This is a genomic window from Telluria sp. ZB2R32, from assembly GCF_059685715.1.
The window spans coordinates 1-57,671 of record NZ_JCASIG010000009.1; the positions used below are offsets into that span (position 1 = coordinate 1).

Genomic DNA, 57,671 nt, shown 5'->3' on the forward strand with positions numbered 1-57,671 from the left:
TTCGCCATTGCGCAGGAAGGAGCGGATCACGCCGACCAGGCCGACCAGGCTCAGCATGGCGCCGAGGACGGCCGGGAAATAGGCCGGACCCATGCGGCCGGCCGAGCCCATCGGGTAGTCGAGGCCGATGATGATGGCGGCCAGCCCGAAGAACAGGAAGATGATGCCGGTCCAAAAATCTTTGGGGTGGCGGATGAAAGATGGCACTACGCGCTCCTTTGCTTCTTATTGAAAAGCTTTACTTAATGAATGCGGTCGAGCTTGTCGTCGCGGCGGCAGGGGTGTCTCCGTGCTGCAGCCGGACGCGCAGCGGAGCGGCCGCGAGAGGTGTTCTCCGGCGGCCGTCCGCTTCCTGTTTCTTGACTGGTCAGTCGGCGTAGATGCCGGCCTTGGTAATGATCGGTGCCCAGCGCTCGATCTCGGACTTGACGTGCGCGCGCAGGGCTTCCGGCGTCGCGCGTTTTTCCGCTACCGGCTCGGTGCCGAGGTCGGCGAAACGCTGCTTGACGTTCGGATCCTTGAGCGCCGTCTGGAGGGCGCTGGCAAGGGTGTCGACGATCGGCTTCGGCGTGCCCTTCGGCGCGTACAGGCCGTGCCAGACCGCGACCTCGAAGTTCGGCAAGCCCGATTCGTTCAGGGTCGGCAGCTCTTTCATGAACGGCAGGCGCGTCCTGGTGGTCACGCCGTAGGCCTTGATCTTGCCGCTCTTGACCTGGCTGGTGGTGTTGGTGGTCTGGTCGCACATGAAGTCCACCTGGCCGCCGAGCAGGTCGTTCATCGCCGGGCCGGTGCCCTTGTAGGGCACGGTGGTGAGGTCGGTGCCGATCGCCGTCATGAACAGCATGCCGCACAGGTGCGAGGCCGAGCCGACGCCGGCGTTGGCGTAGGTGACCTTGTCCTTGTTGGCCTTTACGTAGGCCAGCAATTCCTTCATGTCGCGCGCCGGGAAGTCCTTGCGCGCGACGATCATCATCGGCACGTCGGTCACCAGGCCGACCGGCTCGAAGTCGGTCTGCGCGTTGTAGCTCAGCTTGCGGTACAGCGAAGGCGCGGTCGAGTGGCCGATGTGGTGCAGGAACAGCGTATAGCCGTCCGGCGCCGCCTTGACAACGCGCGCGGCGCCGATGGTGCCGCCGGCGCCGCCGACGTTCTCGATGATGATTTGCTGCTTGAGCTTGTTGCCCATCGACTGGGCCACCAGGCGCGCGACGGTGTCGGTAGGACCGCCGGCGGCGAATGGAACGATCATGGTGATCGTCTTGGTCGGGTAGTTTTGCGCGTGCGCCATGGCGCTGCCAAACAATGCCAGGCATGCGGCGGCGCGCATCAGGGTGATTTTCATGGTGTCTTCCTCGTCTCTGTTTATAAGTATGCCCAACCGTTCACCCGATCACGCGATCTCTTCGCCGGGCAGGGCCCGTGCCCGGATCTTGTTGAACAGGTATGCACTCAGGCTTCGGTTGTACCAGTAAATAATCTTATTTGCAACTAAGGGAAAACCGCAATTGCACGCCATGCAACGCTCATCCTTATTCTTCCGGCAACCCCAAAACGAGGGCGCCCGACACTCATCCATATTAGTGCGAAGGCGGCTTGAACGGCGCGCAGTTTGTGTCACGGCGGTACGCCGATGGTGCTAGCCTTGGCGCAGGGAGGTGATCATGAAAGCGCTGTTCCTGGCTGCATCGCTTGGCGCCGCGGCCGCCCCGGGCTGGGAAGCGCCGCTGGAGATCGCCGCCGGTCGTGGCGAAAAAGGGCCGTGGCGCCAGAACGAGTCGCGCTACGACTACGTCGACGACGCCACCGTCGCCTTTACGCCCGGCGGCGAACAGTACGTGGCCTGGGTCGACCAGAAGGACAAGGAGGTCTGGCTGCGCCGCGTCGGCGCCGTCGGCAAGCCGCGCGCAGCGGTGAATGTCTCGCGCAGCCCGGCGACGTTTTCGTGGTTGCCGCGCATCGCCGTCGATCCGGCGCGGGCCGGGCGCGTCTACCTGCTGTGGCAGGAAATCATTTTTTCGGGCGGCTCGCACGGCGGCGACATCCTGTTCGCGGCCTCGATTGATGGCGGCAAGACCTTCGCGGCGCCGCTCAACCTGTCGCGCTCGATCGGTGGCGACGGCAAGGGACGGCTGAATCGCCGCACCTGGTCGAATGGCAGCCTCGATCTCGCCGTCGGCGCCGACGGCACGCTGTTCGCGGCGTGGACCGAATACCACGGCGCGCTGTGGCTGGCGCGCTCGCGCGATGGCGGCAGGGCGTTTTCTGCGCCGCGCCGGATCGCCGGCGACTACGCGCGCCCGGCGCGCGCGCCCGCGCTGGCCACTGGACCCCGCGGCGCCATCCACCTCGCCTGGAGCGTGGGCGAGGACCCGCAGGCCGCGATCCGGGTCGCCGCCTCGAATGACAACGGCGCCAGCTTCGCCGCGCCGCAGCTGGTCGGCGCCGGCGAAGGCCGGCTCGATGCGCCACGGCTGGCATTCGCCGGCGGGCGCCTGCACCTGGTATATGCGCGCCAGCGTGCGCCTGGCGCTTCATCCGACATCCGCTATACCAGCGCCGCCGATGGCCGCTTCGGCGCGGCGCGCACGCTATCCACGCCCATGACTGCGGGCGGCGCGGCCTATCCGATGCTGGCCGGCGACGGGGCAGGTGGCCTGGCCGTCGCCTGGGAGAACCTGGATGCCGATGGCCGCCCGCAGTCGCTCGGCATGACGCTGTCGCGCGACGCCGGGCGCAGTTTCGCCGCAGTGTCCGAGGTCCCCCGCAGCGCCGCCCCGCCCGGAGGCAGCAACGGCAGCCAGCAGGGGCTGCTGGGCCAGAAGCTGGCCTTCGGCCGCAACGGCATGATCGCGCTCATCAACAGCAGCCTGCAGCCGGACATGCGCAGCCGGGTCTGGCTGATGCGTGGGCGTTAGTCTCATGTAGGGTGGACCGGGCCACGAATGGCTCCGTCCACGCGTTGCAAAGCGTCCGGCCACGTAAAGCGTTTCGACCAGGGAACCGTGCGTAACGCGTGGACAGAGTCCACCCTACGGTGCACAGCCGGTTGCGGTAATGTAGGGTGGACTTCGTCCACGCGGTGCAAAGCGTCCGGGCCACGTGCCGCGTTTCGGCCAAGGAACCGGCCGGTAACTCTCAAAAATACCTGACCCACGCCTTGCCACTCTCGCGCTTGTAGCGCCCGAAGCGCCGGGTCGGCCACCAGAGCGCCGCCGCCAGCAGCGCGCTCAGCGCCCAGACCTGCCACACCGCCGCCAGGTCGGCGCGCGCCACGTCCAGCAGGCTTGCCGCGATCCGCTGCAGCACCAGCAGCGCATACAGGTGCAGCAGGTAATAGAACAGCGGCGCGCCGCCGAATACCGCCGCCGCGCGCGTGAATGCGTTGTCGACGGGTTCGATCGCGGCCAGCACCAGCAGGCCGCAGCCGAGGGTCAGCAGCAGGAAGTCGAGCGACGGCGGGTACTTGGTGAAGTTCAGGAACGACATCACCGTGCGCACCGCATCGGCCTGCATCGACCACGGCAGCGGCTCGCCGTACAGGTTCACGCCACGCAGCATCACGAGCAGCAGCAGGCAGGCCGCGCCACTCCAGGCCAGGCGGCGCCGGCGCACGTTTGCGGAATCGACATGCGTGCTGCGCGCATACAGCGGGCCGCAGGCATAGCCGAGCAGGATCACGCCGATCCAGGCCAGCACCGGGTAGCTCACTTTGACCTTGAGGGCGCCGTCCACCAGCAAGCCGCGGTGCTCGAGGACCGTCCATGCCGCAGCCGCCACGCTGCCGGGTTCGAACGACACGCCGGCCAGCGCATTGTGGCCGCCGACGATCACAAGTCCCAACAGCGCCAGCAGCGCCAGCGACAAGCGCTGCAGCAGCGCCAGCGCCAGCATTGCGAGGCCGATGGCCCAGATCACCTGCAGGTACAGGATCGCGGGCGCGAGGGTGCCGCTCCAGGCGAAGTTCACCACCACCAGCTCGAGCCCGATCAGCAGCGCGCCGCGCTTGACGAGAAAGCCGGTGGCATCGCGCGGCCCGCCCGGCGGATGCGCGTACAGCCAGGCCGACAGGCCGGTGAGGAAGACGAACATCGGCGCGCAGAAATGGGCGGCCAGGCGCGTGAAAAACAGGGCGGGATCGACCGTGGCGGCGTCCATCGGGTCGTTCACCTGGTGCTGCAGGAAGAACGTCTCGCGCACGTGGTCGACCGTCATCAGGAGCATGACGAGGCCGCGCACGACGTCGATCGAGGCGATGCGGTTACCAGGCTTGTGCATGCGATTCCAGGAAGTGGCGTGGGGACTACAGCCTGACGTTCAGCGCCAGGTGCACGGTGCGGCCCGGCCCTGCCGAAAACATCGGCTGGTAAGCGTCCGCAGGCCAGAAAAAGTTGTCGTACCAGACGTAATCCACCTCACGGCCGGTCACATTCTTGACCTGCACATCGATGCTGGTACGTTTGGTGAATTCGTAGCGCAGGCTGGCATCGAGCACGGCAAAGCCGCCGAACTTGCCTTCCCGGTTCGGACTGTCGATGAAGTAGTCGCCTTGCGCACGCCCTTGCAAGCCCAGGCGCAGGCGGTCGCTCGCACGGTACTCGAGTCCGGCGTTGCTGATGAAGCGCGGTGTCGAAAACACTTCCTTGCCCGCCAGCGAAACGCCGTCGGCGCCGAAGGCACTGACCACTTCGGCCTTTTGCAGCGAGTGCGACAGCCACAGGTTCAACTTCGGCGTGGCTTGTCCGGACAGCTGGAAGTCGACGCCCTGGCGGCGCGTTTCGCCCAGGCCGACGGTGGTGCCGGTGGCCGGCATGTTGGCCACTTCGCCGGTCGCATCCTGGCGCCACACGGCCAAACGCAGGTCGGTGCCCGGCGCCGGCTTGAACTTGACGCCGATCTCCTTGCCGGTATTGATCGAGGGCGCAAAGGCGGCCTGGCCTGGGACCAGATATGCCGGCGCGCCGGACCCGGTCAGCACCTGGAAGGTACGGCCCCAATTGGCATACACGCTGACGCTGCGCAGCGGGTTGTAGACCATGCTCAGCTTCGGCTGGTCGATCCAGCCGTAGTCCTGCAAGGATGCGCGCGCGCCGCTGCCGTTGGCGCGGTTGCTGCCGCTGAAGCGGTCGACACGGAAGCCCGGAACGATCTTCAGGCTGGCGGACGGACGCAGCACGGCTTGCAGGTAGGCGCCGGTATTGTCGAGGCTATAGGTGTCGTCGTTCTGCGTGCTGGCGGGCGTACTGAAATCGGTCGGGCTGGCAAAGGTGAAGCGCTCGCGCCGGTAGCGATTGTCCTGCTGTTCGACGTTCACGCCGCCTTCGAGCACCACGCGCTCGCCCAGGCGCCAGGTCAGCGTGGAGAGCAGGCCGCGTTGCTCCTCGTCCCAGCGGCGCCGCTGGCGTGGGGCGGTGCCGGCCGGATTGCTGGTGAAGGTCACGCGCCGGTCGTCGGCATAGCTGTTGAAGTAGGCTTTGCTGCTGAGGAAAGCGTCGGGCGTGATCTGCCAGTCGAGGTGAAAGCCGGCATGGCGCATCGTGCGCGCGCTGGCGTCGTTGGCGTTTTTTGCCGGCATCTGGCGGCGGTTGGCGCGCAGTTCGGCCGCTGTCAGGAAGCCGGGTTCGCCGGCATCGTGCTCGTAGGTGCGCAGCACCAGGCCGGCCTTGAGCGCCTTGTCGGCCGAGGTGAGGAACCACTTGGCGCCGGCCGAATATTTATCGGAACCGCTGCCGCGGACTTCGTCGGATCGCTGCCTGGCAAAGAAGTAGTTCTGCGCCAGCGCGCCGCTCTCGCGGCCGAGCGCCAGCTGCAGTTCGCGCGTGTCGTAGCTGCCGACGCTCAAACGCCCATCGGTATAGTCGCCACCCTGGCGCGTGCCGAAATTGATGTTGCCGCCGATGTTGTGCAAGCCGTAGCGCGGATCGTTGGTGCCGCGCACGACCTCGATATAGTCGATTTCGAGCGGGAAGATCATGTCGATGAAGCGCTGGTTGCCGCTGTTGACGTTGCTCGGAATGCCGTCGATCAGCACCTTGATGCCGTTGATGTAGCCCTCGCCGTTAAAGGCGCGGAACGTGGCCTTGCCGGACTCGGCGCCCATGCGCGTTTCGGTCAGCTGGACGCCCGGCAGCTGGCCGATCAGCTCCCAGCTGTTCATGACGTTCTTGTCGTCGATCTTGTCGGCGCCGAGCACGTCGACCGAGGTGAGGACGCGGTTGGTCAGCAGCGGACCGCCGCTGCGCTGCGCCGTGACGCGCACCTCGCCCATTACGATGACCGGGTCCTCGGCCAGGGCAGGGGCGCCGAGCAGCGACAGGACAGGGGCCAGCATGGCGGGCAGCAGCGTTTGTTTCATCTTGGGGAACCTTGTTTATTGGGTGCGGACGACATCGGGCCGGGCATGTTTGCCCGTTTTCGACTTGGAAGATAATGATATAGCATTATCATTAGCGAGCGCAAGAGCAGCGCTGTTCCATACGGTAGTTCTACGTATTTCATTTACAGCAACAATCGCCAATAATCATGCGGCCCCATGCGGCCCGGCGCCCCGCGCGTCGAAACAATGCAAGCCGCCGTCCCGCACCACGCGGCCGGCCATGAAGTAAGAGAGAAGAGGAGCACCCGTGTCATTTCTGATCGTTCTCGCCGCCCTGGCGTTCCTGATGTTTGCCGCCTACCGCGGCTACAGCGTCATCCTGTTCGCACCGATCGCCGCCCTCGGCGCCGTGCTGCTGACCGAACCGGCCGCCGTCGCCCCGGTCTTTTCCGGCATCTTCATGGAAAAGATGGTCGGCTTCGTCAAGCTCTACTTCCCGGTGTTCATGCTGGGCGCCGTCTTCGGCAAGCTGATCGAGCTGTCCGGTTTCAGCGAATCGATCGTGGCCGCCGCCATGCGCTACATCGGCCGCTCGCGCGCGAATGCCGTGATCGTCGCGGTGTGCGCGCTGCTGACCTATGGCGGCGTGTCGCTGTTCGTGGTCGTCTTTGCCGTGTATCCGTTCGCGGCCGAACTCTACCGCCAGAGCAATATTCCGAAGCGCCTGATGCCGGGCGCGCTGGCGCTGGGCGCGTTTTCGTTCACGATGGATTCGCTGCCGGGAACGCCGCAGATCCAGAACATCATCCCGACCACGTTTTTCGAAACCACCTCGTGGGCGGCGCCGATCCTCGGCACGCTCGGCTCGCTGTTCATGATCGTGGTGGGCCTGACGTATCTGGAATGGCGCCGCCGCGCGGCCATGGCAAAAGGCGAAGGCTATGGCACGGTGTTGCAGAACGAACCGGAGCGCACCGGCTCCGCTTCCTTGCCGAATCCGCTGCTGGCGCTGCTGCCGCTGATCCTGGTCGGCGTCGCCAATTTCGTGCTGACCAAGATGATCCCCGAATGGTACGGCGCCTCGTTCACGGTGGCGCCCGACATCCTGCCGGGCCTGAAAGCGCCGGTGACGACGCCGATCAAGACCGTGGTGGCGATCTGGGCGGTGCAGGGCGCGCTGCTGCTGGGCATCCTGCTGGTGGTGGCGACCGCCTTCTCGCGCCTCAAGGACCGCTTTGCGGCCGGCTCGAAAGCCGCCGTCGGCGGCGCGCTGCTGGCGGCGATGAACACCGCGTCGGAATACGGTTTCGGCGGCGTCATCGCCGCGCTGCCGGGCTTCGTCGTGGTCGGCAATGCCCTGAAAAGCATCCCCGACCCGCTGGTGAACGCCGCCGTCTCGGTCAGCTCGCTGGCCGGCATCACCGGTTCCGCCTCGGGCGGCATGAGCATCGCGCTGGCCGCCATGTCCGACCTGTTCATCCAGGGCGCCAACGCGGCGCAGATTCCGCTGGAAGTGCTGCACCGCGTGGTGGCGATGGCCAGCGGCGGCATGGACACGCTGCCGCACAACGGCGCCGTCATCACGCTGCTGGCAGTGACCGGGCTGACGCACAAGGAATCGTACAAGGAAATCTTCGCGGTGACCGTCATCAAGACGTTGGCGGTGTTCTTCGTGATTGCGGTGTATTACCTGACCGGGCTGGTCTGAAGATGCAGTAAATCCGGCGCCGGCGCGGTCGAAGCAGGAGGCCGGCCGGCGCGCTGCTGACAACAGACGTCGGCAAGCCAGCGACAGTTCAGTGGCACAGCAACATGGGCAGCTTACCTACCTAACCGAGGAGCAGCGATCATGGCTTATGTAACCACGCAGGATGGCGTCGAGATTTTCTACAAGGACTGGGGCCCGCGCGGCGCCCCGGTCATCCACTTCCACCACGGCTGGCCGCTCACGGCGGACGACTGGGATGCGCAGATGCTGTTCTTCCTCGAGCGCGGCTTCCGGGTCGTGGCGCACGACCGGCGCGGCCATGGGCGTTCCAGCCAGGTGTGGGACGGTCACGACATGGACCGTTACGCCGACGACGTGGCGGCGGTCGTGCGCCACCTGGGCATGCAGGGTGCGACCCACGTCGGCCACTCGACCGGCGGCGGCGAGGTGGTGCGCTACATCGCCCGCCATGGCGAGGACCCGGTCGCCCGCGCGGTCCTGATCAGCGCGGTGCCGCCCCTGATGCTGAAAACCGGCGCCAACCCCGACGGCACGCCGAAAGAGGTGTTCGACGACTTCCAGGCGCAGACGGCGGCCCGGCGTGCTGCGTTCTACCACGAGATCGCAGCCGGCCCCTTCTACGGCTACAACCGCGCGCCCGAGACGGCCCTGGAACCGGTGATCCTCAACTGGTGGCGCCAGGGCATGATGGGCGGCGCCAAGGCGCATTACGACGGCATCGTCGCCTTTTCGCAGACCGACTTTACGGAAGACCTGCGGCGCATCGCGATTCCGGTGCTGGTCCTCCATGGCGACGACGACCAGGTGGTGCCGTATAAAGCCTCGGCGCCGCGCACGGCCGAGCTGCTGCGCAACGGCGTGCTGAAGACCTATCCGGGCGCGCCGCACGGGTTGCCGACCACGCACGCGGAGCAGGTCAACGCCGACATCCTGGCGTTCGTGCGGGGCTGATGCCGCCCGCCGCTGCACCGGCGCAGGCCAGTGCAGTTCCTTGCATTGCCGGTACCGAATCACTTACTGATTGACTTATTGGTTCACCCCGGCCACCGCCAGCGCCGTCATGTTGACGATGCGGCGCACCGTCGCGCTTGGACTGAGGATGTGCACCGGCTTGGCCGCGCCCAGCAGGATCGGGCCGACCGTCACGCCCTTGCCCGACGAGACCTTCAGGATATTGAAGGTGATGTTGGCGGCGTCCAGCGAAGGCATCACCAGCAGGTTGGCGCTGCCGGCAAAGGCGCCGGTGCTCTGGTAGACCTGGCGGATCTCCTCGGACAGGGCGGCGTCGCCGTGCACCTCGCCGATCACGGCCAGGCCGGGGTCGGACGCTTCCAGCAGGGCGCGTGCTTCGCGCATCTTGCGCGCCGACGGACGTTCCGAGGAACCGGCGGTCGAGTGCGACAACAGCGCGACCTTCGGCTCCAGGCCGAAATGGCGCAGTTCGGTGGCGGCCAGGCGCGTGATCGCCGCCAGCTCTTCGGCCGAGGGGCTGTCGTTGACGTAGGTGTCGGTGATGAACAGGGTCAGCTTGTCGAGCACCAGGGCATTCATCGCCGCCAGCACGCCGGCGCCCGGCGCCACGCCGATGACCTCTTTCACATGCGCCAGGTGGCTGTCGTAGCTGCCGCGCATGCCGCAGATGAGCGCGTCGACGTCGCCGGAGGCCAGCAATTGCGTGCCCTGCAGGGTGGTGTCGCCTTCGGCTTCGATCAAGGTATAGTCGACGCCTTCGCGCAGGCGCAGGCCGTTCTGCCTGATGGCGGCCGAGATCTCGGCCGCGCTACCGATCAGTACCGGCTGCGCCAGCGCGCTGTCGACCACGGTCTGCACGGCGCGCAGCACGCGCGCATCGTTGGCTTCGGCATAGGCCACGCGGCGCGGGCTGGCCTTGGCCTTGGCGAACACCGGTTTCATGAAGAAGCCGGTGTGATAGATCATCTCCGCGAGCCGCTCACGATACGCGGCCATGTCGGTGATCGGGCGCGCGGCCACGCCCGACTGTTCGGCGGCAATCGCCACTGCCGGTGCGATGGCGGCCATCAGGCGCGGATCGAAGGGTTTCGGGATGATGTAGTCGGGGCCGAAGCTGAGGTCTTCGCCGGCATAGGCGGCGGCCACGGCGTCGTTGGCTTCGGCTTCGGCCAGGTCGGCAATCGCCGACACGCAGGCCAGCTTCATCTCGTCGGTGATGCGCGTCGCGCCGCAGTCGAGGGCGCCGCGGAAGATGTAGGGGAAGCACAGCACGTTGTTGACCTGGTTCGGGTAGTCCGAACGGCCGGTGGCGATGATGCAGTCGGGCCGCGCGGCGCGCGCCACCTCGGGCCGGATTTCCGGTTCCGGGTTGGCCAGCGCCAGGATGACCGGCTTGTCGGCCATGGTCTTGACCATCTCGGCAGTGAGCACGCCCGCGGTCGAGCAGCCGAGGAAGACGTCGGCGTCCTGCACGATGTCGGCCAGGGTGCGCGCGTCGGTCTCCTGCGCGAAGCGCGCCTTGTTCTCTTCCATCCTGGCGTCGCGGCCGACGTAGATGACGCCTTTCGAGTCGGCCACGTAGATGTTCTCGCGCTTGACGCCCATGCTGACCATCATGTCGAGGCAGGCGATCGCCGCCGCGCCGGCGCCGCTGGCGGCCAGTTTGACGGTGCCGATGTCCTTGCCGACCACCTTCAGTGCGTTGAGCAGGGCGGCGCTGGAGATGATCGCGGTGCCGTGCTGGTCGTCGTGGAAGACCGGGATGTTCATCCGTTCGCGCAGCTTCTTCTCGATGTAGAAGCACTCCGGCGCCTTGATGTCTTCCAGGTTGATGCCGCCGACGGTGGGTTCGAGCATGGCGATCGCATCGACCAGTTTGTCCGGATCGAGTTCGTCGAGTTCGAGATCGAACACGTCGACCCCGGCGAATTTCTTGAACAGGCAGCCTTTGCCTTCCATCACCGGCTTGGAGGCCAGCGGCCCGATGTTGCCCAGGCCAAGCACGGCGGTGCCGTTGGAAATGACGGCGACCAGGTTGCCGCGCGAGGTGTAGTCGGCCGCCTTGGCCGGGTCGGCCGCGATCTCTTCGCAGGCATAGGCCACGCCTGGCGAATACGCCAGCGACAGGTCGCGCTGGTTCGACAGCGGCTTGGTGGCGACCACCTCGATCTTGCCGCGCACGGGGCTGCGGTGGTATTCGAGTGCGTCAGCACGCAGTTGGGTATCGCGGGATTCTTCCTGGTTGCTGCTTTCGGTACTCATGTGGTCTCCTTGTCGGGGCCTGCGCGCTCGCGCGCGCATAGGGATCATGCGGCGCGCATGGGCGGCCCCTGGTCGTTGGCTGAATGCTCATCATACGTGAACGGGCAAAATCCTGCGCATGGCAGAGCCGGCGGTGCAGGGGGCTCTGCCAGGCTCAATGCACCGTCTGCCGCTCCAGGAAACGCTCGAAGGCGTCGCGCGGCACCGCCGGAGAACAATGCCAGCCCTGGATGTAGTCGCAGCCGAGCGCCGCCAGGATGTCGCGCTGGGCGCCGGTCTCGACGCCTTCGGCGATCGCCGCGATGCCGAGCCGGTGCGCCAGGTCGACGATGGCTTCGGCCAGGGCGCGGTCGCTGCCGTCGCCGCCCAGGTTGTCGATGAAGGAGTTGTCGATCTTCAGGTAGTCGACGTCGAACTGTTTCAGGTAGGAGAGCGAGGAAAAGCCGGTGCCGAAGTCGTCGATCGAGACGCGCGCGCCGGCCGCGTGCAGGGCGTCGAGGCAGCGCGTCACTTGCTCGGCATCGCTCACCAGCACGCCTTCGGTGATCTCGATCGTGATGCTGTTGGGCGGCAGACCGGCGTTGACGACCCGGTGCAGCCAGGGCAGGCCGGCATGCCGCTCGAATTGGACCGGCGACACGTTCACGGACAGCTCCACGCACCGGTTCAGGCCTTGGCCGCCGCGCGCTTGTGCGCCTCCTTGATGGTCCAGTAATAAATGGTGCGGCCCTCGACGCTTTCGGTTTTCTCCGGCGGCCATTCCGGACCCATGTCGAAGGCGTGCGACACCACGCGCGAGCCGACCTTCAACTGCTTCCACAGCTGCGGCCGCAGCCGGGTGTTGATGTTCGGCAGCAGGTAGAGCGTAACGACCGAGGCCGGCGACACGTCGGTCTCGAACAGGTCGGCCACCTTGAAGTTCACCTGCCTGGTGACCCCGGCCTGCTCGGCATTCTTGCGCGCCTCGCCGATGCGTTCGGGATCGATGTCGATGCCGGTGCCGCGCGCCCCGTGCGCCTTGGCCGCGGTGACGACGATGCGCCCGTCGCCGCAGCCGAGGTCGAACAGGACGTCGCTCTTGCCCACCTTGGCCAGCTGCAGCATGCGCTCGACCACTTCCTGGGGCGTGGGCACGTAGGGGACGTCGAGCGCCGGCGGCGTCGCGGTGGGCTGGGCCAGCAGGCCGGGCGTCGGCAGCAGCAGGCCGGCGGCGGTGGCGCCGAGGCGGGTCAGGGTGTGGCGGCGCGGTAGCGAAGTCATCGACGGTCTCCTTGGAATGTGAATGTGTCACTGTCTGACATCAGGACTTGAATTCAGAATCCGGTTGCGTGCGCAGCCAGGGCAGGAGCAGCAGGCCGATCGCCAGCACCGCTACGCCGATCCAGGCGGCGTTCAGGCCGCCGAGCGACTGGCTGGTGACGTATGACAGGCTCGAGTACAGCATCCAGGCGCAGGTGCCGCAAAACAGCAGCGGCAGCAGGGGAAACAGCGGCACCTTGTACGGACGCGCAAGAAGCGGCTCGCGCCGCCGCAGCACGAACAGCGACAGGCCGGCGAGGAGGAAAAACAGCCAGAATACGGGCGCCGTGAATTCGACCATGGATTTGAACCCGCCGCCGAACGCCGTGCCCAGGCCGACCAGCAGCAGGGCGGCGACGCCCTGCACCAGCATCGCCGGGGCCGGGGTGCCGCGCTCGCCGTCCCAGCGCCCGAGGCGGCGCAGGCGCTGCCAGTCGCAGCCCATGGCGTAGCCCGAGCGCGCGCCGACGATCATGGTTGCATTGATCGAGGTGAGGGCGGACACGGCCACCAGCAGCGAAATCGCCTTTTCGCCGCCCGCGCCCACGGTCTGGCGCATGACGTCGGCAGCGAGCGTCTCGGACGCGGCCATGCCGCCCAGCCCAAGGGTTTTCCAGCACGCCCAGGTAACCAGCAGGTAGAGGGTGGTGATGATCAGGATCGAGAACATGAGCGCGCGCACCATGTTGCGCGGCCCGTCGCGCACCTCGGCGCTGATATAGGCGGCCTCGTTCCAGCCGCCGTAGGTGAGCAGGACGAACACCATCGCCATGCCGAAGGAGACGCTGCCGTCCGTTGCCGGCGGCGGCGCGGCCGGGCCGGGACCGGCGAACAGTAGCGCGGCGGCCGCGATCAGCAGCAGGCCGCCGACCTCGACCAGCGTCAGCCAGTTCTGCGTTGCCGCGCCGCTGCGCAGGCCGCGCAGGTTCACCAGCGAGAGGATCGCGATCACCGCGCAGGCGTAGGCGGCCGTGCCGAGTGCCGGCGCCAGGCCGGGCAGCGGCCAGGCTTGCTGCATGTAGTCGCCGAATACAAAGGCGAGCAGGGCGATGGAGCCGGTGGTGATCACCGAAAAGCGCGCCCAGCCGAACAGGAAGGCGACCGGGCGTCCGTAGGCGCGGCGCAGGAAGTGGTAGTCGCCGCCCGGATGGGCGCAGGAGGTGGTTAGTTCGGCATAGCAGAGCGCCCCGGCCAGCGACACCAGCCCGCCCAGCAGCCACATGCCGAACATGCCGCCGGCGCTGCCGGACAGGCTGGCGACGATCGACGGCGCTTTGAAGATGCCGGCGCCGATCACCACGCCGACGATCAAGGCGACCGCCTCGCGCAGGCCGAGCAGCGGGCGCGGCCCCCCGCCGGCGGCACTGGTTTCGATAATCGGCTCTGCTGCGTTGCGGTCCATGGCACGCGATCGGAGTGACGGCTGACGTTCCCGTCGATGCAGGTTCGACGCTGCCGAGCATGATTGGTTCCGCATTCAGCTGGCTGATGTGCGCGCTTCCTGCGCGAAAACAGGTGTTTCGCCCTGCAGCCGTTCCGTGACGCGTGGGCGCAGCCCACCCTGCGAACTTCGCTTGCGGAAATTGGTCGCACAAACAAAAACGCCCGGTCGAAAGACCGGGCGTCGGATACAGGCAGGGCTAGCGATTAACCCTTGACCAGCTCGCCATCCTTAATACGATGCAAGCCCAGCGGATTGGCATCCTGCAGCGCTTCCGGCAGCAGCCAGCTCGGCAGGTCCTGGTAGCTGACCGGACGCAGGAAGCGGTCGATCGCGCCGGCGCCGACCGAGGTGCTGCGGCTGTCCGAGGTGGCCGGGAACGGGCCGCCGTGCACCATGGCGTGCGAGACTTCGACGCCGGTCGGGTAGCCATTGATCAGGATGCGGCCGGCCTTGCGCTCGAGCACCGGCAGCAACGACAGGGCCGCGTCGCGGTCGTTTTCGGTCAGGAACACGGTGGCGGTCAGCTGGCCGTCGAGGTGCTCGGCGACTGCGCGGAACTGTTCCAGGCTGGTGCAGCGCACGATCAGCGACGAAGCGCCGAAGATCTCGTCTTCCAGCGCCGGGTTGGCGATGAAGTTGGCGGCATCGGTCTCGAACAGCGCGGCCTGGCCGGCGCATACGGTGGTGCCGCACTGGCCGCGCGCGACCAGGGTGACGCCCGCTTCCTTGCCCAGCTTTTCGACGCCGCTGTTGAAGGCGGAGTGGATGCCTGGGGTCAGCATGGTGCTGCCGACCTTGCTTTGCAGGGCGGTTGCGGCGGCTGCGCGGAAGGTGTCGAGTTCGGCGCCTTCGAGGGCAATCACCAGACCCGGGTTGGTGCAGAACTGGCCGGAACCGAGCACCAGCGAGTCGATGAAGCCGGTGCCGATCTGGGCGGCGCGGGTCGCCATCGCGTTCGGCAGCAGGAACAGCGGGTTGATGCTGCTCATCTCGGCGTAGACCGGGATCGGTTCGGCGCGGGCCGCTGCCGTGCGCACCAGCGCCAGGCCGCCCTGGCGCGAGCCGGTGAAGCCGACCGCCTTGATCGCAGGATGGCCCACCAGGGCCTGGCCGATGGTGCGGCCGTCGCCATGCAGCATCGAGAACACGCCTTCCGGCAAGCCACTGGCAGCGACTGCCGCCTGGACAGCCTTGCCAACCAGTTCCGAGGTGCCCGGGTGGGCGCCATGGGCCTTGACCACGACCGGGCAGCCGGCGGCGAGTGCCGAGGCGGTATCGCCGCCGGCGACCGAGAATGCCAGCGGGAAGTTGCTGGCGCCGAAGACGGCGACCGAACCCAGGCCGATCTTGCGCAGGCGCAGGTCAGGACGTGGCGGGGTGCGTTCCGGCAGCGCCGAGTCCAGCGCGGTGGCCAGGAAGCGGCCGTCGCGCACGACTTTCGCGAACAGGCGCAGCTGGCCCACGGTACGGCCGCGTTCGCCTTCGAGGCGGGCTTGCGGCAGGCCGGATTCCTGCATGGCGCGCTCGATCAGTTGCGGGCCGAGGTCGAGGATGTTCTGGGCGGCCAGCTCCAGGAAGGCGGCGCGCGCTTCCAGGGTGGTGTTGCGGAAGGTGTCGAAGGCCTGTTCGGCCAGCGCACACGCGCGCTCGACGTCGTCGACGGTGCCGCTGCCGAAGCTCGGTTCGAACTGTTCGCCGGTGGTCGGATTGACGGCGCGGAAGCTGCCGGCGCTGCCCTTGAGCGTGGTGGAACCGATTAGCAGGTCGCCATTGATGGTGATGGTCAAGATAATTCTCCTCTTCGATGCGGAAAAGCGCGCCAGGGCTGGTTGCCAGCCGTGGCGCGCCGATAACTAATTCAGATCAATTTACTGTGGGCCCAGCTTTGCCATCAGGGCGGCCAGTTGCTCGACTTCTTCGCCGGTCAGGTCGGTCAGCGGTGCGCGCACCGGGCCTGCCGAGTGGCCTGCGATGGTGGCGCCGGCCTTGACGATGCTCACTGCATAGCCGGCCTTGCGGTTGCGGATCTCCAGGTAAGGCAGGAAGAAATCGTCGATCAGGCGGCCCTGGGTTTCGAAGTCGTCGGTGCGCACGGCTTCGTAGAACGCGATCGCGGTCTTCGGGATGAAGTTGAAGACGGCCGACGAGTAGACCGGCACGCCCAGCGCCTTGTAAGCGGCTGCATACACTTCCGCGGTCGGCAGGCCGCCCAGGTAAGTGAAGCGGTCGCCCAGCTTGCGGCGGATGGTGACCATCGATTCGATTTCGCCGTTGCCGTCCTTGAAGCCGATCAGGTTCGGGCAGCGGTCGGCCAGCTTCAGCAGCGAAGCGGCATTCAGCTTGCAGCGGTCGCGGTTGTAGACGACGACGCCGAACTTCACCGATGCGCAAACTTGTGCGACGTGCTCGACCAGGCCATCCTGGCTCGCTTCGGTCAGGTAGTGCGGCATCAGCAGCACGCCGTGGGCGCCCAGGCGCTCGGCTTCCTGTGCGTACTTGATGGCCATGCGGGTCGGGCCGCCGGCGCCGGCCAGGATCGGCACCTTGCCGCGGCAGGTTTCGACGGCGACCTTGACGACCTGGGTGTAGTCCTCGGGCGTCAGCGAGAAGAACTCGCCCGTACCGCCGGCGACGAACAGTGCGGTCGCGCCGTACGGGGCCAGCCACTCCAGGCGCTCGGCATAGGTGTCCGCCTTGAATTCGCCGTTGGCGTCGAAGTCGGTGATCGGGAACGACAGCAGGCCGGAGGAGAGGATTTGTTTGACGTCTTGTGGAGTGAACATGGTCATTGCCTTCAGGTGGGGGTGAAGGTGAGGCTGTCTCGTGCCTCACCAGTTATCAGTCATCGTACAACTTAAAATCATGTCTTGCAAGCGGTCTGGCCAATTATTTTTGTAGGGTGGGTACTTGTGCCCACGCGGTTCAACGGGTGATGGTCGAATCGTACGATGCGATTGTTCACGTGCTGTACCGCGTGGACGGAGTCCACCCTACGAAGAGCGTCGCGCATAGGCAGGAAACCCGTGCGCGGCCCAGTCCGACCTCAAGTCGCCAGCGTGGTGTTGACCAATTTGCCCGCAATCGTCACATTGGTCAGTTTCACGTTCTTCACGTTATGGACATACCAGGGCTGGGCCGCGTTCCGTGGCGTGCCGAAATCGCAGTCGGTGATCGTCACGTCGCGGATCGGCAGGATCTCGGCGCCGGCCGGGCCGTTGTAGTCGAAGGCGACCGGTCCCAGCAGCAAGAGCGCCTGGTAGCAGGAGAATTCGCCGTCCTGCGTCTTGACGTTGCCCACTTTCACGCCCGAGATGTGGACGTGCTCGACGACCGGCGGGCGGGTGCGCACGTTGTCGGCGTTCGGGTCGTAGTCACAGTCGATCGTCACCACCGCGCCGGACGAGGAACCCACCGACTTCGGCGGGATCGGCGAGCCGGGCAGGGGCCGGTAATACCCCGGTTTCAGGTTGACGCCATTCGGCATCGTCACGTTGCGCACGTAGAAATGGCGCAGGAAGCCGCCGCGGTTCATGTTGGTCTTCATGCGGATCGCGGTGTTGAGCGGGTCGGTGGCCCAGTGCGTATTGCGGAACTCGATGTTCTGCGCATACACGTGCTGGATCCCGCCCGCCATCTCGCTGCCCAGGGTCACGCCGCCGTGGCCGCTATTCATGATGCAGTTCTGGATCACCACGTTCTGGGTCGGGCCGAACTGGATGTCGCGGTTCTTGCCGGACTTGATCGCGATGCAATCGTCGCCGTTGTTGAAGGTGCAGCCATCGACCAGCACGGTATTGCAGGCGTCCGGATCGAAGCCGTCGCTGTTCGGGCCCAGGCTGTCCATGTGCACGTTGCGGAACTCCAGCTTGGTGCAGTTGACCGGGTGGTGCACCCAGAACGGCGACTGGCGGATCTCGTAACCCTGCAGCAGCACGTCGGTGCAACCGATGAATTCGACCATGCACGGGCGCAGGTAGTGGCCGCGTCCGAAGATGCGCTTGCCGGCCGGGACGCCCGCTTCCGACAGCGTCGGCAGGTAGACTTCGTCGGTGCGCCACTTGTCGTCCTTGCCTTCCATGAGCGCGACCTGGGCCGCATCCAGGCCCGGCGCCACCGCGCGCACGCTGGTCGGGTTGCGCGGATTGACGACCGTCTGCGCCTGCTGCTGGTTCGGGCCGGGCTTGCGTTTACCCTTCCAGTCCCACCAGGTGTCGCCGTTCGGCAGCGGCACGCCACCCTGACCGTCAAGGATGCTGGTCCAGTCTTCGCCGGTGAGGGCGATGTTGTTCTGGCCGTAGGCATAGACCAGCGGCGAATAGTTCAGGCAATCGTTGCTCTGCCAGCGCGAGATCACCAGCTTGCCGTTGGCGCCGCAGTCATGGTCGCCGTACTTGGCGAAGTCGTCGGGATCGTTGCTGAAGTAGACGTGGGCGCCCTTGGCCAGGTGCACGTTGACGTTCGACTTGAGGACGATCGGACCCTTCACCAGCCAGTTCCCGGCCGGGATCACGACGCGGCCGCCGCCGGCCGCGGCGCAGGCGCCGATCGCCGCCGCGATCGCGCCGTAGCAGTCGGGCGCGCCGGGCGCCGGCGTGCTGACCTGGCCCGGCTCGTGATGGGCGACGTATCCCGTCACTTTCACCGTGCTGCACGGCGCCGCGCCATAGGCGGTGATGAGGAAATCCTGCTTGCGGAAGGCGAGCGGCGTCTTGAAGGTGACGATGATGTTCCGGGCGCGCGCCCAGGCATCGGCGGCGGGGCCGGCGGGGGCGTCGCCGCTTTTGCTCGCGACGGCGCAGCCGCCGAGGCCGAGGCCGGCCGCCGACAGGGATGCGGTCAGCAGGGAGCGGCGTTGCGTATTAATGTGCTTCAGGGTCATCTCGTCTCCAAATCATGGTGCTTATGATGTCCGCCACGGCTGCGAGGCCGCGCCGGTCGTGCAAATGCTTATACATTCAGCCGCGCGAAAAAGTGCGTGTCACGCGTTCCAGGTGGGCGCGCATCGCCGTGCGCGCGCCGGCCGCATCGTGGGCGGCGATCGCGGCAAAGATGCGCCGGTGGTCGAGCAGCGTCTCCTGGCGCAGCTGTTCGGTCTGGAAGTGTTCCTTGAGGCGGTGCCAGAGGCGGCCGCGCTGCTCCCACAGGTAATCGAAGGTGCCGACCAGGGCGCTGTTGCCGCTGGCGCGGGCGATCGACAGGTGGAATTCGCGGTCGGCCAGCTCGTTGCTGGCATAGATATCGTGGTTGCGTTCCATCGCTTCCACCGCGCGCAGGATGGCGTCGATGGCCCCGTCGGTGGCGACGCGCGCCGCCATGGCGCACACTTCGGGTTCGATCAGGCGCCGCGCGGCCAGCACTTCGAAGGGGCCGGGGCCGATCTCGACTGGTTGGACCGGAGCCGCCGCGCAGATGTAGACGCCGGAGCCGCCGCGCACTTCCACCCGTCCGCCCAGCTCCAGGGCGATCAGGGCTTCGCGCAGGGAAGCGCGGCTGACGCCGAGCCGGGTCGCCAGTTCGCGCTCGGGCGGCAGGCGCGTGCCGGCCGCCAGGTTTTCGCTGCGGATGAGGGCGTCGATACGGTCGGCGACCACTCTATATAGACGTGGTTCGGGGTGGTGCAGGTGTTGCAACCCGGATGTTCCACTGTCGCCTTTTGTCTCCAGCACGTGCTGTCCAGTCGGTACGCGTTTCAGCATTGCCGTCCAATCTAGTTTTTGGTCAGGCCATTCTAAATTGGTTTGACCAATTGCGCAATGCGGACTAGCCAGATCGATTTTTTACTGGCATACTCGCTTCAACTTATAAGGCTTGGCGCGCACCTGCGCCGCAAGCCACAGTCACTCAACTGGGCAGGTCCACTATGCAAAGCATCCAAATCGTGCGTCCAGGCCAGGCCGAACAAGCCAGCCAGGACACGCCACGCTATATCCGCATGCACGCCAACGACAACGTGGCCATCGTCGTCAACGACGGCGGCCTGAAGCCCGGCGCCGTGTTCGCCGACGGCCTGGCGCTGATCGAAGCCGTGCCGCAGGGGCACAAGGTCGCGCTCGTCGCGATCGCCGCCGGCGCGCCGGTCACGCGCTACAACGTCACCATCGGCTTCGCCCTGCGCGACATCGCCGCCGGCAGCTGGATCGCGGAACACAACCTGCGCATGCCCGAGGCGCTCGACCTCGCCGGCCTGCCGATCGCCAACCGCGCCGCACCCGTCATGGAGCCGCTCGACGGCTTCACCTTCGAGGGTTACCGCAATGCCGACGGTTCGGTCGGCACGCGCAACATCCTGGCCATTACGACCACCGTGCAGTGCGTCGCCGGCGTGGTCGACTTCGCCGTGAAGCGCATCAAGGACGAGCTGCTGCCCCTGTACCCGAACGTCGACGACGTGGTCGGCCTGGAGCACACCTACGGCTGCGGCGTCGCCATCGAAGCGCCGAACGCCGACGTGCCGATCCGCACGCTGCGCAACATCAGCCAGAACCCGAACTTCGGCGGCCAGGCCATGGTCGTCAGCCTCGGCTGCGAAAAGCTGCAGCCGGCGCGCCTGTTCCCGAAGGGTTCGATCCCGATCCTCGCCGGCCGCGAACCGGCCAACGTCTGCCTGCAGGACGCCGGCCACGTCGGCTTCATGTCGATGATCGATTCGATCGTCAACACCGCGCACGAACAGTTGAAGGTGCTGGACGCGCGCCGCCGCGAGACCTGCTCGGCCGCCGACCTGGTGGTCGGCGTGCAGTGCGGCGGCAGCGATGCCTTTTCGGGCGTGACCGCCAATCCGGCCGTCGGCTTCGCGACCGACCTGCTGGTGCGCGCCGGCGCCACCGTGATGTTTTCGGAAGTGACCGAAGTGCGCGACGGGATCGACCAGTTGACGGCGCGCGCTTCCGATCCGGAAGTGGCGGCCGCCATGATCCGCGAGATGGAGTGGTACGATGCCTACCTGAAGAGGGGCGGCGTCGACCGCAGCGCGAACACCACGCCCGGCAACAAGGCAGGCGGACTGTCGAACATCGTCGAAAAGGCGATGGGCTCGATCGTCAAGTCGGGTTCCGCGGCGATCACCGGCGTGCTCTCGCCGGGCGAAAAGCTGAAACAGAAGGGCCTGATCTACGCTGCCACGCCGGCCAGCGATTTCATCTGCGGCACGCTGCAGGTGGCGGCCGGCATGAACCTGCACATCTTCACCACCGGCCGCGGCACGCCCTACGGCCTGGCGCCGGTCCCGGTGATCAAGGTGGCGACCCGCAACGACCTGGCGCGCCGCTGGCATGACCTGATGGACGTGAACGCGGGCCGCATCGCCAGCGGCGAAGCGACGATCGAAGACATCGGCTGGGAGCTGTTCCGCCTGATGCTCGACGTGGCGAGCGGGCGCAAGACCTGGGCCGAGCACTGGAAGCTGCACAACGCACTGACGCTGTTCAACCCGGCCCCGGTGACCTGATCCGGCCGGACCGGTAGTAATACCTGCTTATTTCCTGATCCTGGATGACTGATGAGCTGCCGCGAAGATCGCAAGAGTCTTCCGGCAGGCTGGTAGACGATAACCATAACGACGAGACATCATGCGAACCGACACCATCAAACAGGCCGCCGCAGCCGGCCGCGCCAACCCAGCCGCCAGCGGCGCCATCGGCACCTACCGCTGGACCATCTGCGCACTCCTGTTCTTCGCCACCACGGTCAACTACCTCGACCGCCAGGTGCTGTCGCTGCTGGCGCCGGAACTGACCAGGGAATTCGGCTGGTCGAACACCGACTACGCCAACATCACCGCCGCCTTCCAGTTCGTCTACGCGATCTCGATGCTGTTCGCCGGCCGCGTGGTCGACCGTCTCGGCACCAAGGCCGCCTTTGCGCTGGCGATCGTGGTCTGGTCGATCGGCGCCATCATGCATGCCGGCGCGATCGGCCTGGGCAACGGCGCCAATTCGGTACTGGGCATGCTCGGCATCGCCGCCGTCCCGGTGTCCGTGATCGGCTTCATGATCGCCCGCGCCGTGCTGGCAGTGGGCGAGGCCGGCAACTTCCCGGCCGCGATCAAGGCCACCGCCGAATACTTCCCGAAGAAGGATCGCGCTTTCGCCACCGGCATCTTCAACTCCGGCGCCAACGTCGGCGCCGTGCTGGCGCCGATCAGCGTACCCTTCATCGCGGCGCACTGGGGCTGGCAGGCCGCCTTCGTCGTCATCGGCGCGATCGGCTTCGTCTGGCTCGGCCTGTGGACCATCTTCTACGAGAAGCCGGCCAGGCAAAAACGCCTGGGTGCCGCCGAACTGGCCTACATTACCAGCGACGACGCGCCGGCCGCGGCCGACGGCAAGCCGCTTGGCCGTGCCCTCTCATGGTGGGAACTGCTCGGCTACCGCCAGACCTGGGCCTTCGCCTTCGGTAAATTCATGACCGACGGCGTCTGGTGGTTCTTCCTGTTCTGGCTGCCGAAATACCTGGCCGCGCAGTACGGCATGACCAGCACCGAGATCCAGTGGCCGCTCGCCATCCTGTACAGCATGACCATGATCGGCAGTATCGGCGGCGGCTGGTTCCCGACCTGGTTCATCAACAAGGGCGCCTCGCCGTACGACGGCCGCATGAAAGCCATGCTCTTGATCGCCCTGTGCCCGCTGGTGGTGCTGCTGTCGCAACCCTTCGGCTACATCAGCTTCTGGGTGCCGGTGATCCTGATCGGTATCGGCGCCGCGGCGCACCAGGCCTGGTCGGCCAACCTGTTCACCACCGTCTCGGACATGTTTCCGAAACGCTCGGTCGGCTCGGTGGTCGGCATCGGCGGCCTGGCCGGCGGCATCGGCGGCGTGCTGGTGACCAAGGTCGGCGGCTGGCTGTTCGACTACTACGGCGCGCTGGGCCAGATCCAGACCGGCTACACCATCATGTTCGCGTTCTGCGCCGTGGCTTACCTGCTGGCCTGGGGCGTCATGAAAACGCTGGTGCCGCGCTACGACGAAATCCGCGAACCACAGGAGGCCTGATGAGCATGCACATCGAACGCGTCAGTGCCAAGCGCGCGCTGGTGGGCGAATGCCCGGTCTGGAATGTACAGGACGGCAGCTGGTACTGGGTCGACATTCCGGCCAAGACCATCTGGCGCCTCGATGGCGCAGGTGAACTGCGCAGCTGGAGCTGCGGCGAAATGGTCGCCTGCATCGCCCCGGCACGCGACGGCAGCATCCTGGCGGGGATGGAAACCGGGCTGTTCCGCCTGGTCCTGAACGACGACGGCAGCGTCGAGCCGACGCGCCTGGCCGCACCCGAGGCGCTTGAAGCGGGCATGCGCTTCAACGACGGCCGCTGCGACCGCCAGGGCCGCTTCTGGAGCGGCACCATGTTCATGGACATGGCGGCCGAACGCGCGGTCGGGGAGCTGTACCGCTATTCTTCCAATGAAGGCTTGTCGGCGCCGGTGGTGGCCGGCCTGCTGACGCAGAACGGCCTGGCCTTCTCTCCGGACGGGCGCACGATGTACCTGTCCGACTCGCACCCGGCCAGCCAGCAGGTCTGGGCCTTCGACTACGACCTCGACGCCGGCCTGCCGTCGAACCGGCGGCTCTTCGTCGACATGCACAATCACCCCGGCCGCCCGGACGGCGCCGCGGTCGACGTCGACGGCTGCTACTGGACCTGCGGGAACGATGCCGGCGTCCTGCTGCGCTTCACGCCCGACGGCCGCCTCGACCGCACGATCGAGGTGCCGATGGCCAAGCCGTCGATGTGCAGCTTCGGCGGGCCCGGACTCGATACGCTGCTGGTCACCTCGATCAGCGCCGGGCAGGACCCGGCCGATCCGTGGGCGGGGGCGACGATCACGCTGCGGCCGGGTGTGCAGGGCGTGGCGGAAACGCCGTTCGGCGGCTAATCGCGCCGTCGGCCATTGTGCACCGTAGGGGTGTTACGTCCGTATTCTTTCACCCGCCGCCGGGAAAATTTCCTCATGACGTAGGGTGGACTCCCGAGTCCACGCGTTACGTGCGTATCCTTTCCCGACTGCGTCGAATATTCGTTCGCACGGCTTCGTGAAGCGCACGTAACGCGTGGGCATGCCCACCCTACGGTACACATCGGCAAACGATCCGTTTCGCGCTACCGGTCCGCCTCGATCGCTCCCGCCACCAGGTCGGCCAGCGCCGCCTTCGGCCGCACCAGCCCACGCAAGCCTTCCACCGTTCCCAGCCGGTCGCGTACCGCCTCGTCCTGGCTCGCTTTCAGCTTGCCCTCGAGCCGCTCGATCGGGATCTCGATGCCGACGATCGCGCGCAGCAGTTTGTCGATGTAGTCGCCTGGCGCGTCGCTCACCCGCCACGGCGCCGGCTGCGCCGCTTCCTGCACGTTCGTCAGGCGATCGAGCATGTCCATCAACCAGTCCGGGTCTTCGACGGCCCGCGCGACGCCATGCGCGTGGACGACGGCGTAATCCCAGGTCGGCACCACCTTTCCATGCTCGGCCTTGCCCGGATACCAGTTCGGCGTGATGTAGCTTTGCGGCCCCTGGAACATTACCAGCGACGGCGTGCCGGCGCCGAGCGCGCGCCAGACAGGGTTGGCACGCGCCACGTGGCCGACCAGCGTGCCGTGCGGGCCGCGGTGGCGGTCGAGCAGGAAGGGGATGTGGTTGGCCACCAGGCCGTCGGCGCCGGCGAGGACCCAGGCGCCGAGGGCGTGTTCACCGATCAGCGCGAACAGGGCGTCGCGGTCGTCGAAGCGGTGGTCGGGGCGGATGTACATGGCAGTCCTGGGCGCGGTGAAGGGAGCGCGCACAGCATGGCGCAGAGCACGCCGAAGGTCAAGCGAGGCAGGGTGGGCACTTGTGCCCACGCGGTCGTACCCATGCATACCCTGAGGCGCGCGAACGAGGTTTCGATATGCATCCGGAGTACCGCGTGGGCACGAGTGCCCACCCTACGATCAGCGGGCGCCGAGCGTGACCTTCACCGGATTCTTCGCGCGCACCGCGGCCTGCGCCACGTAGGCGGCCCAGGCTTCCTGCGACACGATGTGCCCGGCGCGGTCCCAGGCGGCGCCGGCATGGTAGCGCAGCGGTTTGCCCGATTCCACCTTGGCCAGCACCAGGTGGTTCAGCGCGTCTTCGGCGAAGCCGCTGGCGCCGGGCAGTACGATGGCGAGGCCGATCGCGCCGTTGCTGGCCTGCTGCACCCACTGCAGCAGCGACGGATCGGCTTCGCTGCGCACGATCGCGATCTTCGGATCCTGCTTCTTGTCCGACGGCGTCTTGTTCAGGCCGACGGCGACGGTGAGCTGCTGCGGGCCGCTGAAGGTGAAGGTGCTGTCGATCTGGTCGAGCTGGTGGCCGGCGTCGACCGTGAAGCGCTTGACTTCGGAAACCTTGGTGCCGGCCGCATCCCAGGCGTCGTAGCTCAGCTCGAACACCGCGCGTACCGGACCGTTGGCCAGCACCTTCCAGCTCGCGTAATTGGTGCTGGTGGCGAGCGTGGCGCCGTCCCAGACGCCGGTGCCGCCGGCGCCGCGCGACTTGCCGACGTTGTACATGTCCATGCCTTCGCCCTCGTCCTTGTGGTAGTGGTCGTGGCCCTTGTTGTACCAGCGGTCGACGATCGGATAGTCGACGCGCTTGAACCACAGGTCGAGGCCACTGGTCACCAGCACTTCCTTGCCGCTGCCGGCCGGCGCGGGCGCCGCCAGCGCCGGGCCGTAGGTACGGTGCGCAATGCGGTCGTTCTCCCACGCGAAGTCATCCAGGCGTTCCTGCACGTAGCGGGCAAAGGCTTTGGTCGGGAACACCGGGTTCAGGGTGTCGCTCTTTTCGACGGTGAAGCTGGCGCTCTTTTCGCCGGCAGCGAAGTCGTGCTGGAAGATCAGTTCGCCGTAGGCGGCGCCGACGTTCTTCGGGTCCTTGGCCAGCGGCGCCACGTTGGTGACCTGGTGCGGCAGTACGCGTCCCTTCGCGTCCTTGACCACCAGGCGCTGGATCAGGGCGCCGGGCAGGGCGCGATTGACTTCGCTCCACGGGACGGTAATGGTCTCGGAAGGCCGCGCCAGCGCCAGGTCGTGGCTGACCGTGACGGTCAGCGCGTCAGCTGCCAATGCCAAGGAAGGCGCAAACAAGGCGGCCAGCGAAAAACGTAAAACGGTCGATTGCATGAAGCTCTCCTGAATCAGTGGTGTTCGCGGTAGTTGGTCTGGCCGCCCTTGGGCACGAAGTGGTAGGTGCGCACGCGGTGTTCGATGCCGAAGGCCGGGTTGTTCACCAGCTTGATGATCTCGGCGCCGGCCAGCAGCGTCGGGCCATAGCCGTGCAGGGCGTCGACGCTGGTCGGACGGTTGTAGTAATACACCTGGTCGCTGGCGAAGGTGGTGCCGACGCAGGTGCCTTCGACCTGGCCCTTGTCGTTGATCTTGGTCGACAGGCCGGCCCAGCCGGCCACCGCGATCGAACCATAGGTGGTCGGGCTGACCCAGCCCTGGTTGACGGCGTGCGCGAACACATAGGTGAACATGGCGCTGGCCGAGGTTTCGAGGTAGGAGTCGTTCCGGTCGAGCATCTGGTGCCACAGGCCCGTGCCCGACTGCAGCTGGGCGATGCCCTTGAGCGTCTTGCGCAGCTGTTCCAGCACCTTCGGATAGCCCGGATGGTCTTTCGGCAGCACGTCGAGCAGATCGGACATGGTCAGCACCGCCCAGCCGTTGGCGCGGCCCCAGTAGAACTGCGGCGCGTCCGGGTTGTTGGCGTTCGAGCCGTGGGTATAGATGTTCAGCTGCGGGTTGAACATGTAGGCCGACATCTGCAGCACGTTCTTGACGGCGTCGTCGAAGTAGGCGCGTTCGCCGGTCATGCGGCCCAGTTCGGCCAGCGCCGGCACGCCCATGTACATGTCGTCGGCCCACAGCGACACGGCCTGCGGCCGCTCGCGCGCCAGGGTGCCGTCCGGCAGGCGGAACTGCTGCCTGGCGACCCAGTTGCCGCATACGGCGATCTGTTTCGACAGGTCCGGACCGATCCTGGCCGCGCGTGCGCGCATCATCGCCGCGCACATCGAGCCGGCGTCGTCGAGCGAGCGCGGGTCGATGAAGCGCGAAAAGGCGTTGGCGCGCTCGAGCTTGAAGCGTTGTTCCTGGGCCTGGAAGTAGGGCAGCTTGTCGGCGAAGAACTGCAGGTGGCGAGCCGTCATCTCGGTGAAGCGCTTGTCGCCGGTGACTTCGGCGGCTTTCAGCATGCCGGCGTGGACCACGCCCATCTCGTAGACCTGCAGGCCGAAGTCGGCCTCGCTCTCGGCCATGACGGCCTCCTTCACCGGCGTCCTGAAGTCGGTGATCGGGGCCTTGGTCGACTTGTTGACCACTTGCGACGGTGTGTGCGCATCCATGTAGCCGCGGATGCGGTGCAGGGCGGCCGTGATCTCGGCCGGGACCGGCTTCTTGTACGGGACCGGGTAGGTACCTTCGCCAGGATCCTTGGCGCTCTTGTTGTCGGGATTGCGGTAGGGACCCTCGGCGGCGGCGGGGCCGAGGACGGAGAGGGTAACGAGGGCGGCAAGCAGCTTGGTCGGCAGGTTCAAGGTCGTCTCATCGAGTGGATTATTGTGGAGCAGTCCGACTGGCCGCAAGGCGCGGTCGCGGATTGCTTTTTTGGTCAGGCCATTCTAATGTGGTCTGACCGCATGCGCAAGGCGGACTAGCCGGTTAGAGAAACTTCATGGCATACTGCCAGCAGAGACAGTTTTTTTCGAACCCACCAGGAAGAACGGCATGACCCAATCCGCACCGACCGCAGCAAGCCAGCCCGTCAAACCATTCAAACGCATCCTGCTCACCGGCGCCGCGGGCGGCCTCGGACGCATCCTGCGCGAGCGCATCGCGCCATGGGCGGAGGTCGTGCGCCTGTCCGACCTGAACGAGGTCGGCACGGCCGGCCCGAACGAGGAAATCGTGCGCTGCGACCTGGCCGACAAGGCGGCCGTCATGGCGCTGGTCGAAGGCGTGGACGCGATCCTGCACTTCGGCGGCATCTCGACCGAGGCGCCGTTCGAGGACATCATGCAGGCCAACATCCTCGGCGTGGCCAACCTGTACGAAGCGGCGCACAAGCATGGCGTCAAGCGCATCATCTTCGCCAGCTCGAACCACGCGGTCGGCTACTACAAGACCACCGACATGCTCGACGCCAGCATGCCCGTGCGCGCCGACAGCATGTACGGCATCAGCAAGTGCTTCGGCGAGACCATGTCGCGCTACTACTACGACCGCTTCGGCCTCGAGACCGTCTGCATCCGCATCGGTTCGAGCTTCCCCGAGCCGGCCAACAAGCGCATGATGACGACCTATTTCAGCTACGACGACCTGACCGAAATGCTGCGCTGCTCGCTGTTCGCGCCGCGCGTCGGCCACACCATCGTGTTCGGCATGTCGGACAACGACAGCCTGTGGTGGGACAACCGCTACGCGCGCCACCTCGGCTACAAGGCCAAGGACAGCTCGTCGCAGTTCGCGTCGAAATTCCCGGACACCGCCGAATTCCCGGCGGCGGACGACGTCACGACCATCTACCAGGGCGGCAAATTCCTGCTCGACGGCCCGATGTTCAAGTAAGCCGCAGGTTACGCCACATGATGGAGATGCTTCACCTGCGCTGCGGCGCGCTGCACGCCGAGGTGCTGCCCGGCGCCGCCGGCGGCCTGGGGCGCCTCGACTGGCGCCGCGGCGCCGATACCCATGCGCTGCTGCGCCCTTACGTGCACACACCCGGCGCGCCGGCGCCGGCGACCTCGCAGCTGGCCTGCTTTCCCCTGGTGCCGTGGTCGAACCGGATCGATCCGGCCGGCTTCATGTTCGAAGGGCGCAGCGTTGCGCCTGCGCCCAACCGCGCCGGCGAGCCGTGCCCGATCCATGGCGACGGCTGGCAGCATCCGTGGACGGTGGAAGCGCGTTCCGCGACCGGCGCCACGCTGCTGCTTGACCGGCGCGGCGGCGCGCCGTTTTCTTACGTGGCACGCTTGCGCTATACCCTGGGCGAGACGGCGCTGCAGGTGACGCTCGAAGTCACGAATACGGGAGCCGTGCGGCTGCCGTTCGGGCTGGGCCTGCACCCGTGGCTGGAACGCCGTGCCGGCGTGACGCTGCGCGCGCATGCGCGCGGCACCTGGACCCGCGACGCGCGCGGGCTGCCGGACGAGAGCATCGACCTGCCGCCGGAATGGGATTTCGCGGCAGCGAAAGTGCTGCCGGACGGCCAGGTCGACCACGCGTTTCGCGGCTGGGATGGCCAGGCCGAGGTGTACTGGCCGGACAGCGGCGTCTCGCTCGCGATCGAGGCCGACATGGCCTATTACATCCTGTATGCGCCGGCCGGGCGCGACTTCTTCTGCTTCGAACCGGTCGACCATGCAATCAATGCCCACAACCTGCCCGAGGGCGCCGTGCGCAATGGCTTGACAGTGCTGGCGCCAGGACAGATGCTGCGCCGGCGCGTCGTGTTCCGCGTGCGCAACCACGCGTCAAAGGAGGCTGCATGAGAACCGTGCGCGTGACCTTGATGGCGGCCGCGCTGGCCGGTTGTGCGGCAGGCGCCTGCGCCCAGTCCGCCCCCGACAGCTATACCGCCGAGACGACCTACACCAAGCTGGTCAAGCAGTACCCCTTTATCCAGGTCGCCAGCCGCGAGGTGCCGGCGTCGGTGGAAGCGCTGCGCGACATCACTTACGTCAGCCACGGCACCCGCGCCCTGCAGCTGGATCTCTACTTGCCCAAGGCACGCGCCGGTAAAAAGCTGCCCGGCATCGTGCTGGTGCACGGCGGCGGCTGGCGCGCCGGCGTGCGCGCCAACTTCGCGCCGATGGCGATCCGCATGGCCGAACGCGGCTACGCGGCGGCCACGGTCAGCTACCGCCTGTCGCCGGAAGCGCCATATCCGGCCGCGATCCACGACGTCAAGGCGGCGCTGCGCTGGATGCGCGCGCATGCGGCGCAGTACGGCATCGATCCGCAACGCATCGCGGTCGGCGGCGGCTCGGCCGGCGGACAGATTGCCAGCCTGGTCGGCGTGACCGGCGGGATCGAGCGCTTCGATCCGGGCGCAGTGGCCGGCGCCGCATCGAGCGCGGCCCAGGCCATCGTCAACATCGACGGTTTGTCCGACTTCACCTCGGAAGCGGCGCGCAAGTACGAGGACGACCCGGCCAAGCAGCCCTCGTCGGCCGGCGCCTGGTTCGGCGGGCGCTATGCGGAAAAGACAGCGCTGTGGCGCGAGGCCTCGCCGACCTTTTACGTCAATGCGCAGACGCCGCCGATCCTGTTCATCGGCAGCGCCCAGACGCGCTTCGCGGTCGGGCGCGAAGAGATGATCGCGAAAATGGATGCGGCCGGGGTGCCGAGCCGGGTGCTGCTGCTGCCGGAGACGCCGCACAGTTTCTGGCTGTTCGATCCGTGGCTGACGCCGACGGTGGAGGCGACCGTGCGCTTTCTGGATGAGCATATGCGGGGCGGCGCGAGCAAGTAGGGTCCCGGTTTGCCGGCGCCGTGGCCTTCATCCAGTTTGCTGAAATGCGGGCGGTGATCCGCGTGGAGTCAGGACTCCACCCTACGTTACACAACCGTCTCGTGAACTCGCCGGTGAACGTGGTGCACCGTAGGGTGGACTCCCGAGTCCACGCGTCTACACAGCCGGATCAAACGCAACGCATCCGCCGGCCACATTTGCGCCATCACGGCGCCGGGTCCCATCCTTCGCCGCCATTGAACCCGCCAAAAATCACATTCCTGCTCCCAAACCGCGCCGCCGCTTCCTGGGCCGTCAGCGCATAGCCGCCCACCCGGCGCGCCAGGTCCAGCGGCTTGCCCGCCACATCCATCGACCCATATTCGCGCCAGCCGTGCGCCGCATCGGCCACGGCCGGATTCGGCGCCGGCTCGCGGTTCACGCCCGCGCCGGCCCAGCCGATCGGCGCCACATGTTCGCCCATCCGGCAATTGATGTAGACGACGTTGTCCCAAGTCGATGCCGTGCCCGGACTGCGCGCCAGGTAAGTGGATCCCGCAGGCACGCCATTCCCCTTCGGGCCCGGCCCGTGGGTCAGCGCGCTGTTGAGGAACACGAAGCCGGGGTCGCCCCGCGCGACCGTGCGCGCCTGCACAATGTAGCCGCCCGATTGTGCATCCTTGCTGTCTCCGACCGAACGCAGCTCGCTTTCCTCGAACAGGGCGGCGCGGTTGGCGCCCCAGATGAAGTCGACGTTGCCCTCGACGAGGGTGCGCCAGAACCAGGCATAGCCCTTCACCTGGATCGTGTCCTGCTCGCTGTAGAAGCTGGCGTTCTTCGCCACCAGGCGCCCGCCCTCGACGTTGAAGTAGACCGTCTCGGCCTGGCCCGAACGGGTGCTTCCGCGCAGCGTGGTGTTGCGCAGCGTGAGGTTCTCGAGCGTCAGCAGGTCGGACTCTTCGACCGCCAGCAGCGCGCGCCCGCCCGAAAACGAAGGCGAGCCCGCGCCCTGGCTGCCGCCCGAACCCGGGTTCAGTCCGTCGTTGTTGGTGGCATGGATGACGACGCCGTCGCGGCTCTCCCCGCGCAGGCGCAGCTTGTCCTTGCCGAGAATGAACAGCAGCTCGCGGTAGCGGCCGTTGCGGATGTCGACCGTGACCGGCGTCGCCTTGTCGAAAGCGCGCATCGCGTGGTTCAGCGCGCCCTGCACGGTGCGGAAGTCGGCGCGGCCGTCGTCGTCGACGGTGAGGGTCGTGCCGGTCGGGGCTGCGTCCGCCGTGCGAAAGGTCCAACGCCCGATCGCGCTGCCCGGTACCACGCCGTCGCCGACCAGCACATAGTACTCGGTCGCGTAATCGAGCTTGCCGAGGTGCGGCTGCACCAGCAGCGTGTTGCCCTCGACCGTCACCGGCGTGAAGCGCACGTGGCGCGCACGCGCCTGGCCGGGATAGCCGATGGCGCGCACTTCCTCGCCAAGCGCGATGCTGTCGACCAGTGCGTCGTCGCGCACGCGGTGGATGCGGATCGCGCCGGTGCTGCCCAGCACCGGGGCCTGCGCAAAGCCGATGCGCAGGAGCGTGTCGACCGGGACCTCGCGTGCGCCGCTGGCGGGCGCCAGCGTCTGCGGCCCGGGGCCGGCAGCGGCGGAAGCGGCCTTGAACGGCGCGCCGATGACCGCATCGATCGTGCTGTGCAGCGCCGGATCGTCCTTGGCAGTGACAATGATGCGCGCCGTGCCTGGTGCGCGCGGCGTGATCGCGATGCCCTCCGCGGTGACGGCGACCGCGGCCACCGCCGGATCGCTGGAACGCGCGCCGTAGGCCAGGCGCGTGACGCCATCGCTGCCGACCGCGCTGATGGCGAGCGGCTGCGGCGCGTCGCCGGCCTGCGCGCGGAACTGCGGTCCGGCCAGCGCCGGTGCGATACGGGCCGGCTGCATGCCGGGTACGCCGGCGCGCAGGTCGTCGAGTTCGAACATGCCGCCCTGGACCAGGATCCCGGTGCGGGCAGCGGCGCCATTGAAAGCCGGCTGCGGCGCGGTGGTGATCTTTTCGCCGTCGAGGTAGACGGCGAGCATGGCCGGCGCCATTTCCAGGCGCAGCGTGGCGAAACGTCCGCCCGGCAGGCGCGCGCGTGGCACCGTTTTCAGGCGGGTGAGCACGCCGTCCTGCATGCGGACCAGCTGGATCGCCATGGTGTCGCCGCTCGCCGGCAGGTCGATGCCGGCGCCGACCCAGTTGCGCGCGTCGACGTGGCGGCCGACCAGGAACAGCGAACGCGCCGGACCGCCGGCGCCGGTACGGACCTGCGCCTCGATGAAGGCTTGCTGGGCGCCGGCCGCCGTCATGCGCGCATCCTTCGACAACGCCAGCATGCGCCCGCTGCCCCCGGCTTGCAAAATACGGTTGTGTGCGTCGGCACGGACGGCCAGCGCAGCCTCGCCCTCGCGCGTCAAGTCCCAGCCGGCGGCGCCCCGATCGAACCCGTCGCAGCCCAGGAAGTCGGCCGTCGGACAGCCGGCAACGACGGGCCGCTGCACGATCCTGCCGGCGCCGGCCTGCGCGCGCACGTACTCAGGCATCGCCTCGGCCGGGCGCGGCGTGAACGGATAGGGAACACTCCACGCCGGCGTGGCCGCCTGGCCGCAAGGCGCAATCGTGGCGCCGTTCAGCAGCGAACCGGTATCGGTGAGGACGCCGGCTTCGGCACCGTCCTCCGCGCCGTTCTCCGCGAAATGGCGGATGGCGTCCTTGCACGAGCGCGCGCCGGCGATCTCGAAGGCGTTCGCCTGCGAGACGATGCGTGCGCCATGGGCCACGCCGACGCCGTATTCGTAAGGGTAGGCCGGATGCTTGCGTTCGCCCACGTGGTAGTTGTTGAACAGGTGGACCTGGCCGAAGCGCACGCGCGGCGCGCGGCTGGCGACGTTCTCGAACAGGTTGTTGCTGATCGTGACGCGCAGGTGGCCGGCGTCGCCGGTGGCCTTGTCGCTGGCGCCGATCAGCATGTTCTTCTGGTGTAGCGCGAAGTGGTTGTACGAGATGGTGACGAAGTCGGCCGCGTCGCGCACGTCGAGTGCGCCGTCGTGGCATTGCCGGTGCTTGCCGTTCTCGACCGGCAGCAGGTCGTCGGTATCCGGGGCATCGGTGAAGCTGTTGTGGTCGACCCAGACGTGGTGCGCACCGACGATCGAGACGGCGTCGAACTGCGCGTTCCAGTTGCCCTTGGCGCCGTCGTTCGGGTCCCATTCCGGGGCGACGTCGCAGGGATTGCGCAGGCGCAGGTTGCGGATGATGACTTGCGAAACGCGCGTCACGTCGATGTGCGCGTTGACGAAGCCGGCGTTGGCGCCGAGGCCGACCAGGGTGGTGTTCGAAGGGAGCGAAACGCGCCCGCGCTTGGCCTGGTCGGCGGTACTGGCGAAGGGGCGGCCTTCGCTCATGTCGATGATGCCTTCGACCTGGACGATGCGGCTGCCCGGGGTACGCTTGTCGAGCGCACGCCGCAGCGCGGGCGCGTCGCGCACGGTGACGATGTTCGCCGCGTCGGCGCCGCCGCGGGTGCCGCCTTCCCGGGCGGCCCAGCCGTCGAGCGGGGCGTGCTGGCGAACGAAGGAAAGGGAGGGGGGCGCCGCGATGGCAAGCGTGGTCATGGCCGCGAGGACCGGGACAAGCAAAATGTGCTTCATGGGACTTCCGGATGCGTGGGCGGCGCATCCGAAAGGCGCGCCGCAAAAAAATTTATGGGCGCACGGCGGCGTAGGCAGAAGGCGCGGCGAATTGCCCCTTCAGGTCGGGGAACAGGCGCACCAGTTCGGCCGCGACCATGCCTGAGAAAACTTCCGACCCCTTGGCGCCGACGTGGGTACGGTCGAACGCGCTTTTCGGCGCGCCTTGCGGCTCGACGCTGGCCGCACTGGCCGGGGCGCCGTAGTTGGCGGGACGCGGCGCCTGCGCCAGCGTATCGGCTTCGTCCTGTCCCATGCGCTGGACGGCGGCGGCGCTGATCGCATTCAGGTCGATCAGGGCCAGCTTGCGTTCGTCGGCGACGCGGCGCGTGGCGGCGGCCCAGGGCGCGAGGTCGTCCTTCAGGTACGCGCCCTTGAAGCTGCGCCGGGTGAGCGGCGTGACCAGCACCGGCACGCCACCGAGGGCGATGGCTTCGTCGGCGTAGCGCGCGATATTCTGCGGGAATTGCGTCACCAGGTCGGTCGAGCGGCCCGGTTTGCCCGGCTGGTCGTTGTGGCCGAACTGGACCAGTACGTAGCTGGCGGAAAAGGCGGCGCCGTCTTTCAGCAATGCCTGCACCTCGTCCCAGCGGCCCTCGGCGCGAAAGCTGCCCGAACTGCGCCCGCCGCGCGCCAGGTTGACGCAGCTGACCTCCGGCTTGAAGCGCGCGCACAGGGCGTCGCCGTAGCCGGTTCTCGTCGCCATGGTGGAATCGCCGACGAGGATGATGCGGACGGGTTTGGAAGGGGCGTCGGCGGCGAGCGCCGGAAGCGCGCACATCGACAGGGAAAGGAGGGCGAACGGAAGCTTCATTCAAGACCTCGAAAGAAGAAAAGGGATGTTGGGTGGACGGCAAAGCCGTCCACCCAAGGGGCAAAGCGATTAGAACGTGTAGTCCGCCCGCACGGTGAACGCACGGCCGATCGGCTTGGCGATGTTCTGCGCAAACACGACACGCGACGACAGTCGCTGGTTCGACAGCGGCGGTTCGTGGTCGAACACGTTGTTCACGCCGGCGCCGACCTTGAAGTTCTTCGAGACCTTGTACGTGGTCGACAGGTTGTACACGCGGTACGGGTCGATCACGTTGTAGAACGGCTGGCCCGGCTGCTGGGTCGGCAGTGCATTGGTGTCTTCGTAGCTCGACGTGTACTGCTGCGTCAGCTGGGCGAAGAACGGACCGTAGGCCCAGTTCACGCGCGCCGTGTGCTTCCACTTGAAGATGTAGGTGTTGGCCGAGGTGGAACCGGTGGACAGGGCGCCGATGCGGCCGACGCTGTCGACCCATTCGCTGCCGGCGTCGTTCTGGCCTTCGTACTTGTCGGTGAAGGTGCCGTCCATCGAGATGCCGAAGCGGCCCCAGTTCGCGGTCGGCAGCGAGTACGACAGGCTCAGGTCGACGCCCTGGGTCTTCAGGCCGCCCATGTTCAGGCGCGTCTTGGTGATGTACTGCAGCGTGCCGTCCGGATTACGCACGAACAGGTCCTGGTAGCGGCCCAGGTTGTCGAAGATGGCGTCTTCGTTGATCTGGGCGATGGTGCCGTCCATGACGATCTTCCAGAGGTCGACCGTCGCATAGAAATTCTTGAACGGTTCGACCACGAAGCCGACGGTATAGGTCTTCGACTTTTCCGGTTTCAGGTCCGGATTGGCGCCGACCAGCGTGGTCAGGCGGGTGTTGCAGACGCGCTCGGCGTCCAGGCCGAGGCCGGCGAAGCGCGGGTCGGTGGTGAGCGTACCGGAGCCGGCCACGTTCGGGGTCGGGCTCGGGCACAGCAGCGGATCGTCCCAGCTCGAGGTCGACGGCGACAGCGTGCGCGGCGTGCCGTAGAGTTCGGGCAGGGTCGGCGCGCGGAAACCGGTGCTGACCGTACCGCGCACCATCAGCTGTTTCATCGGCTGGTAGCGGAAGCTCGCTTTCGGATTCCAGGTCGAGCCGAAATCGCTGAAATGGTCGCCGCGGACGGCGAAGTTCAGGTTCAGCTGTTTCGTGACCGGCGCATCGAGTTCGACGTACAGGCCGGCGACCTTGCGCTGGCCGCTCGGGTTGTTGCCCGGCGTGCCCGAGACCTTGTAGGCGACTTCGTTGCCGATCATGGTCGCGTTTTCCTCGTAGGTTTCGCGGTGCCAGTCGCCGCCGACGGCCACGCCCAGGGCGCCGCCCGGCAGGTCCATCAGGCTGCGCGACAGGTTGAAGTCGGCGCCGTAGTGGCGCACGTCGGCAACGCGGAAGTCCTGGCCGTCGGCCGAGATGCTCTCGAGGTAGGCGCGGCCGGCTTCGTCCTGGGCGCCAAACGGGTTCAGGATGCCGTTGGCGACGCCGGCGTAGATGCCCGGGGTGCGGACAAAATTGTCCTTGAAGCCGCTGTCGCGATGGCTGTAGCCGTAGGATGCGCCGACGCGGTAGTCCCAGCCCTTGAATTCGCCTTCGTCGGCGACCACCAGGCGGTGGTTGGTCTGCACGTCGTGGGTGCCGGCGGCGCCCAGTTCGTCCAGGCTCCAGGTCAGGGCCAGGTCTTCGCCGTTCAGGCCGGCCACGGCCGGCACGCCGCCGCTGCCGCCCGGGTAGTACTTGCTGGCGCGGGTGATCATCAGCGGACGGCGCGAGGCGGTCAGGCGGTCGTAGTCGGTATTCGCGCCGAACACCTGCGGCGGATTGAGGGCGTCGATGTACGACTTCGACAGGTTCAGTTCGACCGTCAGCACCTTGCCGTCGCCGTGCGCCAGGCTGCCCTTGGTGAACAGGGTCACCTGCTGGTTTTCCGGCAGCAGCTGCGGGTAGATGGTCGGGTCGAGGATACAGGTCTTGCCGCCGTTGGCGTTGGTGCGGGTCGACGGCACCGTGGTCTGCGGCAGGCCCGGCGCCACGCAGCCGGCCGCGAAGTACGGGTTGCCGGTGATGTTGGCGGAGCGGCCGTTGCGGTAGATGGTGTAGTTCGCAGGCGACGAGGAGCCACCCGAGGTGTTCGAGGTGAACGGGTTGCCGCCGAGCGAAGCGAGCTTGGCCGGGTCCCAGATGTTCGGACGGTCGATCTGCATCAGCGAGCTGCGGCGCTGGGCGCTGAAGGCGCTGTAGACGTTCCAGCCGTCGGCCGCCAGGTCGCCCTTGCCGGCGACGAGGGTCACGCGCTTCTGGTCGCCGCCGCCGGACTGTTCCGGCTGCACGGTGCTGGCGTGGATGGTCACGTCCTTGACCGTCTTCCTGGTGATGAAGTTGACCACGCCGGCGATGGCGTCGGTGCCGTACAGGGCCGAGGCGCCGTCGCGCAGCACTTCGACGCGGTCGATGGCGGCCATCGGGATGACGTCGACGTTGACCGAGCTCGCGCCCAGCGCTTCGTTCGCCAGGCGGCGGCCGTTGAGCAGGACCAGGGTGCGGTTGGTGTTCAGGCCGCGCATGTTGATCATGGTGCCGCCGCCGCCGCCGCCGACCGGCTCGTTGGTGGCCGCGACCGTCAGGGCGACCGCGACTTCCGACATCGTGGTCAGGCCCTGGTTGGTCAGTTCCTCGGCCTTGTAGGTGGTCAGGGGCAGGGCGTTTTCGGTGGCGAGGCGCTTGATCGAGGAGCCGGTCACTTCGACGCGCTGCATCGGGGCTTCCTGGGCGCCGGCGGCGTTCGCCAGGGTCAGCACGGCGACGGCGACGGCCGACAGAAGAAAGCGTGGTTCGGCCAAGCGGCGCTTGGCAATGGTGGTCTGGTGTTTCACTACGTGTCTCCTGCGTGTGATCATCAATCGCGGCCGGGTGTATCCCTGGCTCGCTCGGATGGATACCTCGCGTATCCGTGCCGTGGTGACGAGGGCCGTGGCGGCCGGGTCAACACGGTTGAATGACAATCGCTCCTGCCATGTTATGCGTGCGGGCATTCAGCGTACCAAGAGAAATTCCCCTGGCATAAGTTAGTCTGCGGACAATTGTACTTTGGTCGGACCAGTTTCGCAATCTGGACATGCCAGTTATTTTTTCGGTCTGAGCGGGCGGCCGTAAGCGGCCTTGCCAGTATTTACGAGGCATTGCCGGGGACGGCTGCCTGACCTGCGGAGTGTGGTAAGCGTTAAACATTTTATATTTAAGTGTGCATACCAATTGCATCACTGGTTAGACCAATTTAGAATCAGTCCGGCAACATTACGGAACTGACCGTCTTCGACCCGCCCGGGGCTCCGGGTCCTCGTCGCAGCGGCGCCGGACACGCAAGGTGTCCACCATGCGGCTACCGCCAAGCGGCGGCCGACTTCCAAAAAAAAACATCCGGAGACCTCTTTGAGAACCAAGCACATCCTTCAGGCACTGGCGCTGGCCGCCAGCGCCGCCACTGCACATGCCACCGTCTACGCCGCACCGCTCCCATTGCAGGACGCCGTCATCACGGCCAGCTACAACGGCGCCGCCGACGGCATGCTCGGCCTCGACCACGGGTTCGCACAGGAGCCCGGTTCCAACACCAGCCGGCTCGATCCGACCGAAACCGGCGTCGAATTCTTCACGGCCGACTACCTGTTCGGCATCGATTTTTCCGCCGCCGGCGCGCTGACGGTGATCGCCAACGGCGCCAACCCGCCCGGCGCCTACAGCATGCGCTTCGACTTCGGCACTACCCTGCCGGGCGCGATCACGGCGTTCAGCTTCGCCGGCGCGAATGGTGCCAGCGGCGTGCCGGGCCTGTCGATCGTCGACGCGCATACGGTTGCGCTCGACCTGAGCGGGGTTTCGTGGGACGAGTTCGGTTCGCTGACGGCGCAGATCGGCGTCGGCGAGGTGCCCGAGCCGGCCAGCACGGCCATTTTGCTGGGTGGATTCGCGGCGATGGCAGGTGCATTGCGGGTCCGTTCACGTTCGCGCTCGCGTCTGCATTAAGACGCGGCCAGTGCCGACACCACCTCTTTCCTGCACACAGGAGCATTCCATGCGCAACAATCGTCTCAAGGCAGCGCTCTGCCTTGCATTCATGGCCGTTGCCGGCCATGCCGCGGCTGCGACCGCAGTCGACCCGGCGCGCCAGGTCGCCCCGGCCGACGGCTGGGCCAGCCAGGCCGGCGGTACCGTCGGCGGTTCCGCCGCCGTCACCTCCCAGATCTATACCGTCACCACGCGCGCGCAATTGCTGGCGGCCATCACCAACGGCGGCACCACCAGCAAGATCATCAAGCTGTCCGGCGTGCTCGACATGAGCGAAGGCAGGCCCTACACCAGCAGCGCCGACCAGTCCGCGCGCGGCGCCGTGCGCCTGAAAAGCAACACCACGCTGATCGGCGACCGCAATTCGGGCCTGGTCAACGGCCACATCGTGCTGTCGAACGTGTCGCAAGTCATCATCCGCAACCTCAAGTTCGTCAATCCCTGCGACGTCGGCCCGGTCTGGGATCCGACCGATGGCGCCACCGGCAACTGGAACAGCGCTTTCGACGCGATTTCGGTGTCCGGCTCGGACCACATCTGGATCGACCGCAACAGCTTCACCGACCTGCCGCTGACCGACAACTTCCTGCCGGTCGAAAACGGTCACGTGAAGCAATGCCACGACGGCGCGCTCGACATCACGAATGCGTCGGACTATGTCACCGTCTCCTATAACGAGTTTGGCGAGCACAACAAGAACAACCTGGTCGGCGGCGGCGACGGCGCCACCGCCGATGAAGGCAAGCTGCGCGTCACCTTCAGCAACAACGTGTTCCGCGACGTCGCCAGCCGCGCGCCGCGCGTGCGCTACGGCCAGGTGCATCTGTTCAACAACTATTACACCGGCTCGCGCTCGCACCCGGTCTACCGCACCAGCTATTTCGTCGGCGTCGGCCATGCGGCAAAAATCCTGTCGTCGAACAATGTGTTCGAAGTCGCCGGCGCCACCGCCTGCGCCAACGTGGTGCAGAGCTTCGGCGGTACCATCCCGGGCGCCTTCAAGGACAGCGGCTCGCTACTGAATGCCAAGCCACTCGGCAATTGCGGTGTATCCACGGCAGTGACCTGGACGCCGCCATATGCGTTTTCCGCGCGGCCGATCGCGCTGGTCAAGGCGAACGCGCTGTCGCAGGCCGGCGGCGGCAAGCTCGTCACCACCATCTCCGGCACCGGCAAGGTGGTCGTCGACACAGGCCCGAGCCTGACCTGCCCGCCGAGCGGGCTGTACGTCTGCGACGACTTCCAGGGCGGTAACGCCGCTAAATGGGACTTGCTGCCCGTGCCCGGCCCGAACGGCGCCTTCGGCGTCGTCGACGAAGTGGCGGGCAGCCCCAACAAGGTGCTGCAATACACGGCCGCCAGCACCGGCGGCGTGCTGGCGCTGCTCAAGCAGGGCACCATGGACGCGGTGCCCTCGGGCGATTACTACGTCGAAGCGCGGATTCGCCCGATGACCAACGGTACGACCGGCAACAAGCACCTGTTCCTGGTGACGCGTTACCAGGATGCCAATAACTGGTATGGCGCCGGCCTGAACGTGCAGAACAGCACCGCCAGCACCCAGGTCGAGATCGCCAAGATGCTGGCCGGGACGCTCAGCCGCCCGCGCCAGGTGCGCAAACCGATCGCGATGGATGCGCAGTTCTATACCGTGCGCTTCGAGATGATCGGCAGCACCTTGACCGTCTACCTCGACGGCGAAAACCTCGGGTCGGTCACCGACACCAGCTTTGCGGCACGCGGACGGGTCGGCCTGTATACGGCCAACAAGAGCTTCCAGATCGACGACGTGCGCATCGGCGACCCGCGCCTGAAACCCGTGCAACTGACGATCAACCCCGGCACGCCGACCTGGGCCGCCGAAGCGGGCGACGCGCCGCTGCGGGTGAACGTGACTTCGGTTGCCGCCGACGGCACGGCGGACAGCTTCAGTGCCGAGTCGAGCAATCCGGCCGTCGCCGCGGTCGCGAAGGAGGGCAACACGGTATCGATCGCGCCGGTCGGCGCCGGCACGGCGAACGTCGTGTTCCGCTCGGGTTCGGACGCGACCGTGATGCGCTCGATCGCCGTCACGATCGCGCCGCAGTTCGTGCAGCCGACCCAGACCTACGCCTTGCAGGGTGTGGCCTCGCCGGCAGCCGGTTCCGGCGCCGGCCAGGTCGACGCCACGCTGAAGCTGGTGTTCGACAACGCCCCGACGCTGGGCAGCGGCGGCACCATCCGCGTGTTCCGCAAGGCCGACGATGCGCTGGTCGACGTGATCCGCCTCACCGGCGAAACCGACATGCTCGGTTACCCGGGCCAGGACCAGGTGCGCAAGGTCAACGTCACGCCGATCCGGATCGCCGGCAACACGGTGACCATCAAACTGCACAGCAACAAGCTGGACTACGGCACCGAGTATTACGTGGCGATCGCCGACGGCGTCTTCACCGGCACCAGCCTCGGTGGAATTCCCTTCGCCGGCATCGGCAAGGCGGCCGGCTGGACGTTCACCACGCGCGCCGACCATCCGACGGGCACGGAACTCTCGGTCGACGACGACGGCCCGGCACACTTCTCGACGGTGCAGGGCGCGCTCAGCTACGCGATGAAAAGTTTCAGCAAGGCCGAGCCGGTGACGATCCGCGTCAAGAACGGCAGCTACGAGGAATTGCTGTTCGTGCGTGGCAAGGACAACCTCAGCATCGTCGGCGAAAGCCGCGACGGCGTCGTGATCCGCTATACCAACCACGACACCCTCAACAGCGGCACCGGCGGCAGCCAGGCGGCCAGCGCGACGGCCAGCCCTGCCGGCGGGCGTTCGGTGATGCTGGTGGAAACGTCGGACATGCTCAGCCTCGAGTCGCTGACCCTGAAGAACACGACGTTGCGTTCGCCCGCGATTTCGGCGCAGGCGGAAACGATCTACTTCAACAGCGACGGCCGCCTGGTGGTCAAGAACGCCAGCTTTTTCAGCGAGCAGGACACGCTCAACCTGAAGGGCTGGGCCTGGTTCTACCGCTCGCTGGTGGCCGGCAACGTCGACTTCATCTGGGGCAGCAGCCGCGCCGCCCTGTTCGAGGAAAGCGAGATCCGCTCGGTGGGCGACAGCACCAGCGCGACCAGCGGCGGCTACGTGCTGCAGGCGCGCGTACCTGTTGCCACCGACAAGGGCTTCGTCTTCCTCAACAGCAGCCTGACCCACGGGCCGGGACCGGGCCCGCTGGCCGGCGACGTGCCCGCGGGCGCCACCTGGCTCGCGCGCAGCCCCGGCGGCACGTCGAGCTGGGACAACATCGCCTTCATCAACTGCCGCATGGACAATCACGTGGCGCCGGCCGGCTGGGCCGGGCAGGGCGTGAACGGCCAGCCGGCGCCGAATCCAGTGGCGCCGAATGCAACCAGCGGCTGGCGCGAGTTCGGCAGCACCGACCTGGCCGGCAATCCGCTCGACCTGAGCCGCCGTGTCGGGGGATACATCCTGCGCGCCGGCGACGTCGACGCCGATTTCGCCACGCGCGCCAAGGTGTTCTCGGCTTACGGCAACGGCATCGGCTGGAATCCGCAGCCGTGAGCTGCTGATGTAGGCATGCAATAGCAAAAGCCCCCGCGGATGCGGGGGCTTTTTCGTTAGCAGCAGCGCACCGTAGGGTGGGCATGCCCACCCTACGGTGCGCCACGGCCAACACAAAATGCGTTAGCAGAACGGTCTCCCTTGCTCAGCCCCGCGAGAACGTCCGCGTCACCCGGTCGAGGTGCGCGCGCATCGCGGTGCGCGCGCCGGCGACGTCGTGGTCGGCGATGGCGGCGAAGATGGCGCGGTGGTCGAGCAGGGTCTGCTGGCGCAGTTCCTCGGTCTGGAAGTGTTCCTTCAGCTTGTGCCAGAGCGAGCCGCGCTGGCTCCACAGGTATTCGATCACGCCGACCATGGCGCTGTTGCCGGTCGCGCGCGCGATCGCCAGGTGGAAGTTGCGGTCGGCCGACTCGTTGCCGCTGCGTTCCTCGTGGTGCTGTTCCATCTCGAGCACGGCGACCAGGATGGCGTCGATCGCCGAATCGCTGGCGTGCTTGGCGGCCAGCGCCGCCATCTCGACCTCGATCAGGCGGCGCGCGGCCAGCACCTCGAACGGGCCGGGGCCGGCGGTCGGCACCTCGGCCACCGGGGTGGCCTGTTCGCTGACGTACACGCCCGAGCCGCCGCGCACCTCGACCGTACCGCCCAGTTCGAGGGCGATCAGCGCTTCGCGCAGCGAGGTGCGCGAGACGCCGAGCTTGGTGGCGAGGTCGCGTTCCGAGGGCAGGCGCTCGCCCGGACGGATGTTCTCGGCGCGGATCAGCTCCTCGATCTTGCCCGATACCACCCGGTACAGTCGCGGTTCAATGGCACCGGCTTCGGCCGGGGCGAGGGTCTTCTTCATGGTGCGGGGTCGTCCTGAGTGGATGGCGTGATCAAAACTACAGGATCTTAGTTAAGTCCGCTGAATGTTGCAAGTGGACCAACGAAATATAGGTGCTGGAGGCAGTGCGGTATGCGAGGGTACGAACGCGGGGCACGAGTGCCCACCCTACAGATTCGTGCTTTTCGTAGGGTGGGCTTTGCCCACGCGGTACTGCGCTCGATCAGAAACAAACGCCGCAGTACCCGTCAGCCAGTAACCCCGCTCGCCTCCTGCGCCTTGCGCAAGCGCTCGCGGCTGTTGCTCAGGTGCGTACGCATGGCTGCCCGCGCCCCTTCGGCGTCGCGCCGGGCGATCGCACTGAAGATGTTCTCGTGTTCGTGGATCACGCGTTCGATGAACGGCCCCGGCCCGTCGTCCGAGAAATGCGCCGAGTTCAGGCGCGCGCGCGGGATGATGTTGCTGCCCAGGTGGGTCAGGATGTCGTGGAAATAGCGGTTGCCGGACGCCTGCGCGATCAGCAGGTGGAAGGCCATGTCCGGCGCCACGGTCTCGCCGCCGCGGCGCGCGCATTCCTCGAAACTGTCGACGGCGGCGCGCAGTTGCGCCAGCTGCTCGTCGCTGCGGCGGGTGGCGGCCAGGCCGACGGCTTCGGTTTCCAGGCTGATGCGCAGTTCGAGCAGGTCGAGCACGTCGCGCATGGTCACGATTGTCGCCGGGTCCAGGCCCATCGGCGCGTTCGACGGCTCGAGCACGAAGGTGCCGATCCCGTGCCGGGTTTCGACCAGGCCGGCCGCCTGCAGGTGCGAAATCGCCTCGCGCACCACGGTGCGGCTCACGCCCATCATGCGCATGATCTCGGACTCGGTCGGCAGCTTGTCCCCAGGGTTCAGGCTGCCGCCCTTGATGCGGTCGCTCAGGTGGGCGACCACGCCCTGGGCCAGGTTGCGGTGTCTTTTCGGCGGTGCTGCTGCGAGCGGGGTAGGAATCATGGTCAAAAGATGAATTGGTCGGGCCGCCTTGCGGACACGGTGATTATACGCGGTGCTTATGTCAGATGACAGACAAGTGCAATCGAGTAGGTACGTGACTGACGTGTGGTTAGCGTCGAGCAACAATTCATGGCGCTGTCCGGACGAATGGTGACACGTACGTTACTACAACACGCCCCATGAAGGAGTGATTGCCAACTTTCCGAAAATGGTTATACTAAGGTCAGTTATCAGACAACTGACAACAGGTAGTAAGCGAATTCGTGCAGCGGACCATTTCAGGAGACAAAGGATGAATGCCAAGAAAATGCTGTTGGGCTTAGCGGTGGGGATGTCGGTCGCGCTCGGCGCGCAGGCGGCCTGGCCGGAAAAGACGATCACCGTGGTCGTGCCGTTCCCGGCCGGCGGCTCGACCGATGCGATCGCCCGTGCGATCGGCCCCAAGATCACGGCCCGCTTCGGCCAGCCGTGGATCGTCGACAACCGTCCAGGCGCGACCGGCGCCATCGGCGCGGGCATGGTCAAGCGCGCGGCGCCCGACGGCTACACGCTGATGGCCGCCTCGATCGGCGTGTACGCCATGAATCCGTGGCTGCAGAAGCGCCTGGCCTACGATCCGGCCAAGGACTTCGACCTGCTGACCGTGGCCGTGCGCGCGCCCAACGTGCTGGTGGCGAGCCCGAACGTCAAGGCCAACACCGTGCAGGAACTGATCGCCACGCTCAAGCAGAATCCGGGCAAGGTCACCTTCGCCTCCTCGGGCAACGGCAGTTCGGACCACCTGACGGCCGAGCTGTTCTGGCAAAAGACCGGCACCAGCGGCCTGCATGTGCCCTATAAAGGCGGCGCGCCGGCGATCACCGACCTGCTGGGCGGCCAGACCGACGTCTCGTTCGTCAACATCAACGCGGCGCTGCCGCACATCAAGGCCGGCAAGCTGAAGGTGCTGGCCGTGACCGGCGAGCAGCGCGCCGCGATCCTGCCGAAAGTGCCGACGCTGGCCGAAGCGGGCATCCAGGGCGTGGACATCTACTCGTGGCAGGCATTCGCGGCGCCGAAAGGACTGCCGAAGGACGTCAAGGCCAAGCTGCACGGCGCCATCGTGGCCGCGTTCAACGAGCCGGACATCAAGTCCAAGCTGGTCGAGCAGGGCTTCGAGATCGTCGCCAACACGCCGGAACAGTTCGAGCAATTCCAGAAGACGGAATCGGCGCGCTGGAAGAACGTGATCGAAGTCGGCAAGATTACAGCTGACTAAGCGGCCGACTGAGCCAGCGAGCCCGCAACATGGGAAGAGGGCGCAGCGCCGCCCCTCCCGCAATGATTACATGAATACTGAACGGAGACTTATCATGTCCAGCACGAACCAGCAAGCCGCGCACCAGAACGCGCCGATCGTCACCGAAATGCGCGTCGTCCCGGTGGCGGGACGCGACGGCATGCTGCTCAACCTGAGCGGTGCGCACGCGCCTTATTTCACCCGCAACATCGTGATCCTGACGGACAACGCCGGCAATACCGGGGTGGGCGAGGTGCCGGGCGGCGAACCGATCCGCCAGACGCTGGAAGACGCCCGCGAACTGATCGTCGGCCAGTCGATCGGCAACTACCAGGGCGTGCTGAACAAAATGCGCGCCACCTTCGCCGAACGCGATGCCGGCGGCCGCGGCCTGCAGACCTTCGACCTGCGCATCGCGGTGCACGCCGTCACCGCCGTCGAATCGGCGCTGCTCGACCTGCTCGGCAAGTTCCTCGGCGTGCCGGTGTGCGCGCTGCTGGGCGAAGGGCAGCAGCGCGAGCGCGTCGAGATGCTCGGCTACCTGTTCTACGTGGGCGATCGCAACGTGACCAACCTGGAATATGCGAGCGAGCCGGACCAGCCGGACGACTGGCTGCGCCTGCGCCACGAAAAGGCGATGACGCCGGAAACGGTGGTCCGGCTGGCCGAAGCGGCGTATGCGCGCTACGGCTTCAAGGATTTCAAGCTGAAGGGCGGCGTGCTTGCCGGCGACGCCGAGATCGAGGCAGTCACCGCGCTGGCCGAGCGCTTCCCCGAGGCGCGCGTCACGCTCGACCCGAACGGCGCCTGGTCCCTGCAGGAAGCGATCCGCCTGTGCCGCGGCATGGACCACGTGCTGGCCTATGCCGAAGACCCGTGCGGCGCCGAGAACGGCTACTCGGGCCGCGAAGTCATGGCCGAATTCCGCCGCGCCACCGGCCTGCCGACCGCGACCAACATGATCGCCACCGACTGGCGCCAGATGGGCCACGCGATCCAGCTGCAATCGGTCGACATCCCGCTGGCCGACCCGCACTTCTGGACCATGGCCGGTTCGGTGCGCGTGGCGCAGATGTGCAACGACTGGGGCCTGACCTGGGGTTCGCACTCGAACAACCACTTCGACATCTCGCTGGCCATGTTCACGCAGGTGGGCGCCGCCGCGCCGGGCAAGATCACGGCGCTCGACACCCACTGGATCTGGCAGGACGGCCAGCGCCTGACGAAAGAGCCGATGCAGATCGTCGACGGCATGATCGAGGTGCCGGCCAAACCGGGCCTGGGCGTCGAGATCGACATGGAAGCGCTGGAAGCGGCACACCAGCTCTACCTGGCCAAGGGCTTGGGCGTGCGCGACGACGCGCAGGCGATGCAGTTCATTTTCCCCGGCTGGAAGTTCGACAACAAGCGCCCGAGTTTCGTGCGCTGAGCGGTCGCGCAGGGCGCAAACAACAGCCACTGGATTTGCGTCCAGTGGCTTTTTTCGTGCTGGCGTTGATAGTGTGTTGCATCCGGCTGTTTCGAGAACGATGCGCAGACCCGTAGGGTGGGCGGCTCCACCTCTTCAGTTTGCGAGACCACAGACGTTTGCGCCGCCCACGCGTTCAACCAGCCGAAAAATCGTCGCGAAATTTCAAGGCGTGGTTGAACGCGTGGGCGGCATCCAGGCAGCAGATGGGCATGCAGCCAGATATAGCCGCCCACCTTACGGGTCTTCGCAATGGAGCCAGAAAAAAGCCACCCGGCCGCGGCCGGGTGGCTTTCGATCGTTCCGACAGAGCGCCGCTTAAAAGGTGTGGCGTATGCCCAGGTTGAAGGCGCGGTCGCCGGTGCCGGCGTCGGTGTTGTTAGCCACCGTGTAGCCGGCGCCGTTCTTGTTGACGGTGTGGCCGTAGACCGTGTAGATCGTCGAGCGCTTCGACAGCGAGTACAGGTAACCGATGCCCCACGAACGCGCGTCCTGGTCGAAGCTGGTCTGGTCGTCCTTGCGCATGAGGGTGGCGACGACGTTGCCGGGACCGACCGGCGCCACCACGCCCAGCAGGACTTCGTTGCCGTCGGTCGATGCCGTCGGGCGGCGGAAGCCATATGGATTATTGCCGTTGCCCAGCGGGGCGGCGTTGAACCCCTTGTCGAAGCTGACCGCGAGGTAGGCTTTCAGGATCTTGAAGTCGTAGTTGGCGGCGAGTAGCTTGTTGCTGGCGTTGCCGCGCACGACCGGGGCCACGCCGGGGGCGGCGGCCACGTTCGAGTTCTTGTGGTTGTAGGCCAGGCGCACGTTCAGCGGGCCGTTGACGTAGCCGACCGAGGCGCCCATGTTGCGGCCCGGTACGGTGCTGCCGGCCTGTTCGCCGAAGGCGTAGGCGATGTCGCCGGTGAAGCCGCTGACCGTTGGCGAGGTGTACATCACTGTATTGCTGGTGCGGACGTTGGCGCCGAAGTCCGGGAACACGTTCTTCGAGCCGCCGGCATAGCCGGTCGTGAAGGGGTCGCCGACCTGGGCCAGCGCCTGGTGCCAGGGCGTGTACTGGCGGCCGAGCGAAATCATGCCGGCCCTGGTCTTGAGGCCCACCCAGGCCTGGCGGTTGAAAAGCGTGCCGGCGGCATCGACTTCGCCGGTGTCGATCCTGGTGCCGTTTTCCAGCGTGAACACGGCCTGCATGCCGTTGCCGAGGTCCTCGGTGCCACGGAACCCGATGCGCGAAGCGGAACCGATGCCGCTGCCGACCTTGGTGACACTGCCGGCCGCGCCGCCGCGTTCATGCAGCAGACCCGCATCCATGATGCCGTAAATGGTGACGTTGGTTTGCGCGTGGGCGGCGCCGGCAGCGAAGGCGAGGCTTGCCAAGGCGATGGCGGTTTTCTTCATGCGTGTCTCCTGTTGTTATCGGGCAGTGATCAGTCATCGTATGACAGAAAATAATAGATCGCAACCAATTGTTTTTTTATTACAACAGTAAAATAAATGCTGTGCCAGCGCGCTACGCCGTGGGCGGTCCCTAGTATCGGCCGACCAGGCGCCCGTGCAGCAGTTCGCGCTCGGTCCCGGGATCGACCAGGTAGTTGATCTTCCCGGCGACCACGGTCGCCACCGGCACGCCGTCGCGGAACAGGATGCGGTTGGCGCCCAGCGCCGGCACTTTGTCGCCCGGCAGCAGGGTGCCGCACAGGTTGAGCGGGTCGACACCCGAGATGCAGACCAGCGAGCCGTCGAGCGGCCGGCGGCGCACTTCGCGCAGCAGCGGGATCGCCTCGGGCAGCGCGAACTGCTCGCCCGAGAAGCCGGCGACGAAACGCCCGCCGCGGATCTCGCCGCGGGCCTCCAATCGGTGAAAGACCGGCAGCAGCTCGCGCCAGGACGGCATCCAGGCGGCCTCGCGTTCGAGCAGGCGCCAGAACATCACGCCGTAGCGGCGCAGCAGGGTCATGGCGACGTAGTCGAGCGTCTCGGGGTCGAGCTTGCGCTGGCGCGCGGCGGGCCCGGTTTCTTCAGGCTCGCTGCGCCGCACCAGCGCCCAGCGGCCGGCTTCTTCCATCGTCGGACCGGCGCCGCGGCGGCGTTTTTTATCCGCATTTTCCCTCTTGGCGCGTTTCGCGGCGGGCAGCAGCATCGCCCGCAGGCCGACGAAACTGTCCGCATTCGCGAGGCCAGTCGCCACCAGTTCGCCGAGCGCGGCCTCCAGTTCGACCGGCATCATGCGCGCGTCGAACTGGAGTTCGTCGAAGAACATGGCGCCGTCGCGGCGCAGCGCGTCCAGCACCTTCGCGGCGCGCGGGGAAAGGTCGAGCGGGCTGGCGGTCGGACCGGCCGGCAGCGGCAGCGTGTGCCAGCGCGCCACCTGGCGGCGCGGCAGCAGCACGATCGGCGTCGCCCGCACCGGACCGCCGGCGGCGGCGCGCGGGGCGTCAATGCGGGTCCAGACGATCTTGCCGGCGCGGCACAGTTCGTCCAGCCAGAGCAGCGAGTAGTCGCGCAGGCGCAGCGCCAGCAGGTCCGCCTCCCAGGCGCCGGCGGCGGCCTCGTAGCCTTCCATCTGCGCCAGCAGCAGGGGCAGCGCGTCCTCGCCGCGCCATTGCGTGTCTTCGGTCAGGTGCTGCCAGTCGAACAGGAAGCGCAGGAAGTCGCGCACCTCGACCGGCTCGATCTCGCGCCGCAAGCGCTTGATGGTGTAGCGGTGAATGCGCGCCAGCAGGTGCCGTTCGCACCATTCCTCTTCTTCGGCGCCGGGCGTGAAGCGCCCGCGCATGACGTAGCCTTCGGCTTCCAGCGCGCCGAGGGCGATCGCCGCCGTGCTCTCGGGCAGTGCCAGGGCGGCGGCAATGGCGGGCAGGGTCTGCGGCCCGAAGCCGGTCAATCTCGCGCGCACCAGTTCGACCAGGGCGGCGTCGCGCGTCCAGGGGGCGCCGTCGTTGCCGCGGTGGCTGTCGGGGATGCTCAGCACCGGGTTGGTTTCGGCGTCGGGATACGCCGCCAGCACCAGGTCGAGCCGTTCCAGCGCCGCCCAGGCCTGCAAGCCATTGGTCCGTATGCGCGTGGCGCGCCCGGCTTCGGCCAGGTCTTCCAGCCACAGCGCCCAGCCTTCGCGTGCGCGCGCTTCGCCCTGGGTGATCAGCGCCAGCGCCACCAGCGCTTCCTGCACTTCGTCGCTGTTGCGCGCCGCCGGCCAGGCTTCCTCGGCCACCCCGGCGATCGCGTCGAGATCGAGTGCGCCCATATCGTCGGTTGTCGCCGGATCGCTCCAGCGGCGGTTGATCACGGCCTGGGTGCGCCGTTCTTCGAGGGGCGCGTCGTCGAGAAAGGCGTAGGGGCGGGCATTGAGGATCTCGGCGGCAAGCGGCGAGGGCGCCGGCAGGTCGCGCGCCACCAGCCGAATGGCGCCGGTCTCGATGCGGCGCAGGAGTGACAGCCAGCCTTCGCTGTCCATCGCCTCGTGCAGGCAATCGTCCAGCGTCTGCGCCACCAGCGGGTGGTCGGGCAGCTCGCGGTCGCCGGCGATGTTTTCCAGGCAGGCGGCGCCGTCGGGGAAGATCGAGGCCAGCAGATCGTCGCTCTTCATGCGCTGCAGCTGGGGCGCGACCTTGCGCCCGCCGGCAAAACGCGGCAGCGCCAGCGCCGTGGTCGCGTTCCAGCGCCAGCGCACGTTGAACAGCGGCGCATCGAGCAGCGCCTGTACCAGGATCGGTTCGGCCGTGGCCGATTTCAGGTAGCGCCAGACCTCGTCGAGCGGGAAGCTGTGGCTGGTCGAGAGCGAGAGGATGATCGCATCTTCGGTGGCCGCGGCCTGCAGTTCGAAGTTGAAGGTGCGGCAAAAGCGTTTTCTCAGCGCCAGGCCCCAGGCGCGGTTGATGCGGCTGCCGAAGGGGCTGTGCAATACCAGCTGCATGCCGCCGGATTCGTCGAAGAAGCGTTCCATCACCAGTGTGTCGTGGGTCGGCAGCGCGCCCAGGGCCGCGCGCGAACGGGCCAGGTAGTCGACGATCTGGCGCGCCGCGTCCTCGTTCAGGCCGAGGTGTTCGTCGAGCCAGTCCACCGCCAGGTCGAGTGCAGCCTCGCCGCTGCCGCGCGCGAGTTGCGCCTCGATCTCCGCGCGCAGGCGCGCCACGCCCAGCGACAGTTCGTCGCTGCGCCCCGGCGCTTCGCCATGCCAGAACGGAATGTTGGGCGCGGCGCCGCCGGCGTCTTCCACCCGCACCTTGCCCGCTTCCACCTTCATGATGCGGTAAGAGGTATTCCCGAGCTGGAAGACGTCGCCAGCCAGGCTCTCGACCGCGAAATCTTCGTTCACCGTGCCGACCGACAGGCCGGCCGGTTCCAGCAGCACCGTGTAATCGGCGTTTTCCGGAATCGTGCCGCCCGAGGTGACGGCGGCCAGCTTGCCGCCGCGCCGGCCGCGCAGCGACTGCGTTGCGGCGTCGCGGTGGATGTAGGCGCCGCGCACGCCATTGCGCGTGGTGTAGCCTTCGGCCAGCATGCGCAGCAGCGCGTCGTAGCGGCTGCGTTCCAGGTCCGCATACGGCGCGGCGCCGCGCAGCAGATCGAACAGGGCGGTTTCTCCCCATTCCTGGCACGCCACTTCGGCCACGATCTGCTGGGCCAGCACGTCGAGCGGCGCGCGCGGGATGCGCAGCACGTCGAGTTCGCCGCGGCGCACGCAGTCGAGCAGCGCGGTGCATTCGATCAGGTCGTCGCGCGAGGTCGGGAACAGCCGGCCTTTCGGCGTGCCGCCGACCTGGTGGCCCGAGCGGCCGACGCGCTGCAGGAAGGCTGCGATGTTGCGCGGCGAGCCGACCTGGCAGACCAGGTCGACGTCGCCGATGTCGATGCCCAGTTCCAGCGAGGCGGTCGCTACCAGCACCTGCAGCTCGCCGCGCTTCAGGCGCTGCTCGGCGTCCAGCCGGTATTCCTTGGCCAGGCTGCCGTGGTGGGCGGCCACGTGCTCGCTGCCGAGGCGGTCGCCCAGGTGGCGCGCCACGCGCTCGGCCATGCGCCGGGTGTTGACGAAAATGAGCGTGGTCCGGTGCAGCACCACCAGGTCGCGCATGCGGTCGTAGACGCGTTCCCACACTTCGTTCGGCATCACCGCGTCGAGCGGCACCGGCGGCAGTTCCAGCGCCAGGTCGCGCGCACGCACGTGGCCGACGTCGACCACGGCGCAGTCGCCGCCTCTGCGGCCGACCAGGAAGTCCGCCACCAGCGACAACGGCCGTTGGGTAGCGGACAGGCCGATGCGCACCGTGCGCCGTCCGCACAGTGCGTCGAGCCGCTCCAGGCTGAGCGCCAGGTGGCTGCCGCGCTTGCTGCCGGCGACGGCATGGATCTCGTCGACGATCACGGTGCGCACGGTCGAGAGCATCGCGCGCCCGCTGGTCGAGCCGAGCAGCACGTACAGCGATTCCGGCGTCGACACCAGGATGTGCGGCGCTCGCTTCCTCATCGCGTTGCGCTCGGCCGTGGTGGTGTCGCCGGTGCGCACGGCGGTGCGGATGCCGTGCGGCGGCAGCCCCATCGCCTGCAACTGGGCGCCGATGCCTTCGAGCGGGCCTTGCAAGTTGACGCGGATGTCGTTCGACAGCGCCTTCAGCGGCGACACGTACAGCACCTGGGTCTCGTCCGGCAGCGCGCCGTCTTCGCTCTCGCGCACCAGGGCGTCGATCGCGGCCAGGAAGGCGGTCAGCGTCTTGCCCGAGCCGGTCGGCGCCGCGACTAGGGTCGGGCGCCCGGCCTGGATCAGCGGCCAGGCGCGCAACTGGGCTTCGGTGGCGCCGGGGAAGCTGGCGGCGAACCAGGCGGCGACGGCGGGGTGGAAGTCGTGCTGCAGGCGGTGAGAGGGGGCGCGGTCGTTCATCCGTGATAGGTGGGGTCGCTTGCGCCGATGGCAAGACAAGAGGCAGAGCACAAAGAAAAGCCAACCCCAGCAGGTATTTAAAAAAAACTTTTATGTTCACCCTCATTACCGTATTGCCAGATCCAGTCAACACGGAAAGCGTCCAATTCCTTGTTGACGGCGTATAAGTGACGTGTGCTGGAGTGCCATGCTCCTTACTGCGACATTAATTCATTAATCATCGAGACCGATAATTGCTAAGGACTGGTCAGCGACATGCGATGTTGATCTCGCAGTCCGCGAGCTGGCTAAATAGGCCTCGTGTTCAATTAATTCTTGAAATCATGTACATTACGTGCGATTATTTCCACATGGAAATAACCGACCGGAGGAAACTATGGGAATGTGGGATAAGTTAAAAGATGCTAGTGGTGAGTGGGTAAGTCAACAAGCGCGAAAAACCGACAGCATGCTTGACAATGTTGAGCGAGAACGGGCGGGGCGACTAAGCGCGGAACAACAGAGTAAGATTGCGCAAGCTCGTTATGACGCTGAACGTATGCGTGAATTCGCAGAACGGCGTCGTCAAGACCGTGAACTACGCGGATCGTGAAAAACAGGCGCCATTAAGGAGATTAACGTGAGCGAAAAATTTAAGCCGGGAACTGCTCCACAGAAGGCTGGAGGCCCGGTTGTCAAGACTGGACCGACAGCTGGCAACATCCGTAGCCGTAATGATGATGGCCAGTGGCGTGCGAAGCGTTCTGACGCTGGAGTTCCGCGGAAAAAGTAAAAACGCAAGACAGTCTTTAGTGGGGCTTGCGGGATAACTTCCTTTGCTCTGCAAAATTCAGACGTGTATCGACGTAGCAGTCGGCTCATTTTACGGTACCGCTTATGCGGTACCTTTTTCTGTTTTCACGACTTAATGTCCGCACTGCCAGGCTCGATTCACCACCTAACGCTCAATCAATATTGGACGCGTTCAGCCAGAAGGTCTCAGCCTGCAGCGAATTGACGATATGGCGTTAGGTGTGGCCCGGTGAGCTCGCTTTGATAAAACTGCTAGGCTATACGGCTACGATGCTCGGCGATCTGTGTCCTTACTTACTATTAGCAAAGGACTGCACCGCCTTCATAATCGCCTCCGGTGCTTCCTCCATCAGCCAGTGCCCCGCCTCGGGAATTACCAGCTCGGTCACGTTGACCGCCGCGTTGCGCATCACCACCACTTCACTCGTTCCGAACAACTTGCCCCCGCCGATCGCCAGCACGGGCATGGTCAGCTTTTGCCGCGCAATGGCCTTACGGTTGTCGTCGACGTCGGTCGGGAAGCTAAGGAACTGGGCAAAGGCCGCGCGCATGGCGCCGGGACGCACATACAGGGCGGCATAATGGGCATGGGTCGCTTCGTCGATCTTGTTCGGGTCGCCGGCGAACTCGTTCCAGAAGCGGTCGAGGTAAATGCGCTCGCGCCCGGCCACCAGCCGTTCCGCATCCGGCCCGCCGAACGAAAAATGCCACAGCTGCGGGCTGCGCACGATCTGGTCCCAGGGCGCGATGCCCGGCACCGGCGCATCCATCACCACCAGGCGCCGGGTTTTAGTTGGGTAGCGCGCCGCATAGGCAAAGGCGACCATGGTGCCGATGTCGTGGCCGACGATCGCGGCCGCGTCGATGCCGAGCTTGGCCAGCACCGCGCGCACGTCGGCGGCCTGGGTCCACTTGTCGTAGCCGCCGACCGGATGCGAGGACAAACCCATGCCGCGCAGGTCGGGCACGACCACGGTGTGGGTGGCGGCCAGCCTGGCGGCGAGCGGCGACCACATCGCGCCGGTGTCGCCGAAGCCGTGCAGCAGCACGACGGCGGGGCCCTTGCCGCCGACCACCACGTGCAGCGTGGCGCCGTCGACCGGGATCGTGCGCGCCTGGAACGACGGGGGGAAGGGCTGCACTTCGGCCAATGCCGGCAAGGCCAGCGCGGCGGCCAGCGCCGCCATTATGAGCAGTTTGCGCATGATCGAATCCTCGTCCAGGGTGCACGTCCCGGTCACGCACCGAGTGTGCTGCGCAATGCCCGGATCGGGTAGCCACCAAGTTCCGTATGAAGCTTCGGAAAAATCCGAACTGGTGGCAACTATCAGCCGCGGCGCGGCAGGTTTGCAACAACTGGCGCGAAGTTTCGCTGGCCGCCTGCCGCCGCACGGCAGGGCCGGCCTGGTTGCTCTACAATCGCGTCGAAGCGAGCGCGGCAGGTACTTCGCCCGCAGCGCAGCCACCCTTTCCGGGAAACGAATTACGATGCATTTTCTGCAGAACGCCTGGCGCCACACGCTGTTTGGGGCCGCCATGCTGGCCGCGCCGACCCTGGCGCTGGCCAGCCCGTCCACCAGCGTCTACGTCGAAGACCTGACCTCGCCCGAACTGCGCGCGCGCATCGCCGCCGGCACCACCACGGTGCTGGTGCCGATCGGCGGCACCGAACAGAGCGGACCGCATATCGCGCTCGGCAAGCACAATGTGCGCGCCCGCGTGCTGGCGGGCCGGATCGCGCGCAGCCTGGGCGACGCGGTGGTGGCGCCGACGATTGCCTACGTGCCCGAAGGCGCCATCGCGCCGCCGCGCGGGCACATGCGCTTCGCCGGGACGATCTCGATTCCGGATGCCGCCTTCGAGGCGGTGCTGGAGGGAGCGGCGCGCAGCTTTTGCCGGCATGGCGTGCGCGACGTGTTCTTCCTGGGCGACCATGGCGGCTACCAGCGCAACGAAGAGAGGGTCGCCGCCCGCGTCAACCGCGACGGCGCCTGCCGCGTTCATGCGCTGCTCGACTATTACCGGGTGACGCAGACGGACTATGTCGCCGACCTGAAGCGCCACGGTGTCGGCGCCGCCGAGATCGGCATGCATGGCGGCCTGGCCGATACCGCGCTGATGCTGGCGATCGATCCGGCACTGGTGCGAGCCGACCTGCTCGGCGCCAGGGCAGCCGGCGAGGGTGTCGACGGCGATCCGCGCCGCGCCACCAGCGCGCTCGGCCAGGCGGGCGTCGAGCGCATCGTCGCAGCATCGGTCGCCGCCATCCGCGCCGCCCAAAAATCAACCAGGCAACCTTGAAGACCCCCACCGTGCAATACAAGCAAACCATTGCAGCCGCCGTCGTCCTCTCCATGCTGGCCGGCGGCGCCATCCTCATGCGCACCACCAAGGCGCCGATTCCCGCAGCGCTGCCCTTCGTCACCGTCGCCGGCATGCCGCCGGTGCCAGACCCGCGCAACCTGTACAGCGAAATCGGCGCCGGCCACCTGAGCGCGGCGGTGCGCGGCGACCTGGCGCGCATCTATGTGCCGAACCTGCGTTCGAACGACGTCAGCGTGATCGATCCGGCGACCATGAAGGTGGTCGACCGCTTCAAGGTCGGCCTGAGTCCGCAGCACGTGATCCCGTCCTGGGACCTGCGCACGCTGTGGGTGGCCAACAATGCGGAGCGCCAGGACACGGGCAGCCTGACGCCGATCGACCCGGTCACCGGCAAGCCGGGGCAGGCGATCGCCGTCGACGACCCCTACAACATGTATTTCACGCCCGACGGCAAATCGGCCATCGTGGTGGCCGAGGCGCGGCGCCGGCTCGACTTCCGCGATCCGCACACGATGGCGCTGCAGTACGCGATCGAGGTGCCCAAATGCGGCGGCATCAACCACGCCGAGTTCTCGATCGATGGCCGCTATGCGCTGTTCACTTGCGAGTTCGACGGCGCGGTGGCGAAGATCGACCTCACCACACGCTCGGTGCTGGGTTACCTGAAACTGACGATGCCGCAGACGCGCGTGCGCGAGGGTTTCGATCCGCGCAATCCGGGCGCCTCCGAAATCTGCACGACCAAGAAGGGCATGCCGCAGGACGTGCGCGTGTCCCCGGACGGCAAACGCTTCTACATCGCCGACATGAAGGCCGACGGCGTCCACATCGTCGACGGCGCCACGTTCAAGCAGGTGGGCTTCCTCGCCTCGGGTCCGGGCACGCACGGCCTGTACCCCAGCCGCGACGGCAAATTCCTGTTCATCACCAACCGCGGCACGCACCGCATCCACGGCAAGCGCCGTGGGCCGGGCAGCGTCGACGTGATGGAATTCGCCAGCGAAAAGATCGTCGCGCACTGGGTGATCCCGAACGGCGGCAGCCCGGACATGGGCAACGTCAGCGCGGACGGCAACTGGCTCTGGCTGGCGGGCCGCTTTGACGACGTGGTGTACCGCATCGACACGCGCGATGGCGCGGTGCGCCAGGTGAAGGTGGGCGGCGAGCCGCACGGGTTGACGGTCTGGCCGCAGCCGGGGCGCTATTCGCTGGGGCATACGGGGAACCTGCGCTAGCGGTTTGCTACACTGCCGCCTTTGACCGCCGAAGACTCACGATGGAAAGAGTGCCCGAACTGCGCGCCGCAGCGCTCGCCTGCCTGATCGAGACCGACCCGCAGAATAAAACGGCAGGCGTCGCCGCACTTGCGCAAGCCTTTGCCGCCGGTGCGGTCACGCTCGACAGCGCCGCCGTGCTGATTGAGACCGGCGCCATCCCCGGCCG

Annotated in this window: 38 protein-coding genes and 1 pseudogene (1 of these 39 running past the window's edge); 16 read left to right on the forward strand and 23 right to left on the reverse strand. The window is 66.9% G+C overall.

All coding sequences use genetic code 11. The features are described from left to right. Together AC56LG_RS21995 and AC56LG_RS22000 are read right to left on the reverse strand one after the other, a co-directional pair. Positions 1-207 (reverse strand): annotated as a pseudogene (locus AC56LG_RS21995) (tripartite tricarboxylate transporter TctB family protein); the annotation flags it as partial. A gap of 160 nt (positions 208-367) precedes the next feature. After that, on the reverse strand, positions 368-1,342 hold the full coding sequence (locus tag AC56LG_RS22000) for a tripartite tricarboxylate transporter substrate binding protein BugD (RefSeq protein WP_497168160.1): 975 nt from the start codon (positions 1,340-1,342) through the stop codon (positions 368-370). 319 nt (positions 1,343-1,661) lie between these two features. On the opposite strand from AC56LG_RS22000, the gene AC56LG_RS22005 reads away from it, so the two are divergent. Further along, entirely contained in the window at positions 1,662-2,915 is a 1,254-nt protein-coding gene (locus AC56LG_RS22005; protein WP_497168161.1) for a sialidase family protein, read from the forward strand. 220 nt (positions 2,916-3,135) lie between these two features. Here the strand turns inward: AC56LG_RS22005 and AC56LG_RS22010 are convergent, their stop codons facing one another. Both AC56LG_RS22010 and AC56LG_RS22015 read right to left on the reverse strand, forming a co-directional pair. Then, complete coding sequence (locus AC56LG_RS22010) at positions 3,136-4,275, reverse strand: acetyltransferase domain-containing protein (RefSeq protein WP_497168162.1); 1,140 nt, start codon at positions 4,273-4,275, stop codon at positions 3,136-3,138. 25 nt (positions 4,276-4,300) lie between these two features. Next, positions 4,301-6,352, reverse strand: a complete 2,052-nt coding sequence (locus AC56LG_RS22015) for a TonB-dependent receptor (protein ID WP_497168163.1) — start codon at positions 6,350-6,352, stop codon at positions 4,301-4,303. Positions 6,353-6,620: 268 nt separating this feature from the next. Here AC56LG_RS22015 and AC56LG_RS22020 point away from each other — a divergent pair, with 268 nt between their 5' ends. Both AC56LG_RS22020 and AC56LG_RS22025 read left to right on the forward strand, forming a co-directional pair. After that, a complete protein-coding gene (locus tag AC56LG_RS22020; RefSeq protein WP_497168164.1) occupies positions 6,621-8,021 on the forward strand; it encodes a GntP family permease in 1,401 nt (466 codons plus the stop codon). Between the two features lie 141 nt (positions 8,022-8,162). Next, positions 8,163-8,993, forward strand: a complete 831-nt coding sequence (locus tag AC56LG_RS22025; protein ID WP_497168165.1) for an alpha/beta fold hydrolase — start codon at positions 8,163-8,165, stop codon at positions 8,991-8,993. Between the two features lie 75 nt (positions 8,994-9,068). On the opposite strand, the gene AC56LG_RS22030 is transcribed toward AC56LG_RS22025, so the two are convergent. The 8 genes from AC56LG_RS22030 to AC56LG_RS22065 all read right to left on the reverse strand — a co-directional run bounded on the left by AC56LG_RS22030 (position 9,069) and on the right by AC56LG_RS22065 (position 19,682). Beyond that, complete coding sequence (locus tag AC56LG_RS22030) at positions 9,069-11,276, reverse strand: NADP-dependent malic enzyme (RefSeq protein WP_497168166.1); 2,208 nt, start codon at positions 11,274-11,276, stop codon at positions 9,069-9,071. Between the two features lie 154 nt (positions 11,277-11,430). Further along, positions 11,431-11,922 carry an EAL domain-containing protein gene (locus AC56LG_RS22035; protein ID WP_497168167.1) on the reverse strand — a complete coding sequence of 164 codons (492 nt, stop codon included), beginning with the start codon at positions 11,920-11,922 and terminating at the stop codon, positions 11,431-11,433. Between the two features lie 20 nt (positions 11,923-11,942). Continuing rightward, positions 11,943-12,536 carry a methyltransferase domain-containing protein gene (locus AC56LG_RS22040; RefSeq protein ID WP_497168168.1) on the reverse strand — a complete coding sequence of 198 codons (594 nt, stop codon included), beginning with the start codon at positions 12,534-12,536 and terminating at the stop codon, positions 11,943-11,945. A gap of 40 nt (positions 12,537-12,576) precedes the next feature. After that, positions 12,577-13,977: an APC family permease gene (locus tag AC56LG_RS22045; RefSeq protein ID WP_497168169.1), complete on the reverse strand. Its 1,401-nt coding sequence runs from the start codon at positions 13,975-13,977 to the stop codon at positions 12,577-12,579. A gap of 245 nt (positions 13,978-14,222) precedes the next feature. After that, a complete protein-coding gene (locus tag AC56LG_RS22050; RefSeq protein WP_497168328.1) occupies positions 14,223-15,800 on the reverse strand; it encodes an aldehyde dehydrogenase (NADP(+)) in 1,578 nt (525 codons plus the stop codon). 87 nt (positions 15,801-15,887) lie between these two features. Continuing rightward, a complete protein-coding gene (gene kdgD, locus AC56LG_RS22055; RefSeq protein WP_497168170.1) occupies positions 15,888-16,802 on the reverse strand; it encodes a 5-dehydro-4-deoxyglucarate dehydratase in 915 nt (304 codons plus the stop codon). Between the two features lie 260 nt (positions 16,803-17,062). Continuing rightward, the gene (locus tag AC56LG_RS22060; protein ID WP_497168171.1) at positions 17,063-18,898 is read right to left on the reverse strand and encodes a glycoside hydrolase family 28 protein; all 1,836 of its coding nucleotides are present in this window, start codon (positions 18,896-18,898) and stop codon (positions 17,063-17,065) included. Between the two features lie 76 nt (positions 18,899-18,974). Then, positions 18,975-19,682 (reverse strand): FadR/GntR family transcriptional regulator, encoded by a 708-nt coding sequence (locus tag AC56LG_RS22065; protein WP_497168329.1) that lies wholly within the window; start codon positions 19,680-19,682, stop codon positions 18,975-18,977. A gap of 197 nt (positions 19,683-19,879) precedes the next feature. Between AC56LG_RS22065 and garD the strand changes: the two genes are divergently transcribed. The 3 genes from garD (at position 19,880) to AC56LG_RS22080 (ending at position 23,896) form a co-directional block, all read left to right on the forward strand. Continuing rightward, positions 19,880-21,466, forward strand: a complete 1,587-nt coding sequence (garD, locus tag AC56LG_RS22070; RefSeq protein ID WP_497168172.1) for a galactarate dehydratase — start codon at positions 19,880-19,882, stop codon at positions 21,464-21,466. A 121-nt stretch (positions 21,467-21,587) separates the two neighbouring features. Continuing rightward, positions 21,588-23,012 (forward strand): MFS transporter, encoded by a 1,425-nt coding sequence (locus tag AC56LG_RS22075; RefSeq protein ID WP_497168173.1) that lies wholly within the window; start codon positions 21,588-21,590, stop codon positions 23,010-23,012. A 5-nt stretch (positions 23,013-23,017) separates the two neighbouring features. After that, positions 23,018-23,896, forward strand: coding sequence for an SMP-30/gluconolactonase/LRE family protein (locus AC56LG_RS22080; RefSeq protein WP_497168330.1), 879 nt, complete (start codon positions 23,018-23,020; stop codon positions 23,894-23,896). 224 nt (positions 23,897-24,120) lie between these two features. Here the strand turns inward: AC56LG_RS22080 and AC56LG_RS22085 are convergent, their stop codons facing one another. The 3 genes from AC56LG_RS22085 to AC56LG_RS22095 form a co-directional block, all read right to left on the reverse strand. After that, on the reverse strand, positions 24,121-24,762 hold the full coding sequence (locus AC56LG_RS22085) for an FMN-binding negative transcriptional regulator (RefSeq protein WP_497168174.1): 642 nt from the start codon (positions 24,760-24,762) through the stop codon (positions 24,121-24,123). Between the two features lie 180 nt (positions 24,763-24,942). Beyond that, positions 24,943-26,157, reverse strand: a complete 1,215-nt coding sequence (locus AC56LG_RS22090) for a BT3233 family polysaccharide utilization protein (RefSeq protein ID WP_497168175.1) — start codon at positions 26,155-26,157, stop codon at positions 24,943-24,945. Positions 26,158-26,171: 14 nt separating this feature from the next. Further along, complete coding sequence (locus AC56LG_RS22095) at positions 26,172-27,572, reverse strand: glycoside hydrolase family 88/105 protein (RefSeq protein ID WP_497168176.1); 1,401 nt, start codon at positions 27,570-27,572, stop codon at positions 26,172-26,174. A 190-nt stretch (positions 27,573-27,762) separates the two neighbouring features. On the opposite strand from AC56LG_RS22095, the gene AC56LG_RS22100 reads away from it, so the two are divergent. From AC56LG_RS22100 to AC56LG_RS22110, 3 genes are read left to right on the forward strand one after another with little or no spacing between them, the layout of a single operon-like run. Next, positions 27,763-28,602 (forward strand): NAD-dependent epimerase/dehydratase family protein, encoded by an 840-nt coding sequence (locus tag AC56LG_RS22100; RefSeq protein WP_497168177.1) that lies wholly within the window; start codon positions 27,763-27,765, stop codon positions 28,600-28,602. 17 nt (positions 28,603-28,619) lie between these two features. Then, positions 28,620-29,525 (forward strand): aldose 1-epimerase, encoded by a 906-nt coding sequence (locus AC56LG_RS22105; protein WP_497168178.1) that lies wholly within the window; start codon positions 28,620-28,622, stop codon positions 29,523-29,525. Further along, positions 29,522-30,508: an alpha/beta hydrolase fold domain-containing protein gene (locus AC56LG_RS22110; protein ID WP_497168179.1), complete on the forward strand. Its 987-nt coding sequence runs from the start codon at positions 29,522-29,524 to the stop codon at positions 30,506-30,508. Before AC56LG_RS22105 ends, AC56LG_RS22110 begins: the two co-directional genes overlap by 4 nt. 205 nt (positions 30,509-30,713) lie before the next feature. Here AC56LG_RS22110 and AC56LG_RS22115 read toward each other — a convergent pair whose 3' ends face one another. The 3 genes from AC56LG_RS22115 to AC56LG_RS22125 all read right to left on the reverse strand — a co-directional run bounded on the left by AC56LG_RS22115 (position 30,714) and on the right by AC56LG_RS22125 (position 37,923). Beyond that, complete coding sequence (locus AC56LG_RS22115) at positions 30,714-34,175, reverse strand: pectinesterase family protein (protein ID WP_497168180.1); 3,462 nt, start codon at positions 34,173-34,175, stop codon at positions 30,714-30,716. Between the two features lie 52 nt (positions 34,176-34,227). Then, positions 34,228-35,028 (reverse strand): rhamnogalacturonan acetylesterase, encoded by an 801-nt coding sequence (locus AC56LG_RS22120; protein ID WP_497168181.1) that lies wholly within the window; start codon positions 35,026-35,028, stop codon positions 34,228-34,230. A 69-nt stretch (positions 35,029-35,097) separates the two neighbouring features. After that, a complete protein-coding gene (locus tag AC56LG_RS22125; RefSeq protein ID WP_497168182.1) occupies positions 35,098-37,923 on the reverse strand; it encodes a TonB-dependent receptor plug domain-containing protein in 2,826 nt (941 codons plus the stop codon). Positions 37,924-38,479: 556 nt separating this feature from the next. Here AC56LG_RS22125 and AC56LG_RS22130 point away from each other — a divergent pair. Beyond that, positions 38,480-39,073: a hypothetical protein gene (locus AC56LG_RS22130; RefSeq protein ID WP_497168183.1), complete on the forward strand. Its 594-nt coding sequence runs from the start codon at positions 38,480-38,482 to the stop codon at positions 39,071-39,073. Positions 39,074-39,122: 49 nt separating this feature from the next. After that, the gene (locus AC56LG_RS22135) at positions 39,123-42,671 is read left to right on the forward strand and encodes a pectinesterase family protein (protein ID WP_497168184.1); all 3,549 of its coding nucleotides are present in this window, start codon (positions 39,123-39,125) and stop codon (positions 42,669-42,671) included. 145 nt (positions 42,672-42,816) lie between these two features. Here the strand turns inward: AC56LG_RS22135 and AC56LG_RS22140 are convergent, their stop codons facing one another. Further along, complete coding sequence (locus tag AC56LG_RS22140) at positions 42,817-43,515, reverse strand: FadR/GntR family transcriptional regulator (RefSeq protein WP_497168185.1); 699 nt, start codon at positions 43,513-43,515, stop codon at positions 42,817-42,819. 227 nt (positions 43,516-43,742) lie between these two features. Continuing rightward, complete coding sequence (locus AC56LG_RS22145; protein ID WP_497168331.1) at positions 43,743-44,486, reverse strand: FadR/GntR family transcriptional regulator; 744 nt, start codon at positions 44,484-44,486, stop codon at positions 43,743-43,745. A gap of 292 nt (positions 44,487-44,778) precedes the next feature. Here AC56LG_RS22145 and AC56LG_RS22150 point away from each other — a divergent pair, with 292 nt between their 5' ends. Together AC56LG_RS22150 and gudD are read left to right on the forward strand one after the other, a co-directional pair. Beyond that, positions 44,779-45,744: a Bug family tripartite tricarboxylate transporter substrate binding protein gene (locus tag AC56LG_RS22150; protein ID WP_497168186.1), complete on the forward strand. Its 966-nt coding sequence runs from the start codon at positions 44,779-44,781 to the stop codon at positions 45,742-45,744. A 94-nt stretch (positions 45,745-45,838) separates the two neighbouring features. Continuing rightward, a complete protein-coding gene (gudD, locus tag AC56LG_RS22155; protein WP_497168187.1) occupies positions 45,839-47,194 on the forward strand; it encodes a glucarate dehydratase in 1,356 nt (451 codons plus the stop codon). Positions 47,195-47,551: 357 nt separating this feature from the next. Here the strand turns inward: gudD and AC56LG_RS22160 are convergent, their stop codons facing one another. The 3 genes from AC56LG_RS22160 to AC56LG_RS22170 form a co-directional block, all read right to left on the reverse strand. Further along, complete coding sequence (locus AC56LG_RS22160; RefSeq protein ID WP_497168188.1) at positions 47,552-48,634, reverse strand: porin; 1,083 nt, start codon at positions 48,632-48,634, stop codon at positions 47,552-47,554. A 130-nt stretch (positions 48,635-48,764) separates the two neighbouring features. Beyond that, positions 48,765-53,111, reverse strand: a complete 4,347-nt coding sequence (locus AC56LG_RS22165) for a DEAD/DEAH box helicase (protein ID WP_497168189.1) — start codon at positions 53,109-53,111, stop codon at positions 48,765-48,767. Between the two features lie 1,082 nt (positions 53,112-54,193). Beyond that, positions 54,194-55,108 carry an alpha/beta fold hydrolase gene (locus AC56LG_RS22170; RefSeq protein WP_497168190.1) on the reverse strand — a complete coding sequence of 305 codons (915 nt, stop codon included), beginning with the start codon at positions 55,106-55,108 and terminating at the stop codon, positions 54,194-54,196. Between the two features lie 283 nt (positions 55,109-55,391). Between AC56LG_RS22170 and AC56LG_RS22175 the strand changes: the two genes are divergently transcribed. From AC56LG_RS22175 to AC56LG_RS22185, 3 genes are all read left to right on the forward strand, one after another. Next, positions 55,392-56,204 carry a creatininase family protein gene (locus AC56LG_RS22175; RefSeq protein ID WP_497168191.1) on the forward strand — a complete coding sequence of 271 codons (813 nt, stop codon included), beginning with the start codon at positions 55,392-55,394 and terminating at the stop codon, positions 56,202-56,204. Between the two features lie 77 nt (positions 56,205-56,281). Next, on the forward strand, positions 56,282-57,463 hold the full coding sequence (locus tag AC56LG_RS22180; protein ID WP_497168332.1) for a YncE family protein: 1,182 nt from the start codon (positions 56,282-56,284) through the stop codon (positions 57,461-57,463). Positions 57,464-57,504: 41 nt separating this feature from the next. Next, positions 57,505-57,671 carry the 5' end (the start) of a ferritin-like domain-containing protein gene (locus AC56LG_RS22185; protein ID WP_497168192.1) on the forward strand. 634 nt of this gene lie beyond the right edge of the window, so the window shows 167 of its 801 coding nt (coding positions 1-167); it begins with the start codon at positions 57,505-57,507; its stop codon lies beyond the right edge, outside the window.

Excerpts from the sequence above, each read along its gene's own strand:
- AC56LG_RS22175 (WP_497168191.1), top strand. The coding sequence starts at position 55,392 with ATGCATTTTCTGCAGAACGCCTGGCGCCACACGCTGTTTGGGGCCGCC.
- AC56LG_RS22165 (WP_497168189.1), bottom strand. The coding sequence starts at position 53,111 with ATGAACGACCGCGCCCCCTCTCACCGCCTGCAGCACGACTTCCACCCC.
- kdgD (WP_497168170.1), bottom strand. The coding sequence starts at position 16,802 with ATGTTCACTCCACAAGACGTCAAACAAATCCTCTCCTCCGGCCTGCTG.
- AC56LG_RS22060 (WP_497168171.1), bottom strand. The coding sequence starts at position 18,898 with ATGACCCTGAAGCACATTAATACGCAACGCCGCTCCCTGCTGACCGCA.
- gudD (WP_497168187.1), top strand. The coding sequence starts at position 45,839 with ATGTCCAGCACGAACCAGCAAGCCGCGCACCAGAACGCGCCGATCGTC.
- AC56LG_RS22025 (WP_497168165.1), top strand. The coding sequence starts at position 8,163 with ATGGCTTATGTAACCACGCAGGATGGCGTCGAGATTTTCTACAAGGAC.
- AC56LG_RS22085 (WP_497168174.1), bottom strand. The coding sequence starts at position 24,762 with ATGTACATCCGCCCCGACCACCGCTTCGACGACCGCGACGCCCTGTTC.
- AC56LG_RS22080 (WP_497168330.1), top strand. The coding sequence starts at position 23,018 with ATGCACATCGAACGCGTCAGTGCCAAGCGCGCGCTGGTGGGCGAATGC.
- AC56LG_RS22145 (WP_497168331.1), bottom strand. The coding sequence starts at position 44,486 with ATGATTCCTACCCCGCTCGCAGCAGCACCGCCGAAAAGACACCGCAAC.
- AC56LG_RS22005 (WP_497168161.1), top strand. The coding sequence starts at position 1,662 with ATGAAAGCGCTGTTCCTGGCTGCATCGCTTGGCGCCGCGGCCGCCCCG.
- AC56LG_RS22115 (WP_497168180.1), bottom strand. The coding sequence starts at position 34,175 with ATGAAGCACATTTTGCTTGTCCCGGTCCTCGCGGCCATGACCACGCTT.
- AC56LG_RS22045 (WP_497168169.1), bottom strand. The coding sequence starts at position 13,977 with ATGGACCGCAACGCAGCAGAGCCGATTATCGAAACCAGTGCCGCCGGC.
- AC56LG_RS22040 (WP_497168168.1), bottom strand. The coding sequence starts at position 12,536 with ATGACTTCGCTACCGCGCCGCCACACCCTGACCCGCCTCGGCGCCACC.
- AC56LG_RS22135 (WP_497168184.1), top strand. The coding sequence starts at position 39,123 with ATGCGCAACAATCGTCTCAAGGCAGCGCTCTGCCTTGCATTCATGGCC.
- AC56LG_RS22170 (WP_497168190.1), bottom strand. The coding sequence starts at position 55,108 with ATGCGCAAACTGCTCATAATGGCGGCGCTGGCCGCCGCGCTGGCCTTG.
- AC56LG_RS22015 (WP_497168163.1), bottom strand. The coding sequence starts at position 6,352 with ATGAAACAAACGCTGCTGCCCGCCATGCTGGCCCCTGTCCTGTCGCTG.
- AC56LG_RS22110 (WP_497168179.1), top strand. The coding sequence starts at position 29,522 with ATGAGAACCGTGCGCGTGACCTTGATGGCGGCCGCGCTGGCCGGTTGT.
- AC56LG_RS22140 (WP_497168185.1), bottom strand. The coding sequence starts at position 43,515 with ATGAAGAAGACCCTCGCCCCGGCCGAAGCCGGTGCCATTGAACCGCGA.
- AC56LG_RS22030 (WP_497168166.1), bottom strand. The coding sequence starts at position 11,276 with ATGAGTACCGAAAGCAGCAACCAGGAAGAATCCCGCGATACCCAACTG.
- AC56LG_RS22180 (WP_497168332.1), top strand. The coding sequence starts at position 56,282 with ATGCGCACCACCAAGGCGCCGATTCCCGCAGCGCTGCCCTTCGTCACC.
- AC56LG_RS22150 (WP_497168186.1), top strand. The coding sequence starts at position 44,779 with ATGAATGCCAAGAAAATGCTGTTGGGCTTAGCGGTGGGGATGTCGGTC.
- AC56LG_RS22105 (WP_497168178.1), top strand. The coding sequence starts at position 28,620 with ATGATGGAGATGCTTCACCTGCGCTGCGGCGCGCTGCACGCCGAGGTG.
- AC56LG_RS22090 (WP_497168175.1), bottom strand. The coding sequence starts at position 26,157 with ATGCAATCGACCGTTTTACGTTTTTCGCTGGCCGCCTTGTTTGCGCCT.
- AC56LG_RS22120 (WP_497168181.1), bottom strand. The coding sequence starts at position 35,028 with ATGAAGCTTCCGTTCGCCCTCCTTTCCCTGTCGATGTGCGCGCTTCCG.
- garD (WP_497168172.1), top strand. The coding sequence starts at position 19,880 with ATGCAAAGCATCCAAATCGTGCGTCCAGGCCAGGCCGAACAAGCCAGC.
- AC56LG_RS22010 (WP_497168162.1), bottom strand. The coding sequence starts at position 4,275 with ATGCACAAGCCTGGTAACCGCATCGCCTCGATCGACGTCGTGCGCGGC.
- AC56LG_RS22100 (WP_497168177.1), top strand. The coding sequence starts at position 27,763 with ATGACCCAATCCGCACCGACCGCAGCAAGCCAGCCCGTCAAACCATTC.
- AC56LG_RS22160 (WP_497168188.1), bottom strand. The coding sequence starts at position 48,634 with ATGAAGAAAACCGCCATCGCCTTGGCAAGCCTCGCCTTCGCTGCCGGC.
- AC56LG_RS22000 (WP_497168160.1), bottom strand. The coding sequence starts at position 1,342 with ATGAAAATCACCCTGATGCGCGCCGCCGCATGCCTGGCATTGTTTGGC.
- AC56LG_RS22075 (WP_497168173.1), top strand. The coding sequence starts at position 21,588 with ATGCGAACCGACACCATCAAACAGGCCGCCGCAGCCGGCCGCGCCAAC.